This window comes from Streptomyces sp. NPDC047022 (assembly GCF_040644155.1).
Lineage (GTDB): Bacteria > Actinomycetota > Actinomycetes > Streptomycetales > Streptomycetaceae > Streptomyces.
This window is the reverse complement of the sequence record NZ_JBEYVV010000021.1, coordinates 1-57671: the sequence shown is the minus strand read 5'-3', so window position 1 is coordinate 57671 and position 57671 is coordinate 1. Positions and strand designations below refer to the sequence as shown.

Genomic DNA, 57671 nt, shown 5'->3' with positions numbered 1-57671 from the left:
CACCCGTCGGGTGGTGAAGGAGCGGCCGTCACGGATGCGGTCGACCGTGTAGACGATGGGGGCGCCCGGGTCGCCGGGACGCAGGAAGTAGGCGTGCAGGGAGTGGGCGGACCGGTCCTCCGGGACCGTACGCCCGGCGGCGACCATCGCCTGGGCCGCCACCTGCCCGCCGAAGACCCGCGGGACGATGGCGGACCGGGACCGGCCGCGGAAGATGTCCTGCTCGATCCGCTCGATGTCGAGCAGATCGAGCAGGGACTGGAGTGCCTGGCTCATACGTCGGTCTCTACCGCCTCGTATGTCGGTTCCCACCGCGCGGTGGCGTGGCCGGGCGCAGCCTCGGCCGGCTGCTGCCGACGTCGGTTGCCGCCGCGTCCACCGCGCGGTGACCTCGCGGGTTCTCGAGCCAGTCTTACAGGCCCATGTCCTTGGCGATGATCGACTTCATGATCTCGCTGGTGCCGCCGTAGATGCGGTTGACGCGGTTGTCGGCGTACAGGCGGGCGATCGGGTACTCGTTCATGAAGCCGTAGCCACCGTGCAGCTGGAGGCAGCGGTCGATGACACGGTGGGCGACCTCGGTGCAGAACAGCTTGGCGCTGGCGGCCTCGGCGGGGGTCAGCTCGCCGGCGTCGAGGGCCTCCGTCACGCGGTCGGCGACGGCCTCGGCGGCATCCACCTCGGCCTGGCAGGCGGCCAGTTCGAACTTGGTGTTCTGGAAGGACGCGACGGGCTGGCCGAAGACGGTGCGCTGCTGGACGTACTCCTTGGCGAACCGGACGGCGGCCTTGGCCTGCGCGTAGGCGCCGAAGGCGATGCCCCAGCGCTCGGAGGCCAGGTTGTGACCGAGGTAGTAGAAGCCCTTGTTCTCCTCGCCGAGGAGGTCCTCGACCGGCACCTTGACGTCGACGAAGGCCAGCTCGGCCGTGTCGGAGGTCTTGAGGCCGAGCTTGTCCAGCTTGCGGCCCACCGAGTAGCCCTCGGCCTTGGTGTCCACGACGAACAGGGAGATGCCGTGACGGCGGTCCTCCGCGGTGGGCGCGGCCGTACGGGCGCAGACGATCATGCGGTCGGCGTGCACGCCGCCGGTGATGAAGGTCTTGGCGCCGTTGAGGACGTAGTGCGTGCCGTCCTCGGAGAGCTTGGCGGTGGTCTTCATGCCCGCGAGGTCGGAACCGGTGCCCGGCTCCGTCATCGCGATGGCCCACATCTCCTCGCCGGAGACGAACTTCGGCAGGTAGCGCTTCTTCTGCTCGTCGGTGGCGAGCAGCTTGATGTACGGCAGGCCGAGCAGCACGTGCACGCCGGAGCCGCCGAAGTGGACGCCCGCGCGGGCCGTCTCCTCGTAGAGGACGGCCTCGAACTTGTAGGAGTCTATGCCCGCGCCGCCGTACTCCTCGTCGACACGGATACCGAAGACGCCGAGCTCGGCGAGCTTGTAGTAGAAGTCGCGCGGCGCCTGGCCCGCGGCGAACCACTCGTCGTAGACCGGCACGACCTCGGCCTCGATGAAGGCGCGCAGAGTCTGCCGGAACGCCTCATGATCCTCGTTGAACACCGTACGGCGCACCGCCGCCACCGCCCTTCTTCACGCCTGAACCGGCGCCGCTCTCGCGTACCTGGTTGCTCGCCGTCCGGGTTCCTCAATCGATGGTTGCGGCCCCATGGCTAAGCGCTTGCTCAGTCGTAGGTTACCGGCCAGTCACGACGGTCGTCCAGAGCAACCAACGCGTAACGCTCGTCACGCTCACGGAGCGGCGGGCTCAGTCCGTTCCGGCGGCCTCGAAGGCGCCGCGGGCCATGCGGTGCAGCAGCTGAGCCGTCGCCCCGCGCCCCGGCAGCGCTCCCGGGCGTCCCAGATGCGGGGTCGAGTTGAGCAGGCCGAAGACCGAGTGCACCGCCGAGCGGGCGGACGGCTCCGCGAGCTGTGGATACATCTGGCGCACGACCTCCACCCACAGCTCGACGTACTGCCGCTGAAGCTGGCGCACGAGCTTGCGGTCACTGTCCCGCAGGCGGTCCAGCTCGCGGTCGTGCAGGGTGATCAGGGGCCGGTCGTCGAGCGCGAAGTCGATGTGCCCCTCGATGAGCGAGTCGAGGACCGCCTCGGGGTCGCGCCCCGCGGGCTCTCCGTCGAGCTCGGCGACCCGCCGCCTGGCCCCGGTCAGCAGTTGCCCGCTGATCCCCACGAGCAGTTCGGCGAGCATGGCGTCCTTGCCGGCGAAGTGCCGGTACAGGCCCGGGCCGCTGATGCCGACCGCGGCCCCTATCTCGTCGACCCCTACGCCATGGAAACCGCGCTCGGCGAACAGCCGCGCGGCCTCCTTGAGGATCTGCTCGCGACGGGTGGGAGCGTCGGTTCTCGTGGCCATGAAATCGATTCTAGACAGGGAGGTTAGCGGTCGTTAACCTGAAGGAAATGCGTTAACGCTCATTAACACCGTGAGGGGACCGCACCATGCAGGAGGCACCGGAGCTGACGAGCGCGGCAGACCCCGCGTCGGAGGCCTGGCGAGCCAATGAGGAGGCGCACCGCGCCCTGGGCGAGGAGCTGCGCGCCAAACTGGCCGCGGCCCGGCTGGGCGGTGGCCAGAAGGCCCGTGCGCGGCACACGTCGCGCGGCAAGCTGCTGCCGCGCGACCGGGTGGACACCCTGCTGGATCCGGGGTCGCCCTTCCTCGAACTGGCACCCCTCGCGGCCGACGGGATGTACGACGGGCAGGCGCCCGCCGCCGGCGTGATCGCCGGGATCGGGCGGGTCAGCGGACGTGAGTGCGTGATCGTCGCCAATGACGCCACGGTCAAGGGCGGCACGTACTACCCGATGACGGTGAAGAAGCACCTCCGGGCCCAGGAGGTCGCGCTCGAGAACCGCCTTCCCTGTGTCTATCTGGTCGACTCCGGAGGCGCCTTCCTGCCCATGCAGGACGAGGTCTTCCCCGACCGCGAGCACTTCGGGCGGATCTTCTACAACCAGGCCCGGATGTCCGGCGCCGGGATCCCCCAGATCGCGGCCGTCCTCGGCTCCTGCACGGCGGGCGGGGCGTATGTCCCCGCGATGAGCGACGAGGCCGTGATCGTGCGCGGCCAGGGCACGATCTTCCTGGGCGGCCCCCCCCTGGTGAAGGCGGCCACAGGTGAGGTGGTGACGGCCGAGGAGCTGGGCGGCGGCGAGGTCCACTCGCGGGTGTCGGGCGTGACGGACCACCTGGCGGAGGACGACGCGCACGCGCTGAGGATCGTGCGCACCATCGTCTCCACGCTCCCCGCCCGGGGACCCCTGCCCTGGGAGGTCGTCCCCTCCGAGGAGCCGAAGGCGGATCCTTACGGGCTGTACGGCGCGGTGCCGGCCGACTCCCGCACCCCCTACGACGTACGCGAGGTCATCGCGCGCGTGGTGGACGGATCGCGGTTCGCCGAGTTCAAGGCGGAGTTCGGGCAGACCCTCGTCACCGGATTCGCCCGTATCCACGGACACCCGGTCGGGATCGTCGCCAACAACGGCATCCTGTTCTCCGAGTCCGCCCAGAAGGGCGCCCACTTCATCGAGCTGTGCGACCAGCGCGGCATCCCGCTGGTGTTCCTGCAGAACATCTCCGGCTTCATGGTGGGACGGGACTACGAGGCGGGCGGCATCGCCAAGCACGGCGCCAAGATGGTCACGGCCGTCGCCTGCACGCGCGTACCGAAGCTGACGGTCGTCATCGGCGGCTCGTTCGGCGCCGGCAACTACTCGATGTGCGGCCGTGCCTATTCCCCGCGCTTCCTGTGGATGTGGCCGAACGCCAAGATCTCGGTGATGGGCGGCGAGCAGGCCGCCTCCGTCCTCGCGACCGTCAAGCGCGACCAGCTGGAGGGGCGCGGGGAGACCTGGCCCCAGGAGGACGAGGACGCCTTCAAGGCTCCGATCCGCGCCCAGTACGAGCGCCAGGGCAACGCCTACTACGCGACGGCCCGCCTCTGGGACGACGGCGTGATCGACCCGGTGGAGACCCGGCAGGTGCTGGGCCTCGCCCTGACCGCATGTGCCAACGCGCCCCTGGGTGACCCCCAGTTCGGCGTCTTCCGGATGTGAGGGGGAGCCATGTTTGACACGGTGCTTGTGGCCAACCGGGGCGAGATCGCCGTACGCGTCATCCGTACGCTGCGGTCGATGGGCGTGCGCTCGGTGGCCGTCTTCTCCGACGCCGACGCGGACGCCCGGCACGTCCGTGAGGCCGACACGGCGGTACGGATCGGCCCGGCGTCCGCCGCCGAGAGTTATCTGTCGGTGGAGCGGCTGCTGGAGGCCGCCGCCCGCAGCGGGGCCCAGGCGGTGCATCCGGGGTACGGCTTCCTCGCGGAGAACGCCGCGTTCGCGCGCGCCTGCGCCGAGGCGGGGCTCACGTTCATCGGGCCTCCCGCGGACGCGATCGCGCTCATGGGCGACAAGATCCGCGCCAAGGAGACGGTCCGGGTGGCCGGGGTCCCGGTGGTTCCGGGATCCAGCGGAAGCGGGCTCACGGACGCCGAACTGGCCGACGCCGCACATGAGATCGGCATGCCGGTGCTGCTCAAGCCGTCGGCGGGCGGCGGCGGCAAGGGCATGCGGCTGGTACGGGACGCGGGGCTGCTGTCCGACGAGATCGCCGCCGCCCGGCGCGAGGCACGCGCCTCCTTCGGCGACGACACGCTCCTCGTGGAGCGCTGGATCGACCGCCCCCGGCACATCGAGATCCAGGTACTGGCCGACGCCCACGGGAACGTGGTGCACCTCGGCGAGCGCGAGTGCTCCCTCCAGCGCCGGCACCAGAAGATCATCGAGGAGGCGCCGAGCGTGCTCCTCGACGAGGCCACGCGCGCGGCGATGGGCGAGGCGGCCGTGCAGGCGGCGCGCTCCTGCGGGTATCGGGGCGCGGGCACGGTGGAGTTCATCGTGCCGGGCGCGGACCCCTCGGCGTACTGCTTCATGGAGATGAACACCCGCCTCCAGGTGGAGCACCCGGTCACCGAACTGATCACGGGCCTGGACCTGGTGGAGTGGCAGCTGCGGGTGGCCGCGGGCGAGCCCCTGCCCTTCGAGCAGAAGGACATCACGCTCACCGGGCACGCGGTCGAGGCCCGTATCTGCGCCGAGGACCCCTCCCGGGGCTTCCTGCCCTCGGGCGGCACGGTGCTGTCGCTGCACGAGCCCCAGGGCGACGGTGTGCGCACCGATTCGGGCCTGACCGAGGGCACCGAGGTCGGCAGCCTGTACGACCCGATGCTCTCCAAGGTCATCGCCCACGGCCCGGACCGTGCGACCGCGCTGCGCAAGCTGCGGGCGGCCCTCGCGCAGACGGTCACCCTGGGCGTGCAGACCAACGCCGGGTTCCTGCGCCGACTACTGGCCCATCCCGCGGTCGTGGCTGGCGAGCTGGACACCGGGCTGGTGGAGCGTGAGGTGGACGGCCTCGTCGCGGTCGAGGTGCCGGAGGAGGTGTACGAGGCGGCGGCGGCCGTACGGCTGGAGGCGCTTCAGCCGCGCGGGAAGGGCTGGACGGACCCGTTCTCCGTGCCGAGCGGCTGGCGGCTCGGTGGCGAGCCACGGCCCGTGGCCTTCCCGCTGCGCGTGTCCGAACCGGTGGAGTACGCCCCGAGAGGCACGCACACGGTCACCGAGGACCAGGTCTCGGTGGTGCTGGACGGGGTCCGCCACACCTTCCACCGCGCGGCCGACTGGCTGGGCCGCGACGGCGACGCCTGGCACGTGCGCGACCACGACCCGGTCGCCGCGTCGCTCAGCGGTGCCGCGCGCTCCGGCACCGACTCGCTGACCGCGCCCATGCCGGGCACGGTGACCGTCGTGAAGGTGGCGGTCGGGGACACGGTGGCCGCCGGGCAGAGCCTGCTTGTCGTCGAGGCGATGAAGATGGAGCACGTCATCTCCGCCCCGCACGCCGGGACCGTCGCCGAACTCGGCGTCACCCCAGGCACGACGGTCGCCATGGACCAGGTGCTGGCCGTGGTCGAACCGCACGAGGACGAGCAGGACGAGCAGGCGGAATCGTCGGTGGACCAGCAGGCGGAGACGGAGGCTCGGGGATGACCGCTCAGGGACTGCCCATGGCCGTACCGGCCCAGGACCTGCCGGCGCGGATCCGGATCCATGAGGTCGGTGCGCGCGACGGTCTGCAGAACGAGAAGCGCGCGGTGCCGACGGAGGTGAAGGCGGAGTTCATCCGCCGGCTCGCCGGCGCGGGCCTGACCACCATCGAGGCCACCAGTTTCGTCCACCCCAAGTGGGTGCCCCAACTCGCCGACGCCGAGCAGTTGTACCCGTTGGTGGCCGATCTGCCGGTGGAGCTTCCGGTCCTGGTGCCGAACGAGCGCGGCCTGGACCGGGCGCTTGCACTGGGCGCACGCCGGATCGCCGTCTTCGCCAGCGCCACCGAGTCCTTCGCGAAGGCCAACCTCAACCGCACGGTGGACGAGGCGCTCGCCATGTTCGAGCCGGTGGTCCGGCGCGCGAAGGAGCAGAAGGCGCATGTCCGCGGCTATCTGTCCATGTGCTTCGGCGACCCGTGGGAGGGCCCGGTCCCCATCCACCAGGTCGTGCGCGTCAGCAAGGCGCTCATGGACATGGGCTGCGACGAGCTGAGCCTGGGCGACACGATCGGTGTGGCGACGCCGGGCCACGTCCTCGACCTGCTGTCCCAGCTGAACGAGGAGCGTGTGCCGACGAGCGCGATCGGCGTGCACTTCCATGACACCTACGGCCAGGCGCTCGCCAACACCCTGGCCGCCCTCCAGCACGGCGTGACGACCGTCGACGCCTCCGCCGGAGGCCTCGGCGGCTGCCCCTACGCCAAGTCCGCCACCGGCAACCTCGCCACCGAAGACCTCGTCTGGATGCTTCAGGGCCTCGGCATCGACACCGGGGTCGACCTGGACCGGCTCACCGCCACGAGCGTGTGGATGGCCGCCCACCTGGACCGGCCCAGCCCGTCCCGCACCGTCCGAGCCCTCTCCCACAAGGAATGACCGCCATGGATCACCGTCTGTCCCCCGAGCTGGAGGAACTCCGCCGCACGGTCGAGGAGTTCGCTCACGATGTCGTGGCGCCCAAGATCGGCGACTTCTACGAGCGCCATGAGTTCCCGTACGAGATCGTCCGCGAGATGGGCCGCATGGGCCTGTTCGGGCTGCCGTTCCCGGAGGAGTACGGCGGCATGGGCGGCGACTACCTGGCGCTGGGCCTCGCGCTGGAGGAACTGGCCCGGGTCGACTCGTCCGTGGCCATCACCCTGGAGGCCGGTGTCTCCCTCGGTGCGATGCCGCTCCATTTGTTCGGCACCGAGGAGCAGAAGCGCGAGTGGCTCCCCCGGCTGTGCTCCGGGGAGATCCTGGGCGCGTTCGGCCTGACGGAGCCGGACGGCGGCAGCGACGCGGGCGCCACCCGGACGACGGCCCGCCTGGACCCGGACACCGACGAGTGGGTGATCAACGGCACCAAGTGCTTCATCACCAACTCGGGCACCGACATCACGGGCCTGGTGACGGTCACGGCGGTCACCGGCCGCAAGCCGGACGGCAAGCCGCAGATCTCCGCCATCATCGTCCCGGCGGGCACGCCCGGATTCACGGTGGCGGCCCCGTACTCGAAGGTGGGCTGGAACGCCTCGGACACCCGTGAGCTGTCCTTCGCGGACGTCCGCGTCCCGGCCGCCAACCTGCTCGGCGAGGAGGGCCGCGGCTACGCCCAGTTCCTGCGCATCCTGGACGAGGGCCGTATCGCCATCGCGGCGCTCGCGACCGGTCTGGCGCAGGGCTGTGTGGACGAGTCGGTGAAGTACGCGAAGGAGCGGCATGCGTTCGGCCGCCCGATCGGTTCCAACCAGGCCATCCAGTTCAAGATCGCCGACATGGAGATGAAGGCCCACACGGCCCGTCTCGCCTGGCGCGACGCGGCCAGCCGCCTGGTCGCCGGTGAGCCCTTCAAGAAGGAGGCGGCTCTGGCGAAGCTCTATTCGTCCACGGTCGCCGTGGACAACGCCCGCGACGCCACCCAGGTCCACGGCGGCTACGGCTTCATGAACGAGTACCCGGTGGCCCGTATGTGGCGCGACTCCAAGATCCTGGAGATCGGCGAGGGCACGAGCGAGGTGCAGCGGATGCTGATCGCCCGGGAGCTGGGCCTGGTGGGCTGAGCCCGGCAGGCAGCCAAAGGGCCCGCGCCCCACAAGGCGCGGGCCCTTTGGCATATGAGGAGTGGTCAGGCGGACCCGGTTGCCCACTGCCCCACTGCTCCACTGCCCCACTGCCCCACTGCTCCACTGCTCCACTGCCCACTGGACAGAAAGTAAGGTTAGGCTAACCTAGCTTCGAACTTGCCCGGCGGACGCTCCGCCCCGTTCGAAAGCAGCCACACTCATGCCCAACGCCCGTGCCACCCGTCTCACCCGCCGCGGCGTCCTGGCCGCAGGCGGCGCCCTCGGCCTCGGCGCCGCGCTCGCGGCCTGCGGTGACGACAAGGGCAAAGGCACCGACCCTGACGGCGGCAAGGCCCCCGCCAAGTCCGGCCCCTGGACCTTCGAGGACGACCGCGGTCGGACCGCGAAGGCGGACAGGACCCCGTCGGCCGTCGTGGCGTACGTGGGTGTGGCCGCCGCTCTGCACGACTACGGCGTCAGCGTGAAGGGCGTCTTCGGGCCGACGAAGACCAAGGACGGCAAGGCCGACGTCATGGCCGGCGACCTCGACATCAGCAAGGTCACGATCCTCGGCAACGAGTGGGGCCAGTTCAACATCGAGAAGTACGCGGCCCTCGCCCCCGACCTGCTCGTCAGCACGGTGTTCGACAACACCGGAACCCTCTGGTACGTCCCGGAGGAGTCCAAGAAGAAGATCCTCGGCCTCGGCGCCCCCAGCGTCGGCATCTCCGTCTACGACCGTCAGATGACCCAGCCGCTGGAGCGCATGCTGGAACTGGCCAAGACGCTCGGCGCGGACACCAGGTCCGCCAGGATCGCTCAGGCGAAGAAGCGGTTCGAGGACGCCGCCGCCGGGCTGCGGGCCGCCGCCAAGGCCAAGCCCGACATCAGGGTGCTGGTCGGTTCCGCGAGCCAGGACGTCTTCTATGTCTCCGGCTCGAACCTCTCCGTCGACCTGGAGTACTTCAAGGCGCTCGGCGTGAACTTCGTCGAGCCCTCCCCCGCCGCGCTCAAGGCGAGCGGCGGCTGGTTCGAGAACCTGAGCTGGGAGAACGTCGACAAGTACAAGGCCGACGTCATCATGATGGACAACCGCGCCCAGGCGATCCAGCCCGCCGACATCACCGAGGCGACCTGGAAGAAGCTCCCCGCGGTCAGGACCGGCCAGGTCGTCCCACGCGCCGCCGAGCCCATCCTGTCGTACGACAAGTGCGCCCCGCTGCTCGAGAACCTCGCGAAGGCGATCGAGACGGCGAAGAAAGTCGGTTGACCCTGCCCGTTCCTCTGCGAACGGCCCCGGTTCGGTTCAACGCTCCTGGCCGTCACCCCACTTGTCGCCGCGAGGCGAGGGGCCGCGCGCCGTCCCAGCCGCCAAGTCGGCGCACGGAAGCCGCAATGTGATCTCCCGCACGTCACACCTGTTGACCCGTTGAGACGTTGACCCGAGGGTCAGTTGTGGCCATGCTGTGAATCCGCCTCGCGCGACCTTTACATCGACCTTACAAGTGCCACGCGAGGCGAAGCGAACACTCCACCGGCGGCCTGTCAGGTGCCCCCGGTGATCGCATGGTTCGGCGCTGCACGGGGGCGAGCAGGCGCGGGGGATGTTGGTGCCGCCGTGCTCGACGCGCGCCTGTGCGTGCCCTTGACGGGGATGGGCGTGGCACACACGTGAAACTTTCCAGAGGTCCGGCCGGACGCCGGACTCAGTCGGCCTGGCGCCGGCTGACGGCCACAACGGCGCTGATATCGGCGGCCGTGCTGACGGTAGGCCAGCTGCCGGCCGTGGCAGACCAGGATCCGGGCGGCGGCGGGGGCACCCCGCCCGCGTACGACGCGACGGCGGCGCAGCAGATACGACAGGACCAGTGCCTGCTGTCCACGGTGCTGCGGACCGGCGGCCCGACGATGAAGCAGGTGGCGGCGAAGGGCCTGGACTCGGACACCACCGCGCTCCACAGCGCCGCGGCGGCCGACTACTGGGACACCACGCCGCTGTCGACGGCGTACAAGACTGACAACGACGCGACATCGAAGCTGATGGACAGCCTGTCCCAGCGTCATCTGACCTGGCAGGCACCGCTGTCCGGCCTGGCGGTGCCGGGCGGCTTCAAGTCGGACGCGGACTTCCACTGGGCGCCTGATCCGGACTTCTTCCAGTCGGTGGGTGTGGGGCCGTGGTTGAGCCAGCGGTTCTGGACGCAGGAGGACAGCTTCTACAAGGAGCCCTCGCCGCCGGCGAACGACGCGTCGGCGAAGGCCGCCACAGATCTGGGCAACGCCCGCTATCCGAAGCCGGACAACGGCAACGATCCCGACTTCCAGCAGAAGTACCGGGAGTGGAGCGCCTGGTACTGGGACATGGCGCACACGCACGCGCTGTTCGCCGACGACACCCGGATGTTCCTGGAGAACGGCGGCTTCCCGCGCAGCGCGCCCGAGTCGGGCACGGTGGAGTTCCGGATCGCCGTGGAGGACCTGAAGTCGCGGTTCGCGTCGTGCGAGTACCGCAACCCGGTGGACCCGAACAGCGTGCTCGGCCAAGAGGTGCAGACGGCCTCCGACGAGTGGCAGGCCGAGGTCGGCGCCGTGGCCAAGCAGCGGGATGCGATCTTCGCCGCGAACGCGAAGGCGTCGTCGGCGCTGGCGTCGGGCGCGCAGGCACTGAGTGAGTCCCTGGGCCAGTCGTGGCTGGCGGACCACCTCACCCGCTGGCAGGCCTACTGGCTGCCGGGGGGTGCCGGTGCGGCGGGCACCGGCCCGATCACCTTCCAGCTCAAGGGCGGGACCACGTTCTGCCTGGACGACCAGGGCGCCTCAACGGCGAGCGGCAGTCCGGTCCAGGCGTACAACTGCAATTCCACCGCGGCCCAGCAGTGGCGGCCGAGTACCGAGAACGACGTGCTGAACGGCTCCCTGGTCAACGGGATCAGCCACAAGTGCCTGGCGGTGGACACCAGCAAGACGGTGGCCAGCGGCTCGAAGGTGGTGCAGTCCACCTGTAGCAGCTCGTCGATGCAGCACTGGCAGTACGTGACCACGATGGGCCAGACCCGGCTGTACAACGTGGGTGCGAAGCTGTGCCTGGACGCCTCGGCGACCAAGGGCGCGGACACCACGGTGAAGACCTGCACCGGGGGGACGAGCCAGCTGTTCGTGGCCCAGCAGAACAACTCGGGCACCGCCACCGGCACGGACAGCCTGTCCTACCCGACGGCCGCTCAGTTCACGCAGGCGAAGAAGGCGCTGCCCGCGGCGCAGAGCGCGGCGAAGGCCCAGCTGACCACCGCGCAGAAGCAGCTGGCGATCGCCCAGCAGGCGGCCACCGACACCACCGCCGCCGAGCAGCAGGCGTACTCGATCGCGGACGCGGCGGGCTCACCCCGTGGCCGGGGTCTGCTGTCCGGTCAGCAGGAGGCCCAGGTCACCATGGCCTCGGCCGCCGCGCTGAAGGCGGTGACGGGTGCCACCCAGACGGCGTACGACGCCACCACCGCCTCCGCCGAGGACTCCAAGGCCCTCCAGGCGAAGGCGCAGACCCAGGCGTCGGCTTCGATGGCGGCATTCCATCTGGCGGCGGCTCAGGAGGCGGACGCGCAGGCCAAGGCCGCCGCGGCGGGTGCCGCGTTGCAGGCGAAGAACGCCGCCGCGCAGAACGACAAGGCGCAATCGGCGCTGAAGACCGCGCAGACGGCGGAGAGCACCGCGAAGAACGCGGCGGACGTGGCGCACGCCAAGCGGCTTGCGGCCGAGGCGCAGCAGGCGAAGGCCGCGACGGCGAAGAACGAGGCCGCCGCCCACCAGACCCAGGCAGCGCAGGACCGCGCCAACGCCGAGCGCTATGACAAGGCGGCCAATGACGCCCTGTCGGCGGCTCAGACAGCGGGCGCGACCGCGGCCACGAAACGCGCGGCGGCGGAGAAGGCCGACGCTGCCGCAGCCGACGCGCGCCGACGCGCCTGGGACGATCAGCAGGCGAAGAGCGCTCTGGGGGCCAAGGCCGAAGCGGCGGACGCCCACGCGGACGCGGAGGAGAGCAAGGACGACGCGCACGACGCCCGAGCGGCGGCCGACGAGGCCGACGCGGACGCGGCGGCGGCCGGCACCGCCGCCGACCAGTCGTCGACCGCGGCGGACGCGGCGACCCAGGAGGCACAGGCCGCGGACGCGGCGGCGACGCGCGCCGAGGCCGCTGCCCGTCGCGCTCAGTCGGACGCGGACGACGCGAAGGCCGCGAAGGCGACCGCCGACGCGGCGGTACTCACCAGCGAGGCCGCGGTCGCGACCGCGATCAAGGCCGCGAGCCAGGCGTCCTCGGACGCGGACGCGGCGAAGAAGGACGCCGCGGACGCGAAGACGGACGCGGAGAACGCGCAGAAGAACGCGATCGCCGCGGGCGCGGACGCCACCCAGGCCCAGTCGGGGGCCGCGACCACGGCCGGGTTCGCCTACACCACCGCACAGGCCGCGACCGCGGCGTCGGACGCGGCGCAGAAGGTCACCGACTCGGCGAACGACGCCATCCAGCTCGGCGCCCCCTACGTCGACAACGACTCCTCCGCGGGTCTTGCGGTACTGACCGCGCAGGCGTCGAAGTCGATCGCCGATCAGCAGCAGGCGATGGCGCAGGCCAAGGCCGACCAGGCGCAAAAGGCCGCTCAGTCGGCCCAGGCACTGGCGGACGCGGCCGGCGGCGACGAGAAGAACGCCAAGGTCGCCGCCGCCGACGCCGCGGCGCAGGCGGCCAAGGCCCAGGTCTCCGCGCAGCAGGCCGTCGTCTCGGCGGCGCAGGCGCAGAAGGCGGCTGCCGAGGCGCAGGCCAGCGAGGCCCGGACGGTCGCCTACGACGCGCAGGCGACCGCGGACGCGGCAGCCGCGCAGTCCGCCGCGGACGCCGCCTCCAGTGACGCTGCCACCGCCCGGGCCTCGGCGAACGAGGCGGAGTCCGACGCGGACGCGGCGCAGGCGGCTGCCGGCGACGCGCAGGCGGCTGCCGCCACCGCGCGTGAGGTCGCCTCCCAGGCCGACAAGGACGCCGACGCGGCCGAGGCCGCCGCCAAGGACGCCGAGAAGCAGGCCGAATCCGCCCAGCAGGCCGCTACCAAGGCGATGCAGGAGGCGTCCGCCGAGGACCTGTCCAAGGGTGGCGCCACCGGAGTCCCCAGGGTCTTCACCACCCAGAAGATCACACCGACCAAGGACCCCGAGCCCGAGAACGAGTGCAAGCTCGGCCTGGGCAACTCCGGCTGCGACGTGACGTTCCTGCTGACCTTCGACGTCACGATCAACTTCTATATGTGCGACGACGCGGCGGCTCCGGCCGACGTGGACGCCGCCGGCTGCCCGGACAGCGACACCGTCTTCCTCGGCAGCGAGACCCACAAGGGCGTCACCCAGGAGCAGAAGCATCACTTCAGCAACTGGGACATTGTCAGCACGGTCGACTCCGCGGTCCTCAAGAGCCTCTGGGACGGCCTCAAGGGCGACTTCGTCAACTGCTCCCACGGCAGCGTCAGCGGCTGCGCCTGGGCGGCGAGCTGGTTCGTTCCGGACGCCTGGGTCGCCGACGCGGTCAAGGCCATCAAGGCACTCAACCTCGCGCTGCACACCGGTGTGGGCGTGGCCGACGCCTGGAAGATCGTCGACGGGCTCAAGCTCTCGGGCGGCGTCGTGGACGCCATCCACGAGGAAGTCGAAGCAGATGCGGGAGCCCTCGACGCCTGCCTGGTGAACAGCTTCCCGGCCGGAACCCAGGTACTGCTCGCCGGCGGCACGCACAAGGCGATCGACCAGGTCCGTACCGGCGACCGGCTGCTGACCACCGACCCCGCTACCGGCCGGTCGCAGGTGGCCCCGGTCAGTGCCACCTTCGCGCACTCCACCCGGAAGCTGGTGACCGTCACCCTCGCCGGTGGCACCACCCTGACCACCACCCCGAGCCATCGTGTCTGGGCGGGCGACCGGGGCTGGACACTCGCCGGTGACCTGCACCCGGGCGACCGGATGCGGACCTCCGACGGAGCGGAGCGGGCGGTCACCGCCCTGCACAGCGCCGACGGCTTCGGCCGGACGGTGTACGACCTGACCGTCGCAGGTACGCACACCTTCTATGTGCGCACCGCTGGGGCGGCACGGGCCGACCTCCTCGTCCACAACTGCACCGACCTCGTCGGGGACGCGGAGAAGCTCGGCGACGAGATGGCCCACACCGTGAAGGACCACGTCACGATCTCCGATGAGGACGCGTACGTGAAGTCCCTGGCGGAGAGCACGAAGCAAGAGAAGCCGGTGTACACGAGCGTGTGGAAGGATCTCGGGACCGCGCAGGAAGTGGTCGACTTCGCCATCTCCCAGGCGGTGAAGAAGAACCCGAAGTACTTCACCAAGTGGTTCGCCGATATCGGCAAGGGCACGGCGTCGGACACCAAGACGCTCACGGGCTTCTACGGGGCCAAGGGCTCCTCGCTCGGCAAGCGCTTCCTCAGGTACGGCGGTGAGGACAGCTGGAAGGACGCCGGCAATCAGTACACCGTGATTCTGAAGCGCCTCAAGGGCCACGATCCGGGCTGGTACGTCTACACCGCCTACCCGGGAGCATGACTCCGCTGGTGAGGTCGCCGGCTGTCGGCGCTGACCTGCACCGTTGAGGAGCACACCCCTGAAGAGCACACCCCGTACCCCGGAGGCCGGATGTCGGCCTCCGGGGTACGGTCTGTCCGCGAGCCCCCGGACGCGGTCCGGGTGAGGAGGATGCATGAACACCGGGGAGTTGCTGGCCGCGCTGCGGCGGGCCGGGGTGGACGAGCGCCGCTATGGGCTCCCGGGATCGGCCGCCGTGCCCTCCCGAGCCGAGGATCATGTGCGGCTGAAGCGCAACGCCGACTGGGAGGTCGCCGAGTACGGAGCCAGGTGGGTGGTCGTCGGAGGCGAGGAGGTGGTTCCCGGATGGGAGGGGATCCTGGGCCGCTTCGCCACCGAGGAGGAGGCGTGTGAGGTGTTCCACCGGGAGCTGACCCGGACCACGGCGCCCGCCTTCGCCGCCGAGAAGGCCGCATGGGCGGTCGAGGCCGAGCGGGTTCGCCAGGAGGGCGAGGCCGAGATCGCGGCCGATGAGCCCGAACTGGCAGCCGACCGGGCCTGGTGGGCCGGGGAGTGGCGGCGGCGGGCAGAGGCCGGGGAGCCGGTGATGACCTGCGCCGAACTCGACCACGCCCTGCGCAAGGCCGACCGGCGAGCCAGGTACCGGATCACGGATCTGGACGACCTGGGAGACGGCGAGGGCACGGTCATCGACCGGGACGACCGGGGGCGGTGGTACGCCGGCCACTGGCGGACAGAGGCTCCCTACTACGTGGTGAAGGAGATGATCTTCTTCACTGAGGGCGAGCTGTGCCGGTACGTCTACGACGACGCCACCGGGCCCTGGCAGGCGCCCCCCGTGCTCACGCTGGAACAGTGGCGGCTGCAGCGGGCGCTGCGCCCGGAACGTGAAGCCGAACTCGACCGGGCGTGGGACGAGATGCGCCGCGACAACAGCTAGGGCCTCTCGTTTGGATCAGGCCGGATCAGGGAGCGGGGTCTGGTGCCGCGGCAGGCGACATTTGCCCGTTAAGGAGCGGCGTCATGGCCGGGTGAACCGCCCCGCCGTTTCCTTCACCCCTTCGTAACGAGCGTCAAGGCAGGGGGCTTTGGCGCCATCCGTTCCGCGAGCGTCCGGCTGGCGGCGACCGGATCGGCCGACATCCCACCCCGGACGAGGACAAGGAATTTAGGTTAGGCTAACCTAATGTTCACGGCGACCCTCCGCCCTCTCCTGTCCCGCACGGACCGTCCCCACCGGGAGGACCCCCACCATGCGCTCGCACCTGCTCAATGACCTCACCGCGGAGCACTACCGCCGCTCCGTGACCGAAGGAGTCGAGCGGGTGGCCGCCAAACTCGCCGCCACCGACCGTCCGTTCACCGGTGTCCCGGTCGACGCCCTCGCCCCCCGCATCGAACGGGTCGATCTGGACCGCCCGCTGCACGACACCACCGCGGTCCTGGACGAGCTCGAGGAGCTCTACCTCCGTGACGCCGTCTACTTCCACCACCCCCGCTACCTCGCCCACCTCAACTGCCCGGTGGTCATCCCGGCCGTCGTCGGCGAGGCCGTGCTGTCCGCCGTCAACTCCTCCCTCGACACCTGGGACCAGTCGGCGGGCGGAACCCTGATCGAGCGCAGGCTCATCGACTGGACCGCGCGGCGCATCGGCCTCGGCGCCGCGGCCGACGGCGTGTTCACCAGCGGCGGCACCCAGTCCAACCTCCAGGCGCTGCTGCTGGCCCGTGAGGAGGCCAAGAGCGACGACCCCGCCAAGCTGCGTGTCTTCGCCTCCGAGGCCGGTCACTTCAGCGTGCAGAAGTCGGCCAAACTGCTCGGTCTCGGCCCCGAGTCGGTGGTCGTCGTTCCCGTCGGCCACGACAAGCGCATGCAGACCGTCGCCCTCGCCCATGAACTGGAGCGCTGCACGCGCGAGGGGCTCATCCCCATGGCCGTGGTCGCCACCGCCGGTACCACCGACTTCGGCTCCATCGACCCCCTGCCCGAGATCGCCGCACTGTCCGCGCAGTTCGGGGTGTGGATGCACGTGGACGCCGCCTACGGCTGCGGTCTGCTCGCCTCCATCGAGCACCGGGACCGCCTCACCGGCATCGAACGCGCCGACTCCGTCACCGTCGACTACCACAAGTCCTTCTTCCAGCCGGTGAGTTCATCCGCCGTGCTGGTCCGGGACGCCACCACGCTGCGCCACGCGACCTATCACGCGGACTACCTCAACCCGCGCCGCATGGCCGAGGAACGCATCCCCAACCAGGTGGACAAGTCCCTGCAGACCACCCGGCGCTTCGACGCGCTCAAACTGTGGCTGACGCTGCGCACCATGGGCGCCGACGGCGTCGGACAGCTCTTCGACGAGGTCTGCGACCTGGCGCAGCAGGGCTGGCGGCTGCTGGCCGCCGACCCGCGCTTCGACGTGGTGGTCCGGCCGGAGCTGTCGACCCTCGTCTTCCGCTACATCCCCTCGGCCGTCACCGACCCGTCGGTGATCGACCGCGCCAATCTGTACGCCCGCAAGGCCCTGTTCGCCTCCGGTGACGCGGTGGTCGCGGGCACCAAGGCGGGCGGACGCCACTATCTGAAGTTCACCCTGCTCAACCCCGAGACCACGGCCGCCGACATCGCCGCCGTGCTCGACCTGATCGCCGGCCACGCCGAGCAGTACCTGGGAGAGTCCCTTGACCGCGCTTCCTGAACCCGCCCGCACGGCCTACGACTTCGTCGGGATCGGACTCGGCCCCTTCAACCTCGGCCTCGCCTGCCTCACCGAGCCGATCGCCGGACTCGACGGCCTCTTCCTGGAGTCGAAGCCGTGCTTCGAGTGGCACGCGGGAATGTTCCTGGACGGCGCCCACCTCCAGACCCCGTTCATGTCGGACCTGGTCACCCTGGCCGATCCGACCTCCCCGTACTCGTTCCTCAACTACCTCAAGGAACAGGGCAGGCTCTACTCCTTCTACATCCGCGAGAACTTCTACCCGCTGCGCGTCGAGTACGACGACTACTGCCGCTGGGCCGCCTCCAAGCTGAGCAGCATCCGCTTCGGCACGACGGTCACGGAGGTGACGTACGAGGAGCGGGACGAGGTCTACGCCGTCCGCACCCACACGGGCGAGGTGTACCGGGCCCGCCGTCTCGTCCTCGGCACCGGCACCCCTCCCCACCTCCCGGAGCCGTGCCGCGGCCTGGGCGGCGACTTCATCCACAACTCCCGCTATCTGGACCACAAGCACCAGCTCCAGGCCAAGGAGTCGATCACCCTGGTCGGCAGCGGCCAGTCTGCCGCCGAGATCTACCGCGACCTCCTCGCCGAGATCGACGTCCACGGCTACCGTCTGAACTGGGTCACGCGCTCCCCGCGCTTCTTCCCGCTGGAGTACACCAAACTCACGCTGGAGATGACCTCCCCCGAGTACATCGACTACTTCCACGCGCTGCCCGAGCGGACCCGCTACCGCCTCGCCGGGGAGCAGAAGGGCCTGTTCAAGGGCATCGACGGCGACCTGATCGACGAGATCTTCGACATGCTCTACCAGAAGAACCTCGACGGACCCGTCCCCACCCGTCTCCTCACCAACTCCTCCCTCACCAGCGCCCGTTACGACGACGGGACCTACACGCTCGGCTTCCGCCAGGAGGAACAGGAGACGGGCTACGAGCTGCGTTCCCAGGGCCTTGTCCTCGCCACCGGCTACAAGTACGTCGAGCCGGAGTTCCTCGAGCCCGTACGCGACCGGCTCCGCTACGACACGCACGGCAGCTTCGACGTCGCACGCAACTACACCGTCGACGTGACCGGCCGGGGCGTCTTCCTGCAGAACGCCTCGGTCCACGCTCACAGCATCACCAGCCCCGACCTGGGCATGGGCCCGTACCGGAACTCGTACATCATCAGGGAACTGCTCGGCACCGAGTACTACCCCGTCGAAAAGTCCATCGCCTTCCAGGAGTTCGCGGTATGAGCTCGACCACCGGTGCCCTCGGCAGCTTCACCCTGCGCCCTCTCGACCCGCTCAGGGATGCCGAACTCCTGCACGGCTGGGTCACCCACCCCAAGGCGGCCTTCTGGATGATGCAGGGGGCCCGGCTGGAGGACGTCGAGCGCGCCTATATGGAGATCGCGGCCGACGAGCACCACCACGCCCTGCTCGGTCTGCACGACGGCGAGCCGGCCTTCCTCATGGAGAAGTACGACCCGGCCCGTCGCGAACTGGTGGGCCTGTATGAGCCAGGGCCCGGCGACATCGGCATGCACTTCCTTGTCGCCCCCACCGGCACGCCCCTGCACGGCTTCACTCGCGCCGTCATCACCGCCGTGATGCGACATCTGTTCGACGACCCGGCGACCGCTCGCGTCGTCGTCGAACCCGATGTCCGCAACACGGCCGTCCAGGCGCTCAACGCCACCGTCGGCTTCGTGCCCGCGCGGGAGATCCAGAAGCCGGAGAAGCGGGCCCTGCTCAGCTTCTGCACCCGTGAGCAGTTCGACGAGGCGGTGGCGGTATGACCACCCTCGCCGACGCCGTCTCGCACCTCACCCCCGAGCGCTGGGAACGCGCGGGCCGCCTCGTGGTCCGCAAGGCCCTGGCCGAGTTCGCCCACGAGCGGCTGATCTCACCGCAGCGGGAGGCCGACGGGGACGACACATACGCCGTCCGCAGCGACGACGGGCTCACCCGCTACCGGTTCACCGCCACCCGCCGGGGCCTCGACCACTGGCACATCGACCCGGACTCGATCGGCCGCAGCCGCGACGGTGCGGAACTCCAGCTGGCGGTCCTGGACTTCTTCATCGAGCTGAAGGGGTCCCTCGGGCTGAGCGATGAGGTGCTCCCCGTCTATCTGGAGGAGATCTCCTCCACGGTCTCCAGCACCTGCTACAAGCTCAGCAAGCCGGAGATCACCTCCGCCGAGCTCGCGCGCGGCGGGTTCCAGGACATCGAGGCCGGGATGACCGAGGGCCATCCGTGCTTCGTCGCCAACAACGGGCGTCTCGGCTTCGGGATCCACGAATACCTGTCTTACGCGCCCGAGACGGCGAGCCCCGTCCGGCTGGTGTGGCTGGCCGCGCACCGATCACGGGCCGCGTTCACGGCGGGCGCCGGTATCGAGTACGCGTCGTTCGTACGGGACGAACTGGGCGCGGCGACCGTCGAGCGCTTCCACGAGCGGCTGTCCGGGCAGGGCTTGGACCCCCATGATTACCTCCTCATCCCCGTCCACCCCTGGCAGTGGTGGAACAAGCTCAGCGTCACCTTCGCCGCCGAGGTCGCCCGGCGGCACCTCGTCTGCCTGGGCGAGGGCGACGACGAATACCTGGCCCAGCAGTCCATACGGACCTTCTTCAACAAGAGCGACCCGGACAAGCACTATGTGAAGACGGCCCTGTCCGTCCTCAACATGGGCTTCATGCGCGGGCTCTCGGCCGCCTACATGGAGGCGACCCCCGCCATCAACGACTGGCTGGCCCGGCTCATCGACAGTGACCCGGTCCTGAGGTCGACCGGTGTCACCATCATCCGCGAGCGCGCGGCCGTCGGATACCGCCATCTGGAGTACGAGGCCGCCACCGACCGCTCCTCCCCGTACCGCAAGATGCTCGCCGCCCTGTGGCGTGAGAGCCCGGTCCCCTCGCTCCAGGAGTGCGAGACCCTGGCGACCATGGCCTCCCTCGCCCATGTGGACCACGAGGGCGCGTCCTTCGCGGGTGCGCTGATCGAACGCTCGGGGCTGGCGCCGGCAAAGTGGCTGCGCGGCTATCTGCGGGCGTACCTCACCCCGCTGCTGCACAGCTTCTACGCCTACGACCTGGTCTTCATGCCGCACGGGGAGAACGTCATCCTCGTCCTGAAGGACGGCGCCGTGCAGCGGGCGGTCCTCAAGGACATAGCCGAGGAGATCGCGGTCATGGACCCGGACGCGGCACTCCCGCCGGACGTCGCGCGCATCCGCGTCGAGGTCCCGGAGGATCAGCGGCTGCTGCCGATCTTCACGGACGTGTTCGACTGCTTCTTCCGGTTCATGGCCGCGCATCTCGCCGACGAAGGCGTCCTGGCGGAGGAGGACTTCTGGAGGACGGTCGCCGAGGTGGCCCACGAGTACCAGGAGGCGAACCCGCACCTGGCGGACAGATTCCGTCAGTACGACCTGTTCGCCCCCGAGTTCGCCCTCTCCTGCCTCAACCGCCTCCAACTGCGCGACAACCGCCAGATGGTGGACCTGACGGACCCGTCCGGCGCACTGCAACTGGTCGGCACCCTCAGCAACCCGATCGCGGGCCTGTAGAGGCCCCACCGGCCCACGAGCGCGAACCCGCGCCCCACCAGGGGCGCGGGGAACCGCGCGCGAAACCACAACGCACCCGCAGGCGACAACGCACCCGACAAGGGGCGCGGGGAACCGCGCAAAAATCCACCGCGCCCCCGCAGGGACAACGCTCAGCCCACGGGCCACGGCACCTGCGGCGACCGGTGGTACCCGATCCCCAGCGCCTCCCATCGCGCCGCCTGCGCGGCGAGACGGACCTTGTACGCGTTCCAGTCATGGGTGGACGCCGGGGACCAGCCCAGTTCCGCCGCCCCCGGCAGCCGCGGGAAGGTCATGTAGTCGATGTCGGCGTTGGTGACGATCGTCTCCGACCACAGCGGTGCCTCGACTCCGGCGATCGCCGCGGCGGGGGCGCCCGGAAGATAGGTGCCGGGGTCCCAGTCGTAGGACCGCTTCACCTCCACCAGACCTGCCCAGTCCTGCCCGAGCCGGGTGTCCTTGGTGTACTTCATGTCCAGGTAGACCCGGTCGGCCGGGGACAGGATCAGCCGGGTGCCGTTCTGCGCGGCCTTGACCACCTGGGCCTTCTCCGCGGCGCTGGTGCTGTCGAGTCCCCAGTACTGGGCGAGCGCCCCCTCGGCGGGGTGTGCGCCGGTGAGCTGGTGCCAGCCGACGACGGTCTTGCCGTACTTGGCGACGATCGGCTGCACCCGGTCCATGAACGCCACATAGTCGTCGTGGCTGGTGGAGTGGGCCTCGTCCCCGCCGATGTGGAGGTAGCGGCCCGGGGTGATCGCGGCCAGCTCACGGATGACGTCGTCGACGAAGCCGTACGTCACCTGGCTGGACACGCACAGCGAGCTGAAGCCGACGTTGGTGCCCGTGTACAGCGGGGGTGCGACGCCGTCGCAGTTCAGCTTCGCGTACGAGGCGAGGGCGGCGTTGGTGTGGCCCGGCATGTCGATCTCCGGGACCACCTCCAGATAGCGCGAGGCGGCGTAGCGGACGATCTCCTGGTAGTCGGCCTTGGTGTAGTAGCCGCCCTTGCCCCCGCCGACCTCGGTCGAGCCGCCGTAGGAGGCGAGGCGTGGCCAGGAGTCGATGGCGATGCGCCAGCCCTGGTCGTCACTGAGGTGCAGATGCAGAGTGTTGATCTTGTAGAGGGCCGACTCGTCGATGAAGCGCTTGACCTGGGCCACGGTGAAGAAGTGGCGGGACACATCGAGCATGGCGCCTCGGTAGGCGTAGCGCGGGGAGTCCTTGATGGTTCCGCCCGCGACCGCCCACGGCCCGCTCTGCACGGTCTTCTTCTCCACGGCCGCGGGCAGCAGCTGGCGCAGCGTCTGCACTCCGTGGAAGAGGCCGGCGGGCTTCAGCGCGGTGATCGTGACGCCGCCGGCGCCGCTGTCGAGGCGGTAGCCCTCGTTCCCGAACGGGCCGTCGGCGAGATGGAGCCGGATGCCGCCGGTGCCCTGCGTGGTGACCGGCAGGGGGTAGCCGGTCGAGGGCCGCAGCACATTCGCGAGATATTCGCCCACCTGGCGCACCGCACCCGAGTCGTCCACGCGGATCTGCGTGCCACGAGTGATCCGGTACGGGGATCCGCCGGGCTCGGCCGAGGCGGGCGCCGGAAGCACCCGGTCAAGGGGTGCGGCGGCGGGTCGGCCCGAGGCGGCGGGTGCCGACCCGGCGGCGCAGAGCCCGGCAGCAGCCACCATCAGCAGCGTGCCGAGCAGTCGGGGCGTTCTGTGGTGCGGTCGCACAAGCGCTCCCTTCGACGAGTGTTCACGGGACGACGAGCGCTCACGGACTCGTCCGGCCCTGACCCGATGGGTATAGACCACTCTCTCGCATCACCACGAGAACCATCCCCCTCGCGACACGAATCCATCCGCAAGAAGCGGGAGAACCGGACAGGCGGCCCCCGGCCCGGCCAACCGGGCATGAGGACCGCCTGCCGCCGTACGCGCGCCGCCCGAAGGGCGCGGCAGTCGCTACTTGGCCCGGCGGGCCACGGTGAAGTGGTCGATACGGTCACCGGACTCGGCTATGCCGGAGACCTTCAGCGTGGTGTAGCGGCCCCTGGGCGCGGGCTCGACGTCCACACGCAGGAAGGAGTAGTTGAGGTAGCGCACCCGGGACCAGGCGACGGTCTCGTTCTGCTTGCCGTCCTTGAGATTGATGAACGAGGCCACGGACTCGACCTCGTTCTCGTGACCCTCGTAGGAGTCCGGCGCGCTGAACGCGTACAGGCTGCGGCCCGCCGCGCCCGCCGTCACGTACACGACACCCTCGGTCTCGGAGTAGGCCGTGCCGCCGATCGGGAGCTTCTTGGTGACCTGGTTGCCCTTGATCACGTCGGTGCGCTCGTACTGGTGGTTGTGGCCGTTGATGACCAGGTCCACCGAGTACTTGTCGAACAGCGGCACCCACTCCTGTCGCACGCCCCCCTCCGAGGCGTGCGCGGTGGAGGTGCAGTACGCGCAGTGGTGGAAGAACACGATGATGAAGTCGACGTCCCTGGACGCGCGGAACTTCTTCAGCTGGGCCTCGAACCACGTGGTCTGAGTGCCGCCGGAGATGCCGAGGTTGGCCGGGATCTCGAAGGAGACGTCGTTGGGGTCGAGCGAGATGACGGCGGTGTTGCCGTAGACAAAGGAGTAGACGCCCGGCAGGTTCTTCTTGTCGGGGCCGTTGTCCGGAAGCGTGAAGCGCGCCTCCTCGCCGCCGTAGCCGTTGGGCGAGTACCAGGCCTCCATGTCGTGGTTGCCGTACGAGACCATCCACGGGACCTGCTTGGCGACCGACTCGGTCTGGTAGAGGAACTGGTCCCACACGCGCGAGTCGAAGCCGGTGTCGGTGGTCTTGCCCTGGCCGGCCGGGTCGCCGTACGCGATGTCGCCAGCGTGCAGATGGAAAGCGGGGTTCTGGCCGAGGATCAGGCTGTCGTTGGCCAGCGCGTGGTAGCTGACACCCTGGTCGCCGAAGGCCGTGAAGGTGAAGGGCTGCTTGCAGTCGGGGGCCGTGGTGAAGGTGCCCAGGGTGCCGGCGAGGTGCTGCTGCGCCGGGTCGAAGCCCTGGTGGCCGACGCCGTAGTAGTACGTCCTGCCGGGGCGCAGGTGGGTGAGCTCGGCGTGCAGGTAGTACTGCGTGTGGTCGCCGCTCGCGCCGACTCCGGCCGGCGTGTAGAGGGTGCGGACCTCGGCCTCGATCTTGCGCGAGAGGTCCCAGGGGTGGGCGCCGATCCGGATGAAGGGCTTCTTCACGGCGACCGGAACTTGCCAGGAGATCGTCATCTCCGTGCGCGGGTCGTTGCCGAATGCGAGGTGGCGGCCGAAGGGGGCGACCAGGGATCCGTCGACCGTCTCGGTCGCGGGGGCCGTGCTCTGGGCGGGAACGGCGGCCTGGGCGGTGGCGCCCGGGACGAAGGCTCCGCCCGCGACGGCGCCGAGGGTCACGGCCCCGCCTCTGATCATCGTGCGCCGGGAGAATCTCGCGCGCAGGTATTCATGCTGCTCCGCCAGGCTCATACGGGCGGCGAGTTTCTCGGGTACTCCCATGCGAGGAATGTCCATGGGCCCAGAAGTTCCTCCACACAGGCAACGTGGCGCAAGACACAGGATGGACAGTCGCCGAACGGCCCGCCATAACCGCCCGAACGGTCATCTGCCCGAAATCGGGCACGATTCTTGCGATTCCGGCGGCCGTGCTCCAGGATCTACCGGGTGCACGACGAACTTGTTGATCATCTGGCGCGGTCCACGCCCCTCAGCCATGGCGAGGCGCTGCGCGTGATCCAGGACGTGCTCGCCTACTTCGACGAGCCGACCGAGGAGTTCGTCCGCCGCCGCCACCGCGAGCTGCAGGCTCAGGGGCTGGTGAACACGGCGATCTTCGAGCGGATCGAGTCGGACCTCAGATACCGCGCGGTGGCGCCGCCCGAGCTCACGCTCCGGCAGCTGCGCCGCATCGTGTACGGCTGAAGCGCCGAGCAACGGCACCAGTAACCACCCGGACAGAAACAAAAGGGAGCACAGGGACTTATATGTGCGGAATCGTCGGATACATCGGTAAGCGCGACGTGGCCCCGCTGCTGCTGGAAGGCCTGCAGCGGCTGGAGTACCGCGGCTACGACTCGGCGGGCATCGTCGTGACGTCCCCGAAGACGGCCGGCCTGAAGATGGTCAAGGCCAAGGGCCGCGTCCGGGACCTGGAGGCCAAGGTCCCCGCGCGCTTCAAGGGCACCACCGGTATCGCCCACACCCGCTGGGCCACCCACGGCGCCCCTTCCGACGTGAACGCCCACCCGCACATGTCGGCCGACCACAAGGTCGCCGTCGTGCACAACGGCATCATCGACAACGCCTCCGACCTGAGGAAGAAGCTGGAGGCCGACGGCGTCGAGTTCCTTTCCGAGACCGACACCGAGGTCCTCACCCACCTCATCGCCCGCTCCCAGGCCGAGACCCTGGAGGAGAAGGTCCGCCAGGCGCTGCGCCTGGTCGAGGGCACGTACGGCATCGCCGTGATGCACGCCGACTTCACGGACCGCATCGTCGTGGCCCGCAACGGCTCCCCGGTCGTCCTCGGCATCGGCGAGAAGGAGATGTTCGTCGCCTCCGACGTCGCCGCGCTGGTCACCCACACCCGCCAGATAGTCACCCTGGACGACGGCGAGATGGCCACGCTCAAGGCCGACGACTTCCGCACGTACACCACCGAGGGCACCCGTACGACGGCCGAGCCGACCACCGTGGAGTGGGAGGCCGAGTCCTACGACATGGGCGGCCACGACACGTACATGCACAAGGAGATCCACGAGCAGGCCGAGGCCGTGGACCGGGTGCTGCGCGGCCGTATCGACGACCGGTTCTCCACCGTCCACCTGGGCGGCCTGAACCTCGACGCCCGCGAGGCGCGTGCCGTGCGCCGGGTCAAGATCCTCGGCTGCGGCACCTCGTACCACGCGGGCATGATCGGCGCCCAGATGATCGAGGAGCTGGCCCGTATCCCCGCGGACGCCGAGCCCGCCTCCGAGTTCCGCTACCGCAACGCGGTCGTGGACCCCGACACGCTGTACGTGGCGGTCTCGCAGTCCGGTGAGACCTACGACGTGCTGGCCGCCGTCCAGGAGCTGAAGCGCAAGGGTGCTCGGGTGCTGGGCATCGTCAACGTGGTCGGTTCGGCGATCGCCCGCGAGGCGGACGGTGGCATGTACGTCCACGCCGGGCCCGAGGTCTGCGTCGTCTCCACCAAGTGCTTCACCAACACGACCGTTGCCTTCGCGCTGCTCGCACTGCACCTCGGCCGCACGCGTGACCTGTCGGTGCGCGACGGCAAGCGGATCATCGAGGGGCTGCGCCGCCTGCCCGAGCAGATCTCCGAGATCCTGAAGCAGGAGGAGGAGATCAAGGAGCTGGCGGACCAGTTCGCGGACGCCCGCTCGATGCTCTTCATCGGCCGTGTGCGCGGCTACCCGGTAGCCCGTGAGGCCTCGCTGAAGCTGAAGGAGGTCTCGTACATCCACGCCGAGGCCTACCCGGCCTCGGAGCTCAAGCACGGACCGCTGGCGCTGATCGAGCCGGCCCTGCCGACGGTCGCGATCGTCCCGGACGACGACCTGCTGGAGAAGAACCGCGCGGCCCTGGAGGAGATCAAGGCCCGCAGCGGCCGGATCCTCGCGGTCGCCCACCAGGAGCAGGAGAAGGCCGACCACACGATCGTCGTCCCGAAGAACGAGGACGAGCTCGACCCGATCCTGATGGGCATCCCGCTGCAGCTCCTGGCGTACCACACCGCCCTGGCGCTGGGCCGGGACATCGACAAGCCGCGCAACCTGGCCAAGTCGGTCACGGTGGAGTAGCAACTCCCCCTTCCGCGGGCTCCTGTGGACCAGCTGTCCCGGCCCGCCCGCGGACCACGCGTGAACGACCCCCTGTGCGCCGCCCGCACAGGGGGTCGTTCTTTCAAGGAGGACCGGGCCCCTGAGCCCCGGTCCTGCGCTGCTTCAGCCGGCGGCCGTCACCCCCCGGCCGGCAGCGCGTCGCGGGAGTGCCGTGGGCCACTTGGCGAGCGCCGCGGTCGCCGCGTACCAGGCGACCGCACCCGCGGCGACCGCGAACCAGCCGCCCGCCTTGCCCAGGGAGTCGCTGCCCGCGAACCGTGCGACGGCGAGGAGCAGCAGGGACACGAAGAACAGTCCGTAGGTGCCCTGTTCGAGCATGTTGCCGGCGGCACCGAGCGCCAGGCTCAGGGCGACGAGGGCGAACAGCAGAAGGAAGAGTCCGGCCGCGTTGTCGGACATCTGGCCGCCTGCCGTGACGGCCCAGGTGAACCACAGGGCGCCCAGCGCCGAGTAGGCCGTACCCGAGGCGGTGTCGCGGTCGCGGAAAGCGAGCAGGCCGGCGAGGAACAAGGCAACGCCGCCTACATAGTGGGCCAGTGAGACGGCGTCGGCCGTCGTCACTCCGTCGATCACCTTGGTGGTTCCGAGACCGAAGGCCAGCAGCGTGACGCCCAGCGCCAGTCTGCCGACGATCGCGGTGGTGCCTCCCGCAGAGGCGTCGTTGTCCACGGCGGGCTCCCTTCTGTCCTGCACATCCTGCGTATGTGGTCGTGCGGTGACCGATATATGCCCTTCACAAGAGCACAAACACCTCTACGCGTGAGTAGTTTTGACTCATCCCACGATCGGCACCGCTCGTACTCGCGCGTCATCTCACCTGGGCCAACAGCGAGTTGCGGATACACAACACCCGGGTGGCGGCAGGGCCGCGCACGGGTGGCGCCGAACGGGCACCCACACGAGGGATCCGGCCAAAGCCGGCCGCGGACCGCCACGGGACGGCCAGGGGCAGCCACGGAGCAGTCGGATGACGGTCGCGAGGCAGCCATGAGGGAGTCAGGGGAGTCATGAGGCGTCGCGAGGCGGCCGTGAGAGGGCTGGCGGGCGGATCACCGGCAACGGGGCGTTCAGGAAACGGCAGGGGCAGCGGAGAACGGCGGGGAAAGGTAAGGAATGTCAGCGGGCGTCGGGTGGCGTCAGGGAATGACGACCACCGGGCGCTGGGCGCGCTTGGCCAGACGGCCGGCCACCGAGCCGAAGAGGCGGCCGACGATGCCGTGCGTGGAGCCGACGACGATCGCGTCCGCCTCGTACTCCCGCCCCACCTCTTCGAGTTCATGGCAGATGTCGCCGCCGCGCTCGACCAGGATCCAGGACACCTCGGCGAGGTGTTCCGCGCAGGCGAGCTCAAGGCCGAGCACCTCGGTGCGGTGGTCCGGCACATCGACGAAGACCGGGGGCTCGCAGCCCGCCCACACGGTGGTGGGCAGCCGGTTGGCGACATGCACGATGATCAGGCCCGAGCCGGAGCGACAGGCCATGCCGATCGCGTACGCCAGCGCGCGCTCACTGGATGTGGAACCGTCGAAGCCGACCACCACGCCGTGTTTGAAGGCGGGGTCGCAGGACGGGCGTGACTCTTCCGCCGCCAGGGGCTCGGCCGCCGTGGGATCGGCGACGGGCCGCTTGCGGTCCGCGGAATCGAAGAATTCGTGACCGGCCATGGATGTCTCGGCGTTGTGATCCTCGTGGGTGGGACGGACGGTGTACGGCGGAGCCGTGTCCGGGAGTCATCTTCCCAACCCCATACCCCCAAGGGTACGGCGGCACGCCTCCCGAAACTCAGATCCTGTGCACTCCCCCTGCTCTCGGCAGTGCCGGAACCGGGAGACCCCCAACCCGGGATTCCAACCCGGGGTTTCCACGGAGCATGCACGAGGGGCGCCTGTAACGCAATGGTTGCTGCCCCGTACAGGCGGTTCGTACAGAGTTCACCCAAGACGGCGGCACCGGGCGGCGGGCCGACAGTGACCGAGCTGTCGAACACGCGTTGAACGCGGTGACCCGCCACACTAGGAGCACGCCGTGTCCGGACCCCTCACCCCCAAGAGCCACCCCTCCTCGGACACCGCGAGCGATGTGATCCGCTGGGCGGCCTTCTGCTGCGTCCTGGTCCCCGTGGTGCTCGTCTGGTACGGCATCTCGCCCGCCGCCGCGATCAGCGCCGGACTCGGTCTCACCACCGTCACCACCGCCTGCCGCGCGCTGCTGCGGCACTCCGAGCGGGAGGCCGCACGACTGAAGGCCGAGGAGAGCGACCCGCCGCGCGGAGCGCACGACGAGGCCTGGACCGGGGCGCGCAGAGGCGGATGTCACACTGGGGGAAACACTCCGGTCGACTGACCGGTTTCCGCGTACACCCACGCATGTTTTCAGCCAACTTCTCAACCATGTGCATCCCGGGTTCGAATCACCCTCCACCCCCCGTTTGACCTGCACCGTCACGGGTCTGGGGGATACGCGCACCCTATGCGGATTGGCCACTGGGACGAGGCGCACTTCCCTGCACGGCCCACTAGTGCAACGCTTCGTGATCGAATGCTTCACGCCAAGTTGCCATGTCGACAATGTGCCGAATGGCGAACTGGTCACGCCCGTGCCACGGGACACAGTAGATTCGATCATGACTTTCTACGGCGGGGGACTCGTGCAGGACCAAGGGGAAACGTGCAGGAGCGACACAACCGAGGAGCCGCGACCACCGAGGGGGGCTTAGCAGTATGAGCCACGACTCCACCGCCGTGCAGGATGGAGCGGCCCGGAAACTCTCCGGGCGACGCCGCAAGGAGATCGTCGCGGTGCTGCTGTTCAGCGGCGGCCCCATTTTCGAGAGTTCCATACCGCTTTCGGTGTTCGGGATCGACCGCCAGGACGCCGGAGTGCCGCGCTACCGACTGCTGGTGGCCGGCGGCGAGGAAGGCCCGCTGCGGACCACAGGGGGCCTGGAACTCACCGCGCCGTACGGACTTGAGGCGATCTCGCGGGCGGGCACCGTCGTCGTGCCGGCCTGGCGGTCGATCACCGCGCCGCCGCCGGAGGATGCGCTCGACGCACTGCGCCGCGCCCATGAAGAGGGCGCCCGCATCGTCGGACTGTGCACCGGCGCCTTCGTGCTGGCAGCCGCCGGACTGCTGGACGGACGGCCGGCCACCACGCACTGGATGTACGCGCCGACGCTGGCCAAGCGCTATCCGTCGGTGCATGTCGATCCGCGTGAGCTGTTCGTGGACGACGGCGATGTGCTGACGTCGGCCGGAACGGCGGCCGGTATCGACCTGTGCCTCCATATCGTGCGCACGGACCACGGCAACGAGGCGGCGGGCGCGCTCGCCCGGCGCCTGGTGGTCCCGCCGCGCCGCAGCGGAGGCCAGGAGCGCTACCTCGACCGTTCTTTACCAGAGGAGATCGGCGCCGACCCGCTCGCGGAGGTCGTCGCCTGGGCGCTGGAACACCTCCACGAGCAGTTCGACGTGGAGACGCTGGCCGCGCGCGCGTACATGAGCCGGCGGACGTTCGACCGGCGGTTCCGCTCGCTCACCGGGAGCGCGCCCCTTCAGTGGCTGATCACGCAGCGGGTGCTTCAGGCACAGCGGCTGCTGGAGACCTCCGACTACTCGGTCGACGAGGTCGCCGGACGCTGCGGCTTCCGTTCCCCGGTCGCGCTGCGCGGGCACTTCCGGCGCCAGCTGGGCTCCTCGCCGGCCGCGTACCGTGCCGCCTACCGGGCACGCCGCCCGCAGAGCGAGCGGCCGGTCGACACGGACGGCCCCGGCAGTCCACCGGTGCCGCCAGTACCGCAGGAGCCGGCCCCGGTGCCGATGCAGACCCGGCGCACGGCGGCGACCACGAGCGCGCTCGGCGTCTCACCGTCGCTGTCCCCGGACCATGGCCGACACGTTCCTGAGCTGTACGCGGCCGGAAGGCCCAGCCTGCCGGGGCAGCGGAGCGCCTACTAGCCGCTCCTGGTGCTCGCGATGCTCGCACCGCGTGCACGCCCGTGTACGACACGCGGGTCCGCCCTGCGCGGGTCCGCCCTGCGCGGGTCCGCCCTGCGCGGGTCCGCCCTGCGCGGGCCGGGCCTACGTGGCACGGCCGCACGGCGGCACTGGCCCCGCGTCCCCGAGGGGGCGCGGGGCCTTCCTCGTGCCACCACTCCCTCGCGCTTCCTGTTGCTCCCTCGCGCTCCCTCGCACTTCCTCGTGCTTCCTCGTGCTTCCTCGTGTGCACGGCCGGTCCGTCCGGGCCGGGTGGGCCATAAGGTGGGACACATGAACGATCGCATGGTGTGGATCGACTGCGAGATGACCGGACTCTCGCTGTCCGACGACGCGCTCATCGAGGTGGCCGCACTGGTCACCGACTCCGAGCTGAACGTACTCGGCGAGGGGGTGGACATCGTGATCCGGCCGCCGGACGCGGCGCTGGAGACGATGCCGGAGGTGGTGCGTCAGATGCACACCGCCTCGGGACTGCTCGACGAGCTCGCGGGCGGCACGACGCTCGCCGACGCCGAGGAGCTGGTCCTCGCGTATGTGCGCGAGCACGTGAAAGAACCCGGCAAGGCCCCTCTGTGCGGCAACTCCGTCGGCACGGACCGCGGCTTCCTGAACCGCGACATGCCGACGCTGGAGGACTACCTCCACTACCGGATCGTGGACGTCAGCTCGATCAAGGAGCTCGCCCGGCGCTGGTATCCGCGCGCCTACTTCAACAGCCCCGAGAAGAACGGCAACCACCGGGCGCTGGCCGACATCCGTGAGTCGATCGCGGAGCTGCGCTACTACCGCGAGGCGATCTTCGTACCGCAGCCGGGCCCCGACTCGGACACGGCGCGCAAGATCGCGGCCCGGCACGTACTGCCCGCCGAGTAGGGCCGTCGCGGGGCCCGACCCGGCCCCGGAGAAACCCTGGCGCGAGCACCCCTTCGGACCCTGTACACTTTTTCTCGGCCGGTGGGGGAAACCACTGAAAGCGCCGGTCATGGTGGGTGTAGCTCAGCTGGTAGAGCACCTGGTTGTGGTCCAGGATGTCGCGGGTTCGAGTCCCGTCACTCACCCTCTCCGGTCGGCCGGTGATCCGTGAAAGCGGATCACCGGCCGATTCGCGTTGTGCCCGGCGTGTCCGGTGCCTCCGGTGCGCCTCTGCCGCGGACGCCTCCTGGTTCAGGAGGATTCCCGCACCACCAGTTCCGTCGCCAGGACCAGCGGTGCCGGTGGCCGGCGGTTCGCGATCTCGTCCAGGAGCAGGCCGGTCATCGCGCGGCCCATCTCCTCGATCGGCTGACGCACGCTGGTCAGGGGCGGGTCCATGTGGCGGGCGATGACCGAGTCGTCGTAGCCGACCAGCGCCACGTCATCGGGTATGCGGCGGCCCGCCTCGCGCAGCACCTGGCGGGCACCGGCCGCCATGACGTCCGACTCGGCGAACACCGCGTCCAGGTCCGGCCGACGGGCGAGCAGCCGCGTCATGGCCCGGCGACCGCCCTCCTCCGTGAAGTCACCGGCGGCGATCAGGTCTTCGTCCACCTCACGGCCCGCCTCCCGCAACGCGTCGCGGTAGCCCTCGACGCGCCGCTGGGCGCCGTACACATCGGAGCGGCCCGTGATCGTGGCGATCCGCGTACGGCCGCGGGCGATCAGATGCTCGACCGCCGAGCGCCCGCCGCCGTAGTTGTCCGAGTCCACCGAGGGCAGCGTCTCGTGGTCCGAGCGCGGACCGCTGATCACGGCCGGGATCTCCAGCTGGGCCAGGAGATCGGGCAGCGGGTCGTCGGCGTGCACCGAGACCAGCAGGACGCCGTCCACCCGGTGCGCCGCCAGGTACTGGGCCAGCCTGCGGCGCTCGCGGTCGCTGCCGGCGAAGATCAGCAGCAACTGCATCTCCGTGTCCGACAGCGCCACTCCCACACCCCTGAGCATCTCCGAGAAGTACGGCTCCGCGAAGAAACGGGTCTCCGGCTCCGGAACGACGAGGGCGATGGCGTCCGTACGGTTGGCGGCCAGCGCCCGCGCCGCCGTGTTCGGCACATAACCGAGCTCCGCGACCGCCGCCTCGACGGCGGCGCGCGTCGCGTCGCTGACCCGCGGCGAGCCGTTGATCACCCGGGAGACCGTGCCGCGGCCGACGCCGGCGCGTGCGGCCACCTCTTCGAGAGTGGGCCGGCCCCCGCTCCGGCTCCGCGCTCCGTGGCCTGCCATTGGCCCCGCCCTTCCGCCGTCGAACCCACGTCCGTCTGGATTCCAGTTGGCCTGGAATCTAACAGTCTTCCCGGAGCCGGCTAACGGCCCGATAACCGAGCACACCTGTGCGTGCCGGATCCCTTGACACCCTCGCCCGGACCCACGACTCTTCACACCATCAACTGTGGGAGCGCTCCCACAGTACCTGACACATACACAACCCGCACGTTCCCCGCCCGAGCCGCAGCGAGCACGAACGGGCCCAACCAATGCAGTTGGCCGGGGGGTCGGCACGTCAGGCAACAGGAGGACACATGCGCACGAGTACCCGGGGGCCCCGCGGACTGGTGGCCTTCGCGGCAGTGGCCGCGCTCACCACGGGCCTGCTGGCCGGCTGCGCCAACGACTCCGGCGACGGCTCGCCGGATTCGAACGGCGGCTCAGACGGCGGTGGCGGCAAGGGCAGGACGACGCTGACCGTCGGCACCTTCGGCGTCTTCGGCTACAAGCAGGCCGGCCTCTACGACGAGTACATGAAGCTCCACCCGGACATCACCATCAAGGAGAACGTCACCACCCGCACCGATGTGTACTGGCCCAAGGTGCTCACCCGCCTCCAGGCCGGCTCCGGTACGGACGACATCCAGGCGATCGAGATCGGCAACATCACCGAGGCCGTGCAGACGCAGGCCGCCAAGTTCGTCGACCTCGGCAAGGCGGTCGACAAGTCCCAGTGGCTGCCGTGGAAGCTCGCACAGGCCACGACGAAGGACGGTAAGACCATCGGGCTCGGCACCGACATCGGCCCGATGGCCATCTGCTACCGCAAGGACCTGTTCCAGAAGGCCGGTCTGGAGACGGACCGCGCCAAGCTCGCCGAGCAGTGGAAGGGCGACTGGTCCAAGTACGTCGACGTCGGCAAGCAGTACATGAAGAAGGCGCCGAAGGGCACCAAGTTCGTGGACTCCGCGTCCTCCGTCTACAACGCGGCCCTCGGCGGCGCGAGCGAGCGGTACTACGACCAGGGCGGCAACGTCGTCTGGGACAAGTCCGACGGTGTGAAGAAGTCCTGGGACGTCGCCATGCAGGTGGCGACCAGCGACATGTCGGCGAAGTTGAAGCAGTTCGACCCGACATGGGACCAGGGCTTCGCCAACGGCACCTTCGCGACGGTCGCCTGCCCGGCCTGGATGCTCGGATACATCGAGCAGAAGTCCGGTGACCCGGGCAAGGGCAAGTGGGACGTGGCGGCGGCCCCGACCGCCTCGAACTGGGGCGGCTCCTTCCTCGGCGTGCCGGTGGCGAGCAAGCACCAGAAGGAGGCCATCGCCCTGGCGAAGTGGCTGACCGCGCCCGAGCAGCAGGCGAAGGTCTTCGCCAAGCAGGCCAGCTTCCCCTCGACCCCGTCGGCGTACGCGGGTCTGACGCCGGGGGGCGACACCACGGCGTACTTCTCGAACGCGCCGCTAACGCAGATCTTCTCCGATTCGGCCAAGACCATTCCGACGCAGTACTTCGGCATCAAGGACCAGCCGATCAACTCCGCGATCACCGACGTCGGCATCCTCCAGGTCGAGCAGAAGGGCAAGTCCGCCGCCCAGGGCTGGGACGCGGCCGGCAAGGAGATCAAGGACGTGCTCGGCCAGTGACCAGCTCCAGCGAGGCTCTCGCGCACCCCGCGTCGAGCGCCGAGGCCGCGTCCGGCGGGCAGCCGGGCGCGGCCGGGGGCGCTCACGGTCGCGGTACGCCGCCGCGTGGCTCCGTCTCCTGGCGCAGCCGCCTGTACCGCTGGGACATGAAGGCGTCGCCGTATGTCTTCATCGCCCCCTTCTTCCTGGTCTTCGGGGCCTTCTCGCTTGTCCCGCTGCTGTACACGGCCTGGTACTCGCTGCACGACGTGCAGTTGTCGGCCCTGGACCACCAGACCTGGGCGGGCCTGGACAACTACCGCAACCTGCTGTCCTCGGACTTCTTCTGGAACGCCCTGAAGAACACCTTCACCATCGGTGTGATCTCGACCGTGCCGCAGCTGCTGGCGGCGCTCTGGCTCGCGCATCTGCTCAACTACCGGCTGCGCGGCTCGACCGTCTGGCGGGTCGTGATGCTCACCCCCTACGCAACCTCGGTGGCTGCGGCGACGCTGGTCTTCACACTGCTGTACGCGTGGGACGGCGGGATGGTGAACTGGCTGCTGCACTTCGCCGGGGTGCACCCGGTCAACTGGCGTGAGTCCGACTGGGGTTCGCAGTTCGCCGTCTCCTCGATCGTGATCTGGCGCTGGACCGGCTACAACGCGCTGATCTACCTCGCCGCGATGCAGGCGATCCCCGTCGACCTTTACGAGTCGGCCGCCCTCGACGGCGCGAACCGCCGGCAGCAGTTCCGCCATGTGACGGTCCCCATGCTGCGGCCGACGATCCTGTTCACGGTGATCGTCTCCACCATCGGCGCGACACAGCTCTTCGGTGAACCCCTGCTCTTCGGCGGTGTCAGCGGCTCCAAGGGCGGCTCCGAGCACCAGTATCAGACGCTGGGCCTGTACATGTACGACCAGGGCTGGATCATCGGCAACCTCGGCAAGGCGTCCGCGATCGCCTGGTCGATGTTCCTGATCCTGCTGGTGGTGGCCGTGATCAACATGCTGCTCACCCGACGGCTGAGGAAGTCTTCATGACCACAACCGATCTGCCGCTCTCCCCGGCCGGCACCGCGAAGACGACGGGCGGGCGCCGCTTCTGGCGTCCCAGGGTCATGGGTGCGGGCAAGCAGCTCGACGCGGGCCCCGTCACCTATGCCGTCCTGACGCTCTTCGCGCTGGTCTCGCTGGCCCCGCTGGTGTGGACGGCCATCGCCGCCTCGCGCACCGACCGGCGGCTCGCCCAGACACCGCCGCCGCTGTGGTTCGGCGCGAACCTGTTCAAGAACCTGCAGGCGGCCTGGGACCAGGCCGGGCTCGGCACCGCGATGGTCAACTCCACGCTGGTGGCGACCACGATCACGGTCAGTACGGTCGTGTTCTCCACGCTCGCCGGGTTCGCCTTCGCCAAGCTGCGGTTCCGCTTCTCCAGCGTGCTGTTGCTGCTGACCATCGGCACGATGATGATCCCGCCCCAGCTCGCCGTCGTGCCCCTGTACCTGTGGATGTCCGGCCTCGGCTGGTCCAACCAGCTTCAGACCGTCGTCCTGCCGACGCTGGTCACCGCCTTCGGTACGTTCTTCATGCGCCAGTACCTGGTGCAGGCGCTGCCCACCGAGCTCATCGAGGCGGCCCGGGTGGACGGTGCGAGCAGTGCCCGGATCGTGTGGCATGTGGTTTTCCCTGCGGCCCGGCCCGCGATGGCCGTACTCGGCCTGCTGACCTTCGTGTTCGCCTGGAACGACTTCCTGTGGCCGATCATCGCTCTCAACCAGCAGAACCCGACCGTCCAGGTCGCGCTCAACTCCCTGGGCACCGGCTACGTTCCCGACCAGGCGGTGATCATGGCGGGCGCCCTGCTGGGCACCCTGCCGCTGCTGATCGCGTTCCTGCTCTTCGGCAAGCAGATCGTGGGCGGGATCATGCAGGGCGCGATCAAGGGCTGACCCGGGGGAATCCCTTCTCCTTCCCCTTCCCCTTCTCCTTCCCCTTCTCCTGCCCCTTCTCCTGCCCCTTCTCCTTGCCTCTCCCCCTCCCCCCTTCTCTCCTCTCGCCTCCCCTGCCGACGGGGGCATCCACGACCACCATTGGGAGCGCTTCCATGTCAGAGCCCGTTACCCCGGTGACCTTTCCGCCCGCCTTCCTCTGGGGCGCCGCGACCTCCGCGTACCAGATCGAGGGGGCGGTGCGGGAGGGCGGCCGTACCCCCTCCATCTGGGACACCTTCAGCCATACGCCGGGCAGGACCGCGCGCGGCGAGACCGGTGACATCGCCGTCGACCACTACCACCGCTACCGCGAGGACGTCGCGCTCATGGCCGGGCTGGGCCTGACCGCGTACCGCTTCTCCGTCTCCTGGACGCGTGTGCAGCCGACCGGCCGGGGGCCCGCCGTCCAGCGGGGACTCGACTTCTACCGCCGTCTGGTGGACGAACTGCTCGCCCACGGCATCAAGCCCGCGCTCACCCTCTACCACTGGGATCTGCCGCAGGAGCTGGAGGACGCCGGCGGCTGGCCGGAGCGGGACACGGCCTTCCGGTTCGCCGAGTACGCGGCGATGGTGGGCGAGGCCCTGGGCGACCGGGTGGAACAGTGGATCACCCTGAACGAACCGTGGTGCAGCGCGTTTCTGGGCTACGCCTCCGGCATCCACGCCCCGGGCCGTACGGACCCGGAGGCGTCGCTGCGCGCGGCCCACCATCTGAACCTCGCCCATGGACTGGGCACATCCGCGCTGCGGTCCGTGATGCCGTCGCGCAACTCGGTCGCGGTGAGCCTCAATTCAGCCGTTGTGCGGACGGTCTCGCGGGATCCCGCCGACCTGGCGGCGGCCCAGAAGATCGACGACCTGGCGAACGGCATCTTCCACGGCCCGATGCTGCACGGGGCGTATCCGCGGACCCTGCTGGAGGCGACGTCCTCGGTCACGGACTGGTCGTATGTGCGGGACGGCGACCTGGAGGCCATCGGCCGGCCGTTGGACGCACTCGGCCTCAACTACTACACGCCCGCGCTCGTCTCCGCCGCGCCGGAGGAGAGGAAGGCGGGCGGACCGCGGGCGGACGGTCACGGCATGAGCGTGTTCTCCCCCTGGCCGTGCACGGATGACGTGATGTTCCATCAGACACCCGGCGAGCGGACCGAGATGGGCTGGACCGTGGACCCGACGGGACTGCACGAGCTGATCACGCGCTACACACGGGAAGCGCCGGGAGTGCCGCTGTATGTGACGGAGAACGGCGCCGCCTACGACGACAAGCCGGATGCCGAGGGACGTGTGCACGACCCGGAGCGGATCGCGTATCTGCACGCGCATCTGTCGGCGGTCCATCGCGCTCTCGCGGACGGAGCAGATGTCCGCGGCTACTTCCTGTGGTCCCTGATGGACAACTTCGAGTGGTCGTACGGCTATGGGAGGCGGTTCGGGGCGGTGTACGTGGACTACGCGACGCTGGAGCGTACGCCGAAGTCGAGCGCGTGGTGGTACGGGCGGGTGGCTCGCGGCGGGCACCTGCCGCCGCTGGAGGACTGACCGGATTCTTCTGGCGCGGAGCAGGGACGGGGCGCGGCATCCGGATGGGGTGCCGCGCCCGCTCATGTCCCGGTGGCCGTCAGCCGATCGCCCGGAACGCCTTCGAGAAGGCGAACTTGTCCTGGACGACCGAACTGCACGTCGGGTCCGCGGTGGGCTTGGCGCCGCCGTCGCACTGCTTGTCGCGCGCGGCCGACCACATCGACAGCCCGCCCAGTCCCTTCGACCGGGCGAAGTCCACCAGCTGGGTGGCGTCGTCCACCTTGAAGACCTCGGACGACACGTCGTTGACGCCGATCATCGGCGTGACGGCGACCGTCTTCCAGGCCGCGCTGTCGGACAGGCCGAGCACACTCTTGATCTGCGCCTGGGTGGCGGTGGCGGCCTGTACGGCGTAGGTGCCCATGTCACCGCTGAAGGAGGCGCCGTAGTCCATCGCCATGATGTTGACGGCGGAGATCTTCACCCCGTTGGACTTGGCGTTGGAGACCAGATCGACGCCGTCCTGGGTGAGGCCCTCCGGCATGACGGGGAGGGTGAAGGAGACGTCCAGGCCCGGGTGCTGCCGCTGGAGCTGGGCGATGGCCTGGGCGCGGCGGGTGTTCGCGGCCGTGTTCGGCAGCGCCCCGCCCTCCACGTCGAAGTCCACCTTCGTGAGCTTGTACGCGTCCACGACCTTTCCGTACGCCGCCGCAAGCGCGTCGGCCGAGGAGCAGGCCGTGGCCAGTTCCGAACCGGAGGCGCCGCCGAAGGAGACCCGGACGTCGCCGCCCTTGGCGCGCAGGCCGCCTATCTGGGCGGCCACCGCGTCGCTGCCGATGGCGGTCACGCCGCCCCACTTGGGTGTGCAGCCGCCGCCGTCGGTGACGAAGGCCAGGTTGTAGTCCTTGACGCCTGTCGCGTCGGCGGAGGCGAGCAGGTCGAAGGCCGGGTAGAGGGAGGTGTCGACGTACGGGGCGAAGCCGCCGGCGGCCGCCGTGCCGGAGCCGGTGGTGCGGGAGGCGGTCGGGGCCGGGGTGGCGGTCGCCGTGGGGGGCGCGGGCGGCTTGGCCGTGGCGGTCGGCTTCGGAGCCGGCGTGGGGGTGGCGGTCCTGGTCGGACGGCCGCTGGGCTGAGGTGCCGCGCCGCCGTCGGCGGAGCACTTCGCGCCGTCGATGACGCAGCCGGTCGGATCGCCGGAGCCGCCCACGACGAAGCCGACGGTCACCGACTCGCCCGCCGCCAGTCCGTCCTTGTCCCAGGACGGCGGCTTCACGGTGACGTGCTGTCCGCTCACCGTCGATGTGCCGTTCCACAGCGAACTGAGCTTCGCGCCGGAGGGCAGGTCGAACTGGAGCGTCCAGTCCCTCTTGGCCCGGCCGCTGTCGTTCGAGACGACGTACTGCGCGGTGTAGCCCGTCGACCAGACGCTGGTCCTGGTGTAGGCGGCGCCGACCTCGGCGGCGTGCGCGGTGCCCGTGATCAGCAGGGCTCCGCCGCCCACGACGGCGGTGGCGACCACGCCGCCGATCGCCTTGTTCCTGCCGCTGACCCTGCGGCGGTGCGTACTGCTCATCGCGTGCCTGCCTTCGCTGCTCACTGGGGTGGGGTGCGGCAGCACGCTAGCGATCCGGAATCGGACAAACCGGTTGCTTCGGATGGCAGTCGGGGATCTTAGGGTGCGCTTAAGGGAGGGATCGGGGGCGGTTAAAGGTAGAGACCAATTTCAGGTGGAGGCCAGTCTTCCGGAGCGCCGACGGCGCACCCGGTGTCCTCGCCGGACCGGCGCCCTGGCGTCGAGCTGGAACCAGATCCGTACCTCCGTCCCGCCCAGCACCGACGCGCCGATCCGAACGTCCCCGCCGGTCTCCTCCGCGAGCCTGCGCACGATGTCCAGGCCGAGACCCGTCGAGCCGTCGCTGCCCGAGCCCCGTCCGCGCGCCATCGCGGCCTCCGGGTCGAGGATGCCGGGCCCGGCGTCGGACACCAGCACGATCACCGCGTCCTCGCCGTTGTGTACGTCGACCGCGAACGCCGTGCCCTCGGGGGTATGGCGGAAGACATTCCCGAGCAGCGCGTCGAGCGCGGCGGCGAGGTCCGCACGGGCCACGGGTATGCGCACCGGACGTTCGGTCCCGGCGACCCGCCACTTGCGGTCCTCGTCCTCGGCGAGCGCCGACCAGAACGCCATCCGCTCGCGCACCACTTCGGCCGCGTCGCAACCGGCGCCAGGACCGGCCGCGGCGGTCTGCGGCTTGGCCTCCCGCGCCGTACGGATGATCGTGTCGACCTCACGTTCCAGCTGCGCCACCGCCGTCCGGGTCTGCTCGGCGGCCGGGCCCTCGCCGAGCGAGGCCGCGTTCAGCCGCAGGACGGTGAGCGGTGTGCGCAGACGGTGTGAGAGGTCGGCCGCCAGCTCCCGCTCGTTCGCCAGCAGTTGGACGACCTGGTCGGCCATCGAGTTGAACGCTGCCGACGCCAGGCGCAGTTCGGTCGGTCCCTCCTCTGGAACGCGTGCCCCGAGCTTCCCCTCCCCCAGTTCGTGCGCGCCCTCGGCCAGACGCTGCGCGGGCCGCACCATTCGCACGCCGAGCCGGTCGGCCACCGCGACCGAGCCGACGATCAGCGCGACGCCGACAGCCGCCAGCACCGCCCAGGCCGTCCCCACTCCGTGCGTCATCTCGGCGTCGGGGACGTACACCTCCACGACGGCGATGTCCCCGGAGCTGAGGGCGGTGGGCTGCAGCAGCGTGGAACCTCCCGGGACCTCGGTGGTGGAGGCCCGGCCCAGTCCGCGCGTGGCCGCGATGTCCTCGGCCGTGGCGCGACGGCGGCCCATGTCGACCGCCTTCGTGCCGCCTCCCGCCGGAATGTGCACCGCGATCCCGTCCCCGGAACCCGCAGAGGCGACGACCCGCTCCAGCTGGTCCCGGTCGGTGGTGATGGACAGCGCGGGGGCGATCGCGGCGGCCTTCCGCTCCGCGTTGGAGAAGGCCCGGTCGCGTGCCATTTCCTTGATGACCAGTCCGAGCGGTACCGCGAAGGCGACCACGACCATCGTGGTCACCGCGAGGCACACCTTGACCAGTGCCCACCTCATGACAGCGGCTCCGGCCTCGGCGGCTCCAGCTTCACACCGACGCCGCGCAGAGTGTGCAGATAGCGCGGCTCGGCCGCCGTCTCCCCCAGCTTCCGTCTGAGCCAGGAGAGATGGACGTCGATGGTCTGATCGTCGCCGTAGGTCTGCTGCCACACCTCGGCCAGCAGCTCCCTGCGCGGCACGACGACGCCGGGCCGGCCCGCCAGGAAGGCGAGCAGGTCGAACTCCCGGCGGGTCAGGTCCAGTCGCGTGCCGTCCAGTTCGGCGAGCCGGCGCATGGGGTCGATGGACAGACCGCCGACCGTGAGGATCGTCGGCGGCGCGGTGTCCGGGGCGCTCGCGCGAAAGCGGCGCAGCACCGCCGCGATCCGCGCCGACAGGTGCTCGACCGAGAACGGCTTGGTCAGATAGTCGTCCGCGCCCGCGTTGAGCAGGCGGACGATCTCGGTCTCGTCGTCGCGCGCGGTAGCGATGATCACCGGTACATCGGTGATGCCACGCAGCATCTTCAGCGCCTCGGACCCGTCCAGATCGGGCAGTCCGAGATCGAGGATCACCAGGCCGAAGGAGAAGTGCGCTACCTCGCGCAGCGCCTCCAGTGCGGTGCCGACGCTGCGCACCGTGTGTCCGGCCTCTGTCAGATGCCTGATGAGCGCCGAACGTACGAACTGGTCGTCCTCGACCACGAGCACACTTGCCATGGGCGGCACCGTACGCCATGTGCGCGAAGCGTTTCGGAGCCTGTGGACAACTCGGCACGCGGGAAGCGATATACGTAAGTGTGTGCGACTCGTGAGACACCGGTGGGGCGGGTGAGGCAGTATGGCCGGGATGCTGAAAGGACTCGTACCTGTACTGGCGTGGTCGCTCGCCACGGGCGCGGCGGTCACGCTGTCGTGGTGGGGTGTCCACACGGTGATGGCGGGGACCGCCTACGACCCGCCCCGCGCCCTGCCCATCACGGCGGGGGGCGCCACCGCTCAGGGGGCGAGGCCTGTGGCGACATCGACTGAACCGCCCTCTTCGCGCGGGGCGCGCCGTGAGTCGCCGTCGGCGAGTGCGATGCCTTCCGCCTCGGGTTCGGGTGGCCGTGCGGGGCACGGGGCTTCCCCGACTGCCGCGGCGTCCTCCGCTCCTGGTGCGTCCGGGGCCTACGGAGCCCCCGGCCAGGTCAAGAGCTATGACACCGATGGCGGGCGCGTGGTGTTCGACATCGGGGGGTCGTCCGCGACGTTGGTGTCGGCCACGCCGGGGGCGGGGTGGTCGATGCAGGTCTGGAAGACCGATACCTGGATCCGTGTGGAGTTCACCTCGGGAGCGCAGCGGGTGTCGGTGTTCTGCACGTGGCACGATGGGCCGCCGCATGTGGAGATCGGGAACTACTGAGCGCTTCACGCGAGTTCGGGTTCGTCGTCGCCTGCGGGTTCGTCACGGCTTTCGCGACATGGCGTTCGCGTCATCTCTTTCGCGGCATGGCGTTCGCGTCATCGCTTTCGCGCCCGCCCGGCGGAGCCGCGTGCCGGCAGTGCCCCGCGACCCTGCCAGGCGCGCTTCACGCGCCGTTCGGTCGCCCAGGTGTCAGCGGAAGACCGACGGGGGCGGGGCGGGGGAGGCCACCGCCGAGGTGTCCGTCACCGGCGGGGCGCCGCCCGTGAAGTCCGTCAGGGGCTTGCCGTGTTCCACTCGTGCGGGGTGTGGGTCCGAGGCGGCGCGCCGGGTCAGTTCGGCGATCTGGAGCGGATGGGCGGAGGCGGCCAGGACCGCGTTGCCGAAGCGCTTGCCGCGCAGGACGACGGGGTCGGCGATCAGCGCGAGTTCGGGGAAGACGACCGCCGCGGTGGATATCTGGCCGCGCAGATGGGCGAGCGGCGGCCCGTCGGCGAGGTTCGCCGCGTACACGCCGCCGTCGTTGAGCACCCGGCGGACGTCGGCGAGGAATTCGACCGACGTCAGGTGCGCCGGGGTGCGCGCCCCGCTGAACACATCGGCGATGACCAGGTCCGCCCAGCCGTCCGGCACCTTGGCGAGCCCTTCACGGGCGTCGGAGGAACGCACCCGTATGCGGGCGCCCGGGTCCAACGGCAGCGCACGTCGAACCAGTTGGACGAGTGCCGCGTCCCGTTCGACGACCTGCTGGGTGGAGCGTGGGCGGGTGGCGGCGGTGTAGCGGGCGAGGGTGAATGCGCCACCGCCGAGGTGCACGGCGTGCACCGGACGGCCGGGCGGGGCGGCCAGGTCTATGACGTGGCCGAGACGGCGCTGGTACTCGAACGCGAGGTACGAGGGGTCGTCCAGATCGACATGGGACTGCGGAGCACCGTCGATGAGGAGGGTCCAGGCGCGCGCCCGGTCCCGGTCGGGTATCAACTGGGCGAGCCCGCCCTCGACCGTCTCCACGACGGCGTCCGCGTCCTGCCCTCGCCGCGCGTTCCGTGACCTGCCCATTAAGCCATTATCGGGGGCTCGTCAGGGGGCGGCCCTTCGGCGGCTTCCCGGGTCCCGCTCCGGTTCGGACCGTATGCGGACGGTCACCGACAGTTGTCGGCGGCCTCGATCAGCCGGGCGGCCTCGCCGAGCGCCTCCCGGAGCACCGCCGGGTCCGTCGCCAGTTCCGCCTCGCCGGGCGGGAGCAGCCAGCCGGTGCCCTCGACCGGCGGTACCGGCACGGCGAGGCCGATGCCGCGCCCGTCGGTCTGCGTGCAGGTGCTGCCGGGCACGTCCCAGGCGTCCGCCGTGCCCGGCGGGACCAGGAAGCCCAGGGTGTCGCAGCCGTCGTCGTGCAGAACGGGTCCGACGCCGTCGCCCGCACCGCGGCGGAGGATGTCGACCGCCTCAAGTCCCTGCCGGGCCGGTACGGTCACCAGGTCGAGCGCCTGCCGCGGTGGCGCTCCGCGCTCCGGGGCCGGGCGCGCGCTCGACGGCTGCGTTCGGAACTCGGCGCTCTGCGTGGTGTGCATCCCGGCCTCCAAGACGGCACCCCTCCCCGATGACTGAGTCGGGACGGGGAGTTCGGGCGGCTCCCGGTCCGTCGGGTTCAACGCGCCAGAACGTCAACGGCAACGGGCACAACGCTTCCGCAAAGAATGGCAGTTCATGGCGGATCGCGCATGAGATATCCGGTTTGTAGCTAAACCTCGCATGTCGGCTCCCGCGGGGAAGGTACGTTCTTGCACCGCCGGACCCAGGGAACCAAGTGACACCACGCGGGCAAGCAGTCCCGGATCCGGCATGGTTCGACGGTTCGCACGAGAGGGCCCGACCATGACCTCGTCCTCATCCCCCCGACCGCCACGGCCGAACCTCGCCTTCCGGCAACTGCGCGGACAGCGCTCGCCGGGCGAGTTCGCCGCGGCGGTCCGACGCGCCGCACGCGAGATCGGTGAGCGGGTCAGCTGTGACGCGCGGTACATCGGACGTGTCGAGGCGGGCGAGATCCGTTGCCCCAACTACGCCTACGAACGAGTGTTCTTGCACATGTTCCCCGGCCGTTCGCTGACGGACCTGGGGTTCGCGCCCCGGTCGGCGGTCCGCGGCCGAGGGGCGCGCATCACCGACGAGGCGTCACCCGCACACACCGGCCGCCGCCCCGGCGCCTCAGGTGAGACATCCATGAGGCACGGGACGTATCACACGCCGGACACCTACGAGACGCACGAGTCGTACGGCACACACGCGTACGACGAACAGAACCACGAGGAGAGCGACGTGCAGCGTCGCGCGTTCATGACCGGCGGCACCGCCACCGTGGCAGCCGCCTCCCTGAGCCCTTTCGGGCTGGCCTTCGGCGGCCGGGCCACGGCCGCCGGACGTCCTGTCCACCGTCCCGGCTCGTCCGAGGCGGGGGCGCTCGAAGAGGCCGTACGCAGAATCCGCGTGCTGGACGACCGGCATGGCGCCGACGGCCTCTACCGCCGTGCCGCGGCCCCGCTGCGCGCGGCGTACGAGCTGCTCGACGCGGGCACGACCAGGCAGGCGGTCGCCGACCGGCTTTATGCGGGAGCGGGTGAACTGGCCATCTCGGTGGGATGGCTGGCACACGACTCCGGGCGCTTCGACGACGCGCGCTCGCACTACGCCGAAGCCCTGGCGACGGCCCGGATGTCCGGCGACCCGGGCCTGGAGGCGCACGCCTTCTGCAACACAGCCTTCCTAGCGCGCGACGCCGGCCGCCCCAGGGAGGCCGTACGGGCGGCGCAGGCGGCCCAGCGCGCCGCGCGGCCGCTCGGCTCGCACCGCCTGATGTCGCTGCTCGCCCTTCGGGAGGCGGGCGGCTGGGCGGGGCTCGCGGACCGGGCGGGCTGCGAGCAGGCGCTCGCCAGGGCGCAGGCCCTGTTCGACCGGGGCACCTCGGACGCGGACCCCGAGTGGATGACGTTCTACGGCGAGGCCGAGCTGGAGGGCCTGGAGGCGCAGTGCTGGTCGACCCTGGGCGACTGGCCGCGCGCGGCCCGGCACGCCCGGCGGGCGGCGGACCTGCAGGACCCGCACTTCACCCGGAACATCGCCCTGTACACGGCGGAACTGGCCGACGACCTGGCCCGGGGCGGCCGCCCCGACGAGGCGGCCACGGCCGGCCGGCGGGTCCTGGACCTCCTGGACGAGGTCCAGTCGTCCAGGATCCAGACCATGCTGGCGGGCACGGCGAGGGTACTGCTGCCGCACCGGCGGGCGTCGGGCGTATCGGCGTTCCTGGACCGCCACGCGAACCTGCCGCGCATGGCCTAGGGACTCTCGTTCGGATCGGGCCGGGCTCGCGGGCCGTCTCCGGCCTCCGGGCCTCCGGGCCTCCGGCGGTCCTGCGGCCTGCGGCCTGCGGCCTGCGGCACGACCCTGTCGGGTGGCACCGGCGCGGGCGGCGGGCCGAAGCCCGCGGCGCCGTGCCACCCCGGTGCTAACCCGCCAGATGCCCCAGATCGTTCCACGACTCGATCGCCGGCTCCCCGTAGGCCCACCCGAGCACCGACAGCGATGTCGGGTTGAGCCTGATCCGCGCGGCGAACTCCAGCGGCAGGCCCAGCCAGCGCGCCCCGATGGAGCGCAGGATGTGGCCGTGTGCGAAGACCAGGACGTCCCGGTCCGCCGCGCGGGCCCAGTCCACGACCTCGTCCGCGCGCGCGGAGACCTCGGCCAGGGTCTCCCCTTCGGGGACGCCGTCACGCCAGATGAGCCAGCCGGGCCTGATCGTCTGGATCTCGGCCGGCGTCATCCCCTCGTACGCCCCGTAGTCCCATTCCAGCAGCGCGTCCCAGATATCGGCCCGCTCGCCGAACCCGGCGAGTTCGCATGTCTCGCGCGCGCGTGCCAGCGGACTGGTGCGCACCTCGACACCCGGCAGCCCCTCGAACGGTGTCCGGTGCAGGCGCTCCCCCAGCAGCTTGGCGCCCTGCCGTCCCTCCTCCAGGAGCGGTACGTCGGTCCTGCCGGTGTGCTTGCCGGACCGTGACCACTCGGTCTGTCCGTGCCGGGCCAGCAGGATGCGCGGTGCCATGGGGAACCTTTCCGGGATGCGTCGGCGGGAAATCCACACGACCGAGGGGAAGTCCATACGGTTGTCACACCATCATCGCCGATGCGGTCACCCGGGCATCGCGCATGCCTCCCCGGGCAACCCGAGGGGCGGGGTCTGCGTCTTTGAGGGCCGGGGGCGCCCCACGCACACGGGCGCATACACCGTAAGGTGGCACGATCGGACCACTGGAACCGCAGCAGATCACAAGGGGGAGGGCGAATCGGATGCCGCAGGCCGAGACACCAGGCACCGAGGTGAGCCCGCGGAACCGGTTGCGCTGGTGGACCGAGCTGCCCTTGATCCTCCTGGTGTACCTCTCGTACTCCGCCGGACGGCTGCTCGCCCGGGGCGACGTCTTCGGTGCCACGGGCCACGGGCTGGCGCTGCTGCGCGCGGAGAAGCTGCTGCACATCAACGCCGAGCACCCGCTGAACCGTCTTTTCACACGGGAGGCGTGGCTCGGAATACCCGCCGACTTCTGGTACGCGTCGCTGCACTACCTGGTGACCCCGGCGATCCTGGTGTGGCTCTTCAGGCGCCGCACGGAGTACTACCGCGCGGCCCGCACCTGGCTGATGACGTCCACGTTCCTCGGCCTGATCGGCTTCACGCTGATGCCGACCTGCCCGCCCCGCCTGCTCTCCGCGGGACAGGGCTTCGTCGACACGATGGCCCAGTACAGCTCGTACGGCTGGTGGGGCGGCGACGCGAGCGCGCCGCGGGGCCTGGGCGGTATGACGAACCAGTACGCGGCGATGCCGAGCCTGCATGTCGGCTGGGCGCTGTGGTGCGGCGTGATGCTGTGGCGCCACGGCGGCTCGCGCTGGGCCAAGGCGGCAGCTGTCGTCTACCCGCTGACGACCGCGATCGTGGTGATGGGCACCGCCAACCACTACCTCCTCGACGCGATCGCGGGCGTCGCCGTGATGGGCGTCGGCCTCCTGCTGGCCCGGCCCGTGATGCGGGCGGCGGACGCGCTCCGCGCCCGGTTCGTGCCTCGAAGCTCCCCCGCCGCCCACGCCCCGGGCACCTCGGGTTCCCCCGTTGTCAGTGGCGGGTGCCAGACTTCGGCGGGTGAGCGAATTCCCCGACAGCGCCTCTCCCGTCCCGGGCAGGGAGCCGAGCCGGGTGCCTCTCCCGCGGACGCGGGGGAAGGCGCTGCGGCAGCAGCTCGCTGAACTGCGCGGGCCGTCCGTACCGCCCAAGGCGCTCGACGCGCGCGCCCTCGCGGCACTCGCCGCGAACCCGGGGTGCAGACGGCGCGCGCTCCTGGACGGCGCGGGGGTGAACAAGGCGGAGCTGGCGAGCGCGCTGGGCGCCCCGTCGGCGTTCGGGCAGTCGCAGTTCGCGTTCATGCGGGGCAACGCGTTCGAGGCCCGGGTCAAGGCGGACGGCGGGGCGGAGCTGCTCCGGCTGGTGCGCGAGACGCTGGACCCGGCCGCCGGGGCACCGGAGGCGGCGCGCGTTCCCGATCTCACGGCCGCGGGCCCCGAAGGCCGCACCGCGCGTACGGCGCTGGCGCTGCGCGAGGCCATCGAGGCAGGTGACTGGACCCTGCTCGACCACCCGATGCTCGCCCTCGACGTGGCGGGCTCCCCGGCGTTCCTGGAGCCGGACGCGGTCGTGGTGCACCCGGACGGCACCTGGACCGTGGTCGAGATCAAGTCCTTCCCGATGCTGGACGGTTCGGCCGACCCGTCGAAGGTGGGGGCGGCGGCCCGCCAGTCCGCGGTGTACGTGCTGGCGCTGGAGGAGGTCGCGGCCCGCCTCGGCGCGCGGCTGCCGGGACACGCCGGGGACGACACTGAGCCGGGCGAGCCGGACGGCGTCCCCGTTCCCGTGGTGCGCCACCGGATCCTGCTGGTCTGCCCGAAGGACTTCTCCAACCTGCCCACCGCCTGTGCCGTCGACATCCGCAAGCAGCGCGCGGTCACCCGGCGCCAGCTCGCCCGGCTCACCCGTATCGAGGAGATCGCCGAGGCCCTCCCCGAGGGCACGTGCTTCGCGACGGACCTCCCTCCACAGCAGCTGACGGCCGCCGTGGAGTCGGTCCCGGCGGCCTACGCACCCGAGTGCCTGTCGGCCTGTGAGCTGGCCTTCCACTGCCGCGAGCGCGCCCGCGCCGAGGGTGCCGTGACGTCCTACGGCCGCTCGCTGCGGGCCGAACTGGGCGGCCTGACGACGGTGGAGGACGTCCTCGCCGCCGCCCATGGCACGGCCGGGGACCCCGACGACCCGGCGGTGGCGGCCCTGCGCAGGGCGGCGACACTGCGGGCCGAGGTGCTCGCCGACCGGGAGGGCGCGGTATGTCGCTGATCGCCACGCTCGCCCGCCTCGAGGCCGTGCGCGCCGGCCGCGCCCAGCCCGCCGCGACCGTCCGCCACCGTCACCTGTCCGGTCGGCCGCTCGTCCTCGTGCCGCTCATCACCGCCGGCGAGGCCGGGGCTCCGCTCGGCGCGCTCGTGGGCACCGACCGGGACGCGCCCCGGCTGCTGGTGGTGCCGCAGCCCCGGGACCGCGATCTCAGGTTCGCGTTCCTGGCCGCCCTCGCGGATGTCGTCCTGCCGTACATCGACGCGTACGCCGACGCGGTGGAGCCCGCCGAGCGCACGGAGAGCGACCCGGAGACCGGCAAGCGGGTCAAGGTGGAGGTCGATCTGTGCGCGGACGCGCCGCAGTTGATCGTGCCGAGCCGGGCGGGTATCGAGCTCGTACGCCTGCTCGGGCGCTCGACGCGGTTCCGCCGCACGGCCGAACAGGATCCCGAGGCCCCGTACCCGGCACCCCCGCGCGTGCCGCTGCTGGGCCGCTGGTTCACCCACTTCGGGGAGCGTGCCCGGGTCCCGGGCTCCTCGCTGCTGCTCGCCGCCACGGATCTGCTGACCCAGCACTGGACGACCGGCCAGTCCGGTCTGGAGGACCAGCATCTGGGCGCGCTGCTCGCCTGGATCGACCCTCCGCCGGGCGCCTCGGGCGCCGAGGCCGCGCTGCGCGCCGAGCTGGAGCGGGACGGTGAGGGCCAGTTGCTGTGCCCGCCGGCCGGACCGGCCACCGACCCGGCCTTCGACAACAGGCTGCTCGCCCCGGCCATCGAGCGCTACGACCGGGCGCGCACCCGGCTCTCCGCCGCCGAGGACGGCGTCGAGGCGGACGACCGGCTCGGCGAACTCAGCGCCGCAGAGCGGCTGATCCGGGAGCTGGTCGCCGGCCGGACCCGCCCGACCTGGGACGCCGTGTGGCACGGGCTCGACCTGCTGGGCGCTCTGCCCGAAGGCGCGCATGTCGCCGACCGGTGGACGCGCGACCGGTGGTCCTTCACCGGTCACCGGGACCGGATTGCGGCCGGGGAGCCGCCGCAGCCGCGCCGCGACGACGCGGTGACGGCGGCGAACAAGCTGGCCGCACGCGAGCGTGAACAGGCCCGCCTGGACGCCCAGGAGGCGCTGGACGACCCGCTCCTGATGGCCGGGCGCAGGCTCGCCTCGCAGGCGTTCGAGGGTGAGGTCACAGAGGTCGCGATGGAGTACAGCGAGGGCAGAAGGCCGAGCCCCAGACCGCTGGTGACCGTGGAGACCGACGACCGGCCGCACCTCGGGGAGCGCGCGAAGGTGTACCGGTCGCTGGGCGGGAAGCCGCAGACGGCCGAGTTCGTCAGGTTCGAGGGCGACCGGTCTGACGGCCTTCTTGTGCTGCGCATCCTCGACAAGATGGGCCGCGGCAAGGAGCCGGAGGCCGGATCGGTGCCCGAGAAGGGCGACCTCGTCTGCTTCACACTGTTCGAGCACGAACAGCGCGGCGGGGCCAAGCTGCCCGACCCGGAGGACACCCCCTGGACGCACGGCGGACCGCCGGGCGAGGCCGACGCGCTGCCGCAACCTGATCCGGTGACCGAGGAGGACGTGCTGTGACCGTGTTCGCCCAGCCGGGCAGGGAGGTCGACCCGGGGACCGCCGCCGCGCGGGCGACCGAGGCGATCCTGCGCGACACGCTGCACGGTGCGCACCGCGGTGTCGTCGTCGACTCCCCGCCGGGCGCCGGGAAGTCGACGCTCGTCGTCCGCGCCGCGCTGGAACTGGCCGCGGCGGGGCGGCCCCTGATGGTGATCGCGCAGACCAACGCCCAGGTCGACGACCTGGTGCTGCGCCTGGCGGAGAAGGATCCCGAACTGCCGGTCGGGCGGCTGCACAGCAGCGATGCCGACCCGTACGACAAGGCGCTGGACGACTTGCCCCATGTCCGCAAGTCGGCCAAGGCCGGGGATCTGGCGGGCCTGGACGTCGTGATCTCCACGGCCGCCAAGTGGGCGCACGTCAAGGACGTCGAGCCATGGCGGCACGCGATCGTGGACGAGGCGTACCAGATGCGTTCGGACGCGCTGCTGGCGGTGGCGGGCCTGTTCGAACGGGCGCTGTTCGTGGGGGACCCCGGGCAGCTGGACCCCTTCGCGATCGTGGGCGCGGAGCAGTGGGCGGGGCTGTCGTACGACCCGTCCGGGTCCGCGGTGACGACGCTGCTGGCCCACAACCCCGACCTGCCGCAGCACCGGCTTCCGGTGTCCTGGCGGCTGCCCGCGTCGGCGGCGCCGCTCGTCTCGGACGCCTTCTACCCGTTCACCCCGTTCCGCAGCGGTACGGACCACGGGGACCGGCGGCTCGGTTTCGCGGTGGCCTCGGACGGCTCGGGGCCCGACCGGGTCATCGACGAGGCGGCCGAGACGGGCTGGGGGCTGCTGGAGCTGCCCGCCCGCCACACCCCGCGCACGGATCCGGAGGCGGTGCGGGCGGTGGCAGCGGTCGTACGGCGCCTGCTGGATCGGGGCGGGGCGTCGGTCTCGGAGCGCTCGGAGCAGCCGGTGCCGCTGACCGGTGACCGCATCGCCGTGGGCACGGCGCACCGGGACCAGGCGGCGGCGGTGCGCTCCGCGCTGGCGGACCTCGGGGTGACGGATGTGACGGTGGACACGGCCAACCGGCTCCAGGGCCGGGAGTTCGATGTGACGGTGGTGCTGCATCCGCTGTCGGGCCGCCCCGACGCGACCGCGTTCCACCTGGAGACCGGCCGCCTGTGCGTCCTCGCGTCCCGCCACCGCCACGCGTGCATCGTGGTGTGCCGGGCGGGGGTGGCGTCCCTCCTGGACGACCATCCGTCGACGGAGCCGGTCCAGTTGGGCGTGACGGTGAAGTTCCCCGACGGCTGGGAGGCGAACCACGCGGTGCTGTCCCACCTGGCGGAACACCGGGTGGCGTGGCGGCCCTGAAGTCCTCGGGGAACCGGGGCCGGGGAGGGGAACATCGCGGGGTCCGGCAGCCTTGAGCACTGGGGGCGCGCGGACGTGTTCTGTGAGCGCGAGGGTGCGCGCCGTGCTCCTCCGGCCCCCTTGCACTGCCGCGAGACAATGGACGGTGGCCACCCGAAGGGGGCGCCACTCGAACCGTACGAGAAGGAGAAGACATGGCGGAGCACACGCCGCGCCGGAACGAGCCGCGGCTACGCCCCGCGCCCCTGCTCTTCGAGCCCACTGAGGCGGCCTGCGACCCGGAGCACTTCTTCGACCTGGAGTCGATGGACGACCCGCGGGCGCTGCTCGCGCGGGCCACGGAGCTGACGCAGGCGTTTCGCGCGGCCGCCGACCGGGCGGTGGAGTACCAGGCCATAGCGGCGGCCCAGCTCGCGGACCCGCGTCGCTTCGACCGGCTCACCCCCGCGGACATCGCCGAGCGGGCGGAATGGACCGAGGACTACGCGAAGAAGATGGTGGAGTTCGGCCGGGACCTGCTGCGCGGCGCCGAGGCGAGCGGCCCGGAGAGCCTGGGCTGAACGGCGGTACCCGAGCTCAGCGGGGCGGTATCTGAGCTCAGCGGATGGGCTGAAGATTTTTTTCTGGCATATGCCGGGCGGCACTGTACTCCGCGCCTCCGCCCTTGTCCCGACTTTCCGCAACTCTCGGAGACGGCTCGCTCACTGCCGGTAGATGTGACGTCATGAGCAGCCGAACGCCGTTGTCCGAACCTTTCCGCGCGCCCCTCTCCGACCGGTTCGACGTCTCCGGCGTCACCGCGGAAGGCGCCGCCTGGCTCGCCTCCGCGGGAACGCACCCGCGCGGCACGCTCGCGTTCTGGGCGGAGCGGCCCACCGCCCCCGTCGTCCTGCCCTGCGGCACCGCGTTCGACGTGGTCAACGCGCCCGCGATCTTCGGGCGGCGCATGCTCGACCGACTGTGGGACGAGGGGCCGGGCTCCGGGCCCGTCGCCGCGCACCGGGGCCGGATGCTGCTGTTCACGGCGCCGGGCACCGCCCGGCGGCTGCCCGCGCTGCTCGACTGGGAGGAGTGGGGAGGGCGGGCGCACGGGATCCCGCCGCTGCTGTGCCACGGCCCCGGCGACGCCGTGACCGTGCCCGCCGTCCGCTCCGCCCCGGCCGACGGTGACACACGCCCCGAGTCGCGCTGGCTGGTGGCGCCCGACACCCGGCATCCCTGGCTCCCCGGGCCCGAGATCGTCCTGTGGGCCGCCGTACGGGCGGCGCGCGCGGCCGCCTCCGCCGCCGTACGGATATCGATTTTTCCTCCCGCCGACCAGGATGCTAAGGTCTACGACGTCAGCAGGCGCCGCTAGCTCAGTTGGTTAGAGCAGCTGACTCTTAATCAGCGGGTCCGGGGTTCGAGTCCCTGGCGGCGCACAGACGCGATGGCGGTCCTCTTCACACAAGGCTTGTGTGAAGAGGACCGTCATCGTTGTTTTCCCAGCGGCTTCGCCTCCCTCTCGCCGTTCCCTTGCGCCCCTCGCAGCTCCCTGGTCACTTCCTGGTGATCTTCACAATCCACGCCCCGGTCGGCGTCTGGTCCTCCACCTCCACCTTCACCCCGTCCCCCGGCACCGTGAAGCTCTCGCCAAGGGCCACCGGAGCGTCCGCGAGGGGCGGATACACCGAGTTGCCCCAGCACGCCGCGGTCTGCGGATGGGCGTCGAGGACCTGGATCGGCCCATCGCCGGACTCCATGTCGCTGCGGACGCGGTAGACGAGGACGCCCTGGAGGCAGACCCCGATGTCGTTGCCCATCGCCGCGCGCGCCTCGATCGCGATCACACTGTCCGGCCCCGTCCGCACGATCGCCAGTTTGGTGCCGCGCCCCGATCCGAACGCCTCCGTACCGGCATCCGATGCATCGGCGTCCGATGCGGCATCCGGCGTACCGGCATTCGAGGCGGGCGCGCCGGCGCTGCCCGCGGCGCCCACCGCGCCCGTCCCCCCGGACGTCCAGGACGAGCTCGCGTTCACCGGCACCTGCTGCACCCCGGTCGGCCCGGCCTCGTCCGGTTCGAGTGTCAGCCGCGTGACCATGCCGCGCACGCACACGACCTGGCGCGGATCCAGCCACCCCAGCTTCCACTTGTGCCAGGCGAACATGTCCGGCGCGAGCCCGAACTGGCTGCCCATGAGATCCCAGTCACCGACATACGTGTCCCAGTCGCCCTTGCCGCCGGTGGGCCGGTGGTAGAGATCGGGCAGGTCGAACGTATGGCCGGTCTCATGCGCGAGGACGAGCCGGTCCGGCGGATGCTTCTCGAAGACCGTCACCACCCGGCGGATGTCCGTGCCGTCCGCGCGCAGCGGGGTGTCGAGGTTCACCACCTTGGTGGCGTCCGAGTCGACGCCGGGCGCGTTCGGGTCGGCCACGAAGTACACGACGTCGTACCGCGAGAAGTCGACGGACTTGTCGGACACGGCGACCGCGTCGTGCAGATACGCGGCCCGGCGCGCCGGGTTCCAGTCACGCCTGATGGCGTACCAGGTGGAGGGGCGGGGCATCTGGATCCAGTGACCCACAGGATGCGGGTGCAGCGTGAACCGGCCGTACGACGCGCGCTCGTAGAACCTGCTGGTGGCGGGGAAGTAGTCCGCCGTCAGCTGGGCCGGAGTGGTCACCGGTTTGGCGTCCTTGAAGGACAGGAAGATCATGACCGCTTCCAGCGGGCGCACGGGACGCGTGTAGGAGGCGTTCCAGGTGTCGACACCCTCGGAGTGATGCGACTGGCTGCGCTCCAGCTCGCAGGTCGCCGCCAGGGGTTCGGCGAGCGCGGGTCCCGTGATGACCGAGGTCGCGACCATCGCCGCCATCGCCGTGATGACGGAGGCGGTCCTGCGGAGTATCGGCGCCGCCCCACCCCGGACGAGCCCCCACGGGGGGTTCCGGAATGATCCCTTGAGGGGGAGCGGACGCGACACGTCGACCTCCGGGTGCGGACGGGAACTCGCACCCAGCTTTGTCTGATTTGTATGACTGCGCCCTGTTTGTCTGCACCGGAAGGGTGAGACGCCGTCAGTCGGGGGAAAGGCCAGGGGGGATCCTCTACTCCAGGGGAGGGGCAGTGCGGGGTGGGAGCGCAGGACGGCGCACGGGCACCGAGGGGGCGGCCGACGGATGCCGACACCCCCAACATTCACGGAACGTCACAGTCGGGCTCGGCCTGATAGACAGGGGCCCCATGCGGGCAGAAACGATCTGTCAGATGGTGCGCCCGCCCCCGGAGGACGGACAACGGCTGGTAGGCCCCTGGGTCAGCCTCTATGATCGGCACACTTTCCTGCGCGAACACAGCTTGTACGGCCGCTCACCACGCGGCCGTCGACTCCGACGAGACCCACGAGATCCGTACGAAGAACGAGTGCACTGCGGGAGCGAGCGGTGAGCGGAACGTCCGAAGGGCCGACGCCCGCGGCAGACCTCGTCAGCCGGGCCGTCGCAGAGAGTCACGACATCGCGTCATCCGGTACGTCCGAGCCAGGGCCTCCGCCCGGGGCACACCCGGTACCCCCCGCCGGCGGGTCTCCACCGCCGTCGCCCGCCGCACGGCCCCACCATCACACCCTCGGCGCCGCGTTCACCGCCGCGCCGCTCGCCATGGCGGTCGTCGGCCAGGAGGGCCTGGTCGTCACCGCCAACGAGGCGATGGGATCGCTGCTGGGCACCGGCGCGGAGGGCGCGGTGGGCAAGGTCGCCGCCGACCTGGTGGACCTGTCCTCGGACACCCGCACCTGGCACGCCTACCGCGAGATGCTGTGCGGCCGGCAGACACGGCTGCGCTGCACCCGCCGCCTCAAACACCCCGACGGGCACTCGCTCTGGGTCCAGGTGACCGTCACCCCGCTGCCCGAGAGCGAGCAGGCCGTTCTGCTCTCCGTGGCCGACATCAGCGCCCGGCGCGAACTGCAGGCCCGGCTGCGGCACTTGCAGATGCACGACCCGGCGACCCGGCTGCCCAATCGCACCCTGTTCTTCGAACGCCTGTCTGCCGCACTGGAGGCGCAGTCGTACGAGGACGGCGGCACCGGCCGGATCGGGCTGTGCTACCTGGACCTCGACGGCTTCAAGGCGGTCAACGACTCGCTCGGCCACCGGGTCGGCGACCGGCTGCTGTCGGCCGTCGCGGAGCGCCTGACGCGCTGTGCGGACGAGGTCGGTCACGCGCGGGCGTCCACTCCGCTGGTGGCCCGCCTGGGCGGCGACGAGTTCGCGATGCTCGTCGAGGACTCGACCGGCACCGACCAGCTCGCCGAACTCGCCGAGTCGGTGCTCAAGGCGATCCAGGCACCGTTCGACCTGTCCGGACAGCGGCTGTCGGTCTCGGCGTCCATCGGCGTCGTGGAGCGGCACGCCGCCGGGACGACGGCGACCGGTCTGATGCAGGCCGCCGATACGACGCTGTACTGGGCGAAGGCGGACGGGAAGGCCCGCTGGACCCTGTTCGACCCGGAGCGCAACGCCCACCTCATGACCCGTCAGGCCCTGGTCTCCGGACTGCGCCCGGCCATCGAACGGGGCGAATTCGCACTGGAGTACCAGCCGTTGGTGGGGATGGAGGACGGCCGGGTGCGCGGGGTGGAGGCGCTGGTGCGCTGGCATCACCCGCAGTTCGGCACGCTGACGCCGAATCGGTTCATCGGACTGGCGGAGGAGGACGGCTCGATCGTGCCGCTGGGGCGCTGGGCGCTGCGGACCGCCTGCCGTCAGGCGCGCCGCTGGCAGCTCGAACGCCCGGACGAGCCACCGATCTTCGTCAGCGTGAACGTGGCGGTGCGTCAGGTCTGGGACTCGGACCTGGTGGCGGACGTGGCGGGCACGCTCACGGAGACGGGGCTCGCGCCGCATCTGCTGCAACTGGAGCTCACCGAGTCCGCGGTCATGGGCTCGGCGGGCAGGCCGCTCCAGGCCCTCCAGGCGCTCAGCGACATGGGGGTGCACATCGCCATCGACGACTTCGGCACCGGGTACTCGAACCTCGCCTACCTCAGCCGGCTGCCGGTGTCCGTGCTGAAGCTGGACGGTTCGTTCGTGCGGGGCTTCCAGTACGAGGGAGCGGGTGACGGTGACCGGCCCAATCCCGCCGACGAGGTCATCGTGGAGGCCATGATCCAGCTGGCGCATCGGCTGGGGCTGACGGTCACCGCCGAGTGCGTGGAGACGTCGGCGCAGGCCAGCCGGTTGCGGAGGATCGGCTGCGATACGGGGCAGGGGTGGCTGTATTCGCGGCCCGTGCCGGCGGACCGGATCTCTGAGCTGGTGGAGGGGGACGCCTGCCGGCGTGGGTGAGGGTTGCTTGTACCTGCGGGTACGTAGCGCTTTCGGCGCCGCTGATCAGATTCCGCCCGCCGGTAAAGTTGTCTCCTGCGGGCGCGTGGTGGGGTTTCGCGCAGTTCCCCGTTATGTTTTGCGCGGTCCTGCAAGAGGGCCGCTGGCCTCCGGGCCCGGCATGACTGTTCCCCCCTGTCGAACGGATGACCTGGGGGGTGG

The 57671-nt window shown here is 70.7% G+C and carries 45 protein-coding genes and 2 tRNA genes (1 of these 47 running past the window's edge); 31 read left to right on the top strand and 16 right to left on the bottom strand.

The features are described 5' to 3' along the window. The 3 genes from tesB to ABZ845_RS21485 form a co-directional block, all read right to left on the bottom strand. Positions 1-276, bottom strand: partial view of an acyl-CoA thioesterase II gene (gene tesB / locus ABZ845_RS21495; RefSeq protein WP_360982004.1) — the 5' end (the start) only. Its footprint begins 591 nt before the window's first position; the window shows 276 of its 867 coding nt (coding positions 1-276); the start codon lies at positions 274-276; its stop codon lies off the left edge, out of view. A gap of 136 nt (positions 277-412) precedes the next feature. Then, positions 413-1570 (bottom strand): acyl-CoA dehydrogenase family protein, encoded by a 1158-nt coding sequence (locus ABZ845_RS21490; RefSeq protein WP_360982100.1) that lies wholly within the window; start codon positions 1568-1570, stop codon positions 413-415. Between the two features lie 193 nt (positions 1571-1763). Beyond that, on the bottom strand, positions 1764-2372 hold the full coding sequence (locus tag ABZ845_RS21485) for a TetR/AcrR family transcriptional regulator (protein WP_360982002.1): 609 nt from the start codon (positions 2370-2372) through the stop codon (positions 1764-1766). A gap of 86 nt (positions 2373-2458) precedes the next feature. Between ABZ845_RS21485 and ABZ845_RS21480 the strand changes: the two genes are divergently transcribed. From ABZ845_RS21480 to ABZ845_RS21430, 11 genes are all read left to right on the top strand, one after another. Next, positions 2459-4075 (top strand): carboxyl transferase domain-containing protein, encoded by a 1617-nt coding sequence (locus ABZ845_RS21480; RefSeq protein ID WP_360982000.1) that lies wholly within the window; start codon positions 2459-2461, stop codon positions 4073-4075. A gap of 9 nt (positions 4076-4084) precedes the next feature. After that, the gene (locus tag ABZ845_RS21475) at positions 4085-6067 is read left to right on the top strand and encodes a biotin carboxylase N-terminal domain-containing protein (protein ID WP_360981998.1); all 1983 of its coding nucleotides are present in this window, start codon (positions 4085-4087) and stop codon (positions 6065-6067) included. Next, positions 6064-7002: a hydroxymethylglutaryl-CoA lyase gene (locus ABZ845_RS21470; RefSeq protein WP_360981996.1), complete on the top strand. Its 939-nt coding sequence runs from the start codon at positions 6064-6066 to the stop codon at positions 7000-7002. The genes ABZ845_RS21475 and ABZ845_RS21470 overlap by 4 nt, the downstream gene beginning before the upstream one ends. Before the next feature lie 5 nt (positions 7003-7007). Then, positions 7008-8168: an acyl-CoA dehydrogenase family protein gene (locus ABZ845_RS21465; RefSeq protein ID WP_360981994.1), complete on the top strand. Its 1161-nt coding sequence runs from the start codon at positions 7008-7010 to the stop codon at positions 8166-8168. A 223-nt stretch (positions 8169-8391) separates the two neighbouring features. Beyond that, positions 8392-9441 (top strand): ABC transporter substrate-binding protein, encoded by a 1050-nt coding sequence (locus ABZ845_RS21460; RefSeq protein ID WP_360981992.1) that lies wholly within the window; start codon positions 8392-8394, stop codon positions 9439-9441. Between the two features lie 515 nt (positions 9442-9956). Then, positions 9957-14771, top strand: a complete 4815-nt coding sequence (locus ABZ845_RS21455) for a ricin-type beta-trefoil lectin domain protein (protein WP_360981990.1) — start codon at positions 9957-9959, stop codon at positions 14769-14771. 154 nt (positions 14772-14925) lie between these two features. Further along, a complete protein-coding gene (locus tag ABZ845_RS21450) occupies positions 14926-15711 on the top strand; it encodes a hypothetical protein (protein WP_360981988.1) in 786 nt (261 codons plus the stop codon). A 313-nt stretch (positions 15712-16024) separates the two neighbouring features. Continuing rightward, entirely contained in the window at positions 16025-17467 is a 1443-nt protein-coding gene (desA, locus tag ABZ845_RS21445) for a lysine decarboxylase DesA (RefSeq protein ID WP_360981986.1), read from the top strand. Beyond that, positions 17451-18734: a SidA/IucD/PvdA family monooxygenase gene (locus ABZ845_RS21440; RefSeq protein ID WP_360981984.1), complete on the top strand. Its 1284-nt coding sequence runs from the start codon at positions 17451-17453 to the stop codon at positions 18732-18734. Before desA ends, ABZ845_RS21440 begins: the two co-directional genes overlap by 17 nt. Then, complete coding sequence (locus ABZ845_RS21435) at positions 18731-19279, top strand: GNAT family N-acetyltransferase (protein WP_360981982.1); 549 nt, start codon at positions 18731-18733, stop codon at positions 19277-19279. The genes ABZ845_RS21440 and ABZ845_RS21435 overlap by 4 nt, the downstream gene beginning before the upstream one ends. Beyond that, a complete protein-coding gene (locus tag ABZ845_RS21430; protein ID WP_360981980.1) occupies positions 19276-21057 on the top strand; it encodes an IucA/IucC family siderophore biosynthesis protein in 1782 nt (593 codons plus the stop codon). Before ABZ845_RS21435 ends, ABZ845_RS21430 begins: the two co-directional genes overlap by 4 nt. Before the next feature lie 152 nt (positions 21058-21209). Here the strand turns inward: ABZ845_RS21430 and ABZ845_RS21425 are convergent, their stop codons facing one another. Further along, the gene (locus tag ABZ845_RS21425; protein WP_360982098.1) at positions 21210-22757 is read right to left on the bottom strand and encodes a beta-N-acetylhexosaminidase; all 1548 of its coding nucleotides are present in this window, start codon (positions 22755-22757) and stop codon (positions 21210-21212) included. Positions 22758-23033: 276 nt separating this feature from the next. Further along, positions 23034-24599: a metallophosphoesterase family protein gene (locus tag ABZ845_RS21420; protein WP_360982096.1), complete on the bottom strand. Its 1566-nt coding sequence runs from the start codon at positions 24597-24599 to the stop codon at positions 23034-23036. Between the two features lie 165 nt (positions 24600-24764). Here ABZ845_RS21420 and ABZ845_RS21415 point away from each other — a divergent pair, with 165 nt between their 5' ends. Further along, complete coding sequence (locus tag ABZ845_RS21415; RefSeq protein ID WP_360981978.1) at positions 24765-25022, top strand: hypothetical protein; 258 nt, start codon at positions 24765-24767, stop codon at positions 25020-25022. Between the two features lie 62 nt (positions 25023-25084). Continuing rightward, positions 25085-26902 (top strand): glutamine--fructose-6-phosphate transaminase (isomerizing), encoded by a 1818-nt coding sequence (glmS, locus tag ABZ845_RS21410; protein WP_360981976.1) that lies wholly within the window; start codon positions 25085-25087, stop codon positions 26900-26902. A 144-nt stretch (positions 26903-27046) separates the two neighbouring features. On the opposite strand, the gene ABZ845_RS21405 is transcribed toward glmS, so the two are convergent. Next, the gene (locus ABZ845_RS21405; RefSeq protein WP_360981974.1) at positions 27047-27613 is read right to left on the bottom strand and encodes a GPR1/FUN34/YaaH family transporter; all 567 of its coding nucleotides are present in this window, start codon (positions 27611-27613) and stop codon (positions 27047-27049) included. Positions 27614-28080: 467 nt separating this feature from the next. Further along, the gene (locus ABZ845_RS21400) at positions 28081-28608 is read right to left on the bottom strand and encodes a universal stress protein (protein WP_360981972.1); all 528 of its coding nucleotides are present in this window, start codon (positions 28606-28608) and stop codon (positions 28081-28083) included. Between the two features lie 361 nt (positions 28609-28969). Here ABZ845_RS21400 and ABZ845_RS21395 point away from each other — a divergent pair, with 361 nt between their 5' ends. The 4 genes from ABZ845_RS21395 (at position 28970) to ABZ845_RS21380 (ending at position 32000) form a co-directional block, all read left to right on the top strand. Further along, positions 28970-29287 (top strand): hypothetical protein, encoded by a 318-nt coding sequence (locus tag ABZ845_RS21395; protein WP_360981970.1) that lies wholly within the window; start codon positions 28970-28972, stop codon positions 29285-29287. Between the two features lie 377 nt (positions 29288-29664). Continuing rightward, positions 29665-30900 carry a helix-turn-helix domain-containing protein gene (locus ABZ845_RS21390; protein WP_360981968.1) on the top strand — a complete coding sequence of 412 codons (1236 nt, stop codon included), beginning with the start codon at positions 29665-29667 and terminating at the stop codon, positions 30898-30900. A 312-nt stretch (positions 30901-31212) separates the two neighbouring features. Further along, complete coding sequence (gene orn / locus ABZ845_RS21385) at positions 31213-31815, top strand: oligoribonuclease (RefSeq protein WP_360981966.1); 603 nt, start codon at positions 31213-31215, stop codon at positions 31813-31815. Positions 31816-31927: 112 nt separating this feature from the next. Next, positions 31928-32000, top strand: a tRNA-His gene (locus ABZ845_RS21380). A gap of 106 nt (positions 32001-32106) precedes the next feature. On the opposite strand, the gene ABZ845_RS21375 is transcribed toward ABZ845_RS21380, so the two are convergent. Further along, positions 32107-33141 carry a LacI family DNA-binding transcriptional regulator gene (locus ABZ845_RS21375; RefSeq protein ID WP_360981964.1) on the bottom strand — a complete coding sequence of 345 codons (1035 nt, stop codon included), beginning with the start codon at positions 33139-33141 and terminating at the stop codon, positions 32107-32109. A gap of 296 nt (positions 33142-33437) precedes the next feature. Here ABZ845_RS21375 and ABZ845_RS21370 point away from each other — a divergent pair, with 296 nt between their 5' ends. From ABZ845_RS21370 to ABZ845_RS21360, 3 genes are read left to right on the top strand one after another with little or no spacing between them, the layout of a single operon-like run. Next, the gene (locus tag ABZ845_RS21370; protein ID WP_360981962.1) at positions 33438-34772 is read left to right on the top strand and encodes an ABC transporter substrate-binding protein; all 1335 of its coding nucleotides are present in this window, start codon (positions 33438-33440) and stop codon (positions 34770-34772) included. Beyond that, positions 34769-35797, top strand: coding sequence for a sugar ABC transporter permease (locus ABZ845_RS21365; RefSeq protein ID WP_360981960.1), 1029 nt, complete (start codon positions 34769-34771; stop codon positions 35795-35797). The genes ABZ845_RS21370 and ABZ845_RS21365 overlap by 4 nt, the downstream gene beginning before the upstream one ends. Further along, complete coding sequence (locus ABZ845_RS21360; RefSeq protein ID WP_360981958.1) at positions 35794-36705, top strand: carbohydrate ABC transporter permease; 912 nt, start codon at positions 35794-35796, stop codon at positions 36703-36705. The genes ABZ845_RS21365 and ABZ845_RS21360 overlap by 4 nt, the downstream gene beginning before the upstream one ends. On the opposite strand, the gene ABZ845_RS21355 is transcribed toward ABZ845_RS21360, so the two are convergent. Continuing rightward, the gene (locus ABZ845_RS21355) at positions 36695-36847 is read right to left on the bottom strand and encodes a hypothetical protein (RefSeq protein ID WP_360981956.1); all 153 of its coding nucleotides are present in this window, start codon (positions 36845-36847) and stop codon (positions 36695-36697) included. The two genes, ABZ845_RS21360 and ABZ845_RS21355, sit on opposite strands and share 11 nt — an antisense overlap. A gap of 13 nt (positions 36848-36860) precedes the next feature. Here ABZ845_RS21355 and ABZ845_RS21350 point away from each other — a divergent pair, with 13 nt between their 5' ends. Beyond that, complete coding sequence (locus ABZ845_RS21350) at positions 36861-38291, top strand: GH1 family beta-glucosidase (protein ID WP_360981954.1); 1431 nt, start codon at positions 36861-36863, stop codon at positions 38289-38291. Positions 38292-38370: 79 nt separating this feature from the next. On the opposite strand, the gene ABZ845_RS21345 is transcribed toward ABZ845_RS21350, so the two are convergent. The 3 genes from ABZ845_RS21345 to ABZ845_RS21335 form a co-directional block, all read right to left on the bottom strand. Continuing rightward, the gene (locus ABZ845_RS21345) at positions 38371-39846 is read right to left on the bottom strand and encodes a cellulose binding domain-containing protein (protein WP_360981952.1); all 1476 of its coding nucleotides are present in this window, start codon (positions 39844-39846) and stop codon (positions 38371-38373) included. 150 nt (positions 39847-39996) lie between these two features. Further along, positions 39997-41370 carry a HAMP domain-containing sensor histidine kinase gene (locus ABZ845_RS21340; protein WP_360981950.1) on the bottom strand — a complete coding sequence of 458 codons (1374 nt, stop codon included), beginning with the start codon at positions 41368-41370 and terminating at the stop codon, positions 39997-39999. Beyond that, entirely contained in the window at positions 41367-42071 is a 705-nt protein-coding gene (locus ABZ845_RS21335) for a response regulator transcription factor (RefSeq protein ID WP_360981948.1), read from the bottom strand. The genes ABZ845_RS21340 and ABZ845_RS21335 overlap by 4 nt, the downstream gene beginning before the upstream one ends. A gap of 130 nt (positions 42072-42201) precedes the next feature. On the opposite strand from ABZ845_RS21335, the gene ABZ845_RS21330 reads away from it, so the two are divergent. Continuing rightward, positions 42202-42756 carry a hypothetical protein gene (locus tag ABZ845_RS21330; RefSeq protein ID WP_360981946.1) on the top strand — a complete coding sequence of 185 codons (555 nt, stop codon included), beginning with the start codon at positions 42202-42204 and terminating at the stop codon, positions 42754-42756. 192 nt (positions 42757-42948) lie between these two features. Here ABZ845_RS21330 and ABZ845_RS21325 read toward each other — a convergent pair whose 3' ends face one another. Together ABZ845_RS21325 and ABZ845_RS21320 are read right to left on the bottom strand one after the other, a co-directional pair. Beyond that, positions 42949-43815, bottom strand: a complete 867-nt coding sequence (locus ABZ845_RS21325; RefSeq protein WP_360981944.1) for a fused MFS/spermidine synthase — start codon at positions 43813-43815, stop codon at positions 42949-42951. 83 nt (positions 43816-43898) lie between these two features. Beyond that, positions 43899-44327 (bottom strand): hypothetical protein, encoded by a 429-nt coding sequence (locus tag ABZ845_RS21320; protein ID WP_360981942.1) that lies wholly within the window; start codon positions 44325-44327, stop codon positions 43899-43901. Positions 44328-44631: 304 nt separating this feature from the next. Here ABZ845_RS21320 and ABZ845_RS21315 point away from each other — a divergent pair, with 304 nt between their 5' ends. Beyond that, entirely contained in the window at positions 44632-46095 is a 1464-nt protein-coding gene (locus ABZ845_RS21315) for a hypothetical protein (protein ID WP_360981940.1), read from the top strand. 166 nt (positions 46096-46261) lie between these two features. On the opposite strand, the gene ABZ845_RS21310 is transcribed toward ABZ845_RS21315, so the two are convergent. Then, positions 46262-46858, bottom strand: coding sequence for a histidine phosphatase family protein (locus ABZ845_RS21310; RefSeq protein ID WP_360981938.1), 597 nt, complete (start codon positions 46856-46858; stop codon positions 46262-46264). A gap of 245 nt (positions 46859-47103) precedes the next feature. On the opposite strand from ABZ845_RS21310, the gene ABZ845_RS21305 reads away from it, so the two are divergent. From ABZ845_RS21305 to ABZ845_RS21275, 7 genes are all read left to right on the top strand, one after another. After that, complete coding sequence (locus ABZ845_RS21305) at positions 47104-48057, top strand: phosphatase PAP2 family protein (protein WP_360981936.1); 954 nt, start codon at positions 47104-47106, stop codon at positions 48055-48057. Beyond that, positions 48008-49195, top strand: a complete 1188-nt coding sequence (locus tag ABZ845_RS21300; RefSeq protein ID WP_360981934.1) for a hypothetical protein — start codon at positions 48008-48010, stop codon at positions 49193-49195. Before ABZ845_RS21305 ends, ABZ845_RS21300 begins: the two co-directional genes overlap by 50 nt. Continuing rightward, positions 49186-50787: a hypothetical protein gene (locus ABZ845_RS21295; protein ID WP_360981932.1), complete on the top strand. Its 1602-nt coding sequence runs from the start codon at positions 49186-49188 to the stop codon at positions 50785-50787. Before ABZ845_RS21300 ends, ABZ845_RS21295 begins: the two co-directional genes overlap by 10 nt. Further along, positions 50784-52136 carry an AAA domain-containing protein gene (locus ABZ845_RS21290; RefSeq protein WP_360981930.1) on the top strand — a complete coding sequence of 451 codons (1353 nt, stop codon included), beginning with the start codon at positions 50784-50786 and terminating at the stop codon, positions 52134-52136. The genes ABZ845_RS21295 and ABZ845_RS21290 overlap by 4 nt, the downstream gene beginning before the upstream one ends. Positions 52137-52330: 194 nt before the next feature. Beyond that, positions 52331-52696: a hypothetical protein gene (locus tag ABZ845_RS21285; protein ID WP_360981928.1), complete on the top strand. Its 366-nt coding sequence runs from the start codon at positions 52331-52333 to the stop codon at positions 52694-52696. A gap of 164 nt (positions 52697-52860) precedes the next feature. Continuing rightward, positions 52861-53493: a bifunctional DNA primase/polymerase gene (locus ABZ845_RS21280; RefSeq protein WP_360981926.1), complete on the top strand. Its 633-nt coding sequence runs from the start codon at positions 52861-52863 to the stop codon at positions 53491-53493. Then, positions 53484-53557 (top strand) — tRNA-Lys (locus tag ABZ845_RS21275). Before ABZ845_RS21280 ends, ABZ845_RS21275 begins: the two co-directional genes overlap by 10 nt. A 117-nt stretch (positions 53558-53674) precedes the next feature. Here the strand turns inward: ABZ845_RS21275 and ABZ845_RS21270 are convergent. Then, entirely contained in the window at positions 53675-55030 is a 1356-nt protein-coding gene (locus ABZ845_RS21270; protein ID WP_360982094.1) for a M6 family metalloprotease domain-containing protein, read from the bottom strand. 535 nt (positions 55031-55565) lie between these two features. Here ABZ845_RS21270 and ABZ845_RS21265 point away from each other — a divergent pair. After that, positions 55566-57470, top strand: coding sequence for an EAL domain-containing protein (locus tag ABZ845_RS21265; protein WP_360981924.1), 1905 nt, complete (start codon positions 55566-55568; stop codon positions 57468-57470). Positions 57471-57671 lie beyond the last annotated feature (201 nt).

Excerpts from the sequence above, each read along its gene's own strand:
- ABZ845_RS21485 (WP_360982002.1), bottom strand. The coding sequence starts at position 2,372 with ATGGCCACGAGAACCGACGCTCCCACCCGTCGCGAGCAGATCCTCAAG.
- ABZ845_RS21480 (WP_360982000.1), top strand. The coding sequence starts at position 2,459 with ATGCAGGAGGCACCGGAGCTGACGAGCGCGGCAGACCCCGCGTCGGAG.
- ABZ845_RS21475 (WP_360981998.1), top strand. The coding sequence starts at position 4,085 with ATGTTTGACACGGTGCTTGTGGCCAACCGGGGCGAGATCGCCGTACGC.
- ABZ845_RS21470 (WP_360981996.1), top strand. The coding sequence starts at position 6,064 with ATGACCGCTCAGGGACTGCCCATGGCCGTACCGGCCCAGGACCTGCCG.
- ABZ845_RS21465 (WP_360981994.1), top strand. The coding sequence starts at position 7,008 with ATGGATCACCGTCTGTCCCCCGAGCTGGAGGAACTCCGCCGCACGGTC.
- ABZ845_RS21460 (WP_360981992.1), top strand. The coding sequence starts at position 8,392 with ATGCCCAACGCCCGTGCCACCCGTCTCACCCGCCGCGGCGTCCTGGCC.
- ABZ845_RS21450 (WP_360981988.1), top strand. The coding sequence starts at position 14,926 with ATGAACACCGGGGAGTTGCTGGCCGCGCTGCGGCGGGCCGGGGTGGAC.
- desA (WP_360981986.1), top strand. The coding sequence starts at position 16,025 with ATGCGCTCGCACCTGCTCAATGACCTCACCGCGGAGCACTACCGCCGC.
- ABZ845_RS21435 (WP_360981982.1), top strand. The coding sequence starts at position 18,731 with ATGAGCTCGACCACCGGTGCCCTCGGCAGCTTCACCCTGCGCCCTCTC.
- ABZ845_RS21430 (WP_360981980.1), top strand. The coding sequence starts at position 19,276 with ATGACCACCCTCGCCGACGCCGTCTCGCACCTCACCCCCGAGCGCTGG.
- ABZ845_RS21425 (WP_360982098.1), bottom strand. The coding sequence starts at position 22,757 with ATGGTGGCTGCTGCCGGGCTCTGCGCCGCCGGGTCGGCACCCGCCGCC.
- ABZ845_RS21420 (WP_360982096.1), bottom strand. The coding sequence starts at position 24,599 with ATGGGAGTACCCGAGAAACTCGCCGCCCGTATGAGCCTGGCGGAGCAG.
- glmS (WP_360981976.1), top strand. The coding sequence starts at position 25,085 with ATGTGCGGAATCGTCGGATACATCGGTAAGCGCGACGTGGCCCCGCTG.
- ABZ845_RS21400 (WP_360981972.1), bottom strand. The coding sequence starts at position 28,608 with ATGGCCGGTCACGAATTCTTCGATTCCGCGGACCGCAAGCGGCCCGTC.
- ABZ845_RS21390 (WP_360981968.1), top strand. The coding sequence starts at position 29,665 with ATGAGCCACGACTCCACCGCCGTGCAGGATGGAGCGGCCCGGAAACTC.
- orn (WP_360981966.1), top strand. The coding sequence starts at position 31,213 with ATGAACGATCGCATGGTGTGGATCGACTGCGAGATGACCGGACTCTCG.
- ABZ845_RS21375 (WP_360981964.1), bottom strand. The coding sequence starts at position 33,141 with ATGGCAGGCCACGGAGCGCGGAGCCGGAGCGGGGGCCGGCCCACTCTC.
- ABZ845_RS21370 (WP_360981962.1), top strand. The coding sequence starts at position 33,438 with ATGCGCACGAGTACCCGGGGGCCCCGCGGACTGGTGGCCTTCGCGGCA.
- ABZ845_RS21360 (WP_360981958.1), top strand. The coding sequence starts at position 35,794 with ATGACCACAACCGATCTGCCGCTCTCCCCGGCCGGCACCGCGAAGACG.
- ABZ845_RS21355 (WP_360981956.1), bottom strand. The coding sequence starts at position 36,847 with ATGGTGGTCGTGGATGCCCCCGTCGGCAGGGGAGGCGAGAGGAGAGAA.
- ABZ845_RS21350 (WP_360981954.1), top strand. The coding sequence starts at position 36,861 with ATGTCAGAGCCCGTTACCCCGGTGACCTTTCCGCCCGCCTTCCTCTGG.
- ABZ845_RS21345 (WP_360981952.1), bottom strand. The coding sequence starts at position 39,846 with ATGAGCAGTACGCACCGCCGCAGGGTCAGCGGCAGGAACAAGGCGATC.
- ABZ845_RS21340 (WP_360981950.1), bottom strand. The coding sequence starts at position 41,370 with ATGAGGTGGGCACTGGTCAAGGTGTGCCTCGCGGTGACCACGATGGTC.
- ABZ845_RS21335 (WP_360981948.1), bottom strand. The coding sequence starts at position 42,071 with ATGGCAAGTGTGCTCGTGGTCGAGGACGACCAGTTCGTACGTTCGGCG.
- ABZ845_RS21330 (WP_360981946.1), top strand. The coding sequence starts at position 42,202 with ATGCTGAAAGGACTCGTACCTGTACTGGCGTGGTCGCTCGCCACGGGC.
- ABZ845_RS21325 (WP_360981944.1), bottom strand. The coding sequence starts at position 43,815 with ATGGGCAGGTCACGGAACGCGCGGCGAGGGCAGGACGCGGACGCCGTC.
- ABZ845_RS21320 (WP_360981942.1), bottom strand. The coding sequence starts at position 44,327 with ATGCACACCACGCAGAGCGCCGAGTTCCGAACGCAGCCGTCGAGCGCG.
- ABZ845_RS21315 (WP_360981940.1), top strand. The coding sequence starts at position 44,632 with ATGACCTCGTCCTCATCCCCCCGACCGCCACGGCCGAACCTCGCCTTC.
- ABZ845_RS21310 (WP_360981938.1), bottom strand. The coding sequence starts at position 46,858 with ATGGCACCGCGCATCCTGCTGGCCCGGCACGGACAGACCGAGTGGTCA.
- ABZ845_RS21305 (WP_360981936.1), top strand. The coding sequence starts at position 47,104 with ATGCCGCAGGCCGAGACACCAGGCACCGAGGTGAGCCCGCGGAACCGG.
- ABZ845_RS21295 (WP_360981932.1), top strand. The coding sequence starts at position 49,186 with ATGTCGCTGATCGCCACGCTCGCCCGCCTCGAGGCCGTGCGCGCCGGC.
- ABZ845_RS21285 (WP_360981928.1), top strand. The coding sequence starts at position 52,331 with ATGGCGGAGCACACGCCGCGCCGGAACGAGCCGCGGCTACGCCCCGCG.
- ABZ845_RS21280 (WP_360981926.1), top strand. The coding sequence starts at position 52,861 with ATGAGCAGCCGAACGCCGTTGTCCGAACCTTTCCGCGCGCCCCTCTCC.